Raw genomic sequence first — 56,103 nt, forward strand, 5'->3', positions numbered from 1 at the left:
GTTGCGCCACTGCCTGGCGCAGCTGGGCCGCCCACGCTTCGCCCTTTTTCACGTCGGCATCCAGCCCCTGGTAGTACATTTCCAGGCCTTTATACATCTCATCGAAGTCCTGGATGCGCCCGCGGTGCACGTTGGCGTGACGCGTCATCTCCCCGACCAGGGTCTCCATGCGCGATTCGACCACCTGGTACTGCGACAGCATCTTTTCCTTGACCGAGCCGAACATGCTCGTCACGCGCGACATCAGGCCGCCCGAGCGCAGCTTGGCCGGGTCCAGGCCCTTGGAGGCGGCAATCAGTTCGTTCAGCTGCGTGCCGAACACATCCGCATCAGACGCACGCACAGTGCCGAGCAACTTGGCCGACACCTTCGCCACGCCCGAGCCGGTGTTGCCGCCCAGCGCTTCGATGGCCTTGTCGTCGATGCCGGAGATATCGACACGGACCAGCGGCGCCGCGTTCGCCTGCGCCGGCGCCGCCGGCAGCATGTCCGGCGAACTGGCCGGATTGATTAGCGGCGGAAACGACGGCGCGGTCGCCACCGGCATTGGGGATGCTGCGTTCGCTTCTTCGTCCGAGGAGAACAGCGGTTTCATAACATTCCTTCAGGTTTGAAGTAACAATATTGATAGCTTACCACCGGAAAGCGCGGCGCAGCGAGTAGCACCTCGGTCGCCGCCGCCGCCCGGCGATCCGCACTGTCAGGCCGCGCTCTGCCGGTCGACCGCTTGCAGCGCCAGCGTCGCCATGGTGCGAATGCCCTCATACGACTTGGCCGCGGCAATGAACCGGCCGTTGTGGCAAAAGCCGGCGTCGTGCACGCCGGTCACCGCGGCGAGCTCGGCATCGCGCAAGCCGGCCCATTCCCCGGGCAGGTCGGCGCGTGCGGCAAAACTTTCCGAGCTGACCGGGATCGCATGGATCATGTAGCGCTGCTCGGCGATGTTGTGGCTAATCACGAACAGCACCTTCGGCATTTCCTTGCGCACGACCTGGCTCCACGGCACGGCGCCGTTTTGCAGGAACAGCACCCTGCCGTCCTCGAGCACTTCCGCCTGCCTGACTTGCTGGACCGACAGCAACGCGCCGACCCGGTATTTGACGGCGTTGATCATGATGTCGGTGAGCAGCTCCGCCGCGCGGTGGAACTGGCTCAGCCGGTAGGCGGCGTCGGCCTCGCCGTATCCGACCCGTTGCTCGTCGAGCCAGTTGGGGTTGAAGCCGGATACCACCGCCGACAGCCCATAGCCGCCGGGCGCATTCTTGGCGGCGCCCACGTCGGACAAATCAAGGTATTGCACGACATCGGCATCGATCGCATACGCCATCTCGGCCGCCGAGTTATCGGACAGGCGATGACCTGTATGCGTCTCGGCCAGGATGCTGACGCAGCGCGCGCCGTATTCCTTCCACACCAGGCCAGCGCTGGCGTACGGCACGCCGCTCTGGCGCGCGCCGGCAAAGCCCTTCTGGTGGTGGTCGAAACGTCCCGTGGCGGGATCCCAGATGCCGCCGACGTCGACCGCAAAATCGGCCGCCTCTACCTGCGCCGGATCGCGCGTGCGCACGACCTCCGACTGCGGGAACACAATCTTGAGCGCGGCCACAGCCCAGGCGTCGTCGGCGTGGAACTTGCCGCTGTGGGTGACAATTACCATTACAGATCCAATCTTTTTGATTTTCGCCGTGCGTCAATGCACCGCGTCTGCGCAATGATACCGGTGCCGGGCCCGATCTGTCCGTCAACGAGAAACGTCCGATCATTCGCAGTGCGCCATTTGGCTCGACAGCAGCGACGGCCATCTCCCCCGGGCTCATGTGGCCACCGACGAGCGCCTGAATATTGACGTCGTGGGTGACCATGACAACGTTACCGGCGCCCCTGGCCGACTTCAGGTAGGCGCGCACGTCCCCCAGCTTGCGATCCCTGGCATCTGCCTCGTCGAGGAACATGGAATCGAGCATCGGTGCGGGCTCCACGCGCCCGAACGCCAGCTTCGCCGTGTCCAGACAGCGGCACCACCGGCTGGACAACACCGCGGCAACCGGAATGCGCTCCTGCCGAAATCGTTCGCCTATTTTTGTGGCATCGGCGCGGCCGGCCTGGGACAGATTGCGCTGCGTCGCGCACTGCCCGAGTGCGAACCCAGACGGGTCGCCGATGCCGGGCACTGTCATGGCATGGCGCATCAAGATGACATGGCCGCCGGAGCGCAGGACGCGCAACAGGTCCGCGCTGCCGGCAGCCACCACCGTCTGCGTGGACATTATCAGAATCAACAAGCCAAGATATGTTCGGCGCTGCATATTGATCCAAGGTAGACGCGCACGCGGTGGCGCAACGTTGTTTCGATTTTTTCGGACGCGACAGATCAGCGGCTCGATCAGATATCAGGATACCCTCTGCCGGCGCCAACGTCGACGCGGCATCGTCGTTGGCAGCCCCCGGCATCGCGATCCCCTCAACGCGCTATACTTTCAAGCATGGTGAACAAGGTCTGCATCTCCGCAAACTGTATCGGTTCGTCCCTGAACGAGGGTGCATCGCGTGCGCCGGTCGTCACCAGCTCGCGCTTTCACTCGCACCTCGCCTGGCTTTCGCCGGCTCGGTGAGGCAACGGTCGGCATAGCCGCCCATCTTCGCCTCTCCGAGCCGCCCCTGCTTACCGCAATCCGCAAGCACAACCGACACCAGGAGAGTTACCCATGAAACCACCCATCACAATCTCATCGCTCGATGCCGAGCGTCTTGAAACGCTGGCCGGCGCAACGTCGCCGCCCGCCGACGCCAGCCGTCAGGCGCTGCTCGATGAACTGGCGCGCGCCGACATCGTCGAGCCGCAGGACATGCCGCCAGGCGTAGTGACGATGAATTCCACCGTGCGTTTTGAAATCGATGCACCCGGCGAGCAGTTCTGCCTGACGCTGGCCTACCCGAAGGACATGGACCGGCTGTCGAACGGCATCTCCATCCTGACTCCGATTGGCACCGCGCTGCTCGGCCTGTCTGTGGGCGACACCATCGACTGGCCGCGGCCGGACGGACAGTTGCTGCAAGTGCGACTGTTGGAGGTGCTGTACCAGCCCGAGCGCGCCGGCGAATACTTTCGCTGAGGACTGCTGATCCTTGCCCGGATCAGCAGAAAAATATCCCCAACACGCCAACCGATGCAGGTTGGCGTTTTTATTTGGCGTGCCCGTTACTGTTTGTCATTTGTAACTCGTTGTAACTATGTGCGGTAGACCGCATAGGGATTTCCAATAGGAACTGTATAAACAGTTTCATGCAAACGGTCCCCGCGCCGGCGACTCCACTCTGCCCTGAAAAACCAGGCTCGGGAGCCGCAACAAAATAAAAAGGAACCACCATGATCCGATTCGAGACCAAGCCGCAAGCCTTACTTTTGGCAACGATCCTGAGCGCGCTGTTAGCGGCGCCCGGAGTGGCGAGCGCAGGTCCGTCGGCGCGCATTCAGGCGCCGGTCAAGCTCGGCTCGGCGATGACGTTTGCGCTTCTAAGCAAAACCGGCATCACCAATGTGTACGCCTCAGTCATTACCGGCGACGTCGGCGCCAGCCCGATTACCGGCGCGGCAATCGGGCTGAGCTGCGGCGAGATTGCCGCCGGCATCCTCTACACCGTCGACTACGCCGGCCCGCTGCCATGCAGCGTGACGGCGGCCACCTTGCTGACTGCGGCGGTGAGCGACATGGAAGCTGCCTACACCGACGCTGCCGGCCGCGTCCTGCCTGACTTTACCGAACTCGGTTCCGGCGAAATCGGCGGCAAGACGCTGGTGCCGGGCCTGTACAAATGGGGCACCGACGTCAAGATCTCGACCGATGTCACGTTGGCGGGCGGTCCGACCGACATCTGGATTTTCCAGGTCGCCGGGGGCATCCATCAAGCGAGCGCAACGCGTGTCACGCTGACCGGCGGCGCACTGGCCAAAAACGTCTTCTGGCAGGCCGCCGGCGCAGTGTCGATCGGCACCACCGCCCACTTTCAGGGCGTGATGCTGGCCAAGACGATGGTTGCCGTCAAGACCGGCGCATCGGTCAACGGACGCCTGCTCGCCCAGACCGCCGTGACGCTCGAGAAGAACACCATCACACAGCCCGCCCCGTAAGCGAGACCAGGCGTTTCGACGCCGCCACCAGTCATGCAAAACGACGCCAACCTTAGGGTTGGCGTTTTTGCGTGGGCGCAGCTATGAACGCCGACTGCAGGCCGCGCATGAGAAGGCGTCGGTGCGCCGGGCTTTCCAGGCGCGGCCTATACTAATTTTCCGCCACACGGCATCGCTGCAGCGATCACCGATGACGCGAGCGATTTTCGATTAATTTACTGACAGGGGGTAGCATGCAAACAAGCTGGATTATCTCGGCCAATGCAGGCCGGGCGCGATTTTTTGAGGAGTCCGATCCCGCGGAGCCGCTGCAAGAAATCGAGGACATGGTCAATACCGCGGTGCGCTTGCGCGTGCTGGAAACAGAGTCCGACAAGATCGGGCCGACCGCGGCAGCTGGCAGCGGCCACAACATCGGAGGTCACAGGCCCACAACACCAGCCGCGGTGGTTGGTGTTGGGCGACCTGGTAGCACCCATTCCCACTGCTGAAAGTGCGTTTCATAATGTGAACTCATCTGGTTGCGAGGCGGCGGCCTGCATCTCATTTTCTAAAAATATGTTTCATATTGTGATATGACTATCGTAGTCTGTTGATTATTAACGATATTTTTTCAGTTATATGTCTTATATAAGAGTTCTCTCGGCGCCGTAAAACGTCTATCATGGTTACAGGTTGTTGAGCTTTGTTTGGTTGCCTCGCCGGTTGGATCGCGGGCAGCCCCAGCTACAGAACGAACTGTTTCCATATTCGATGTTTACTTACCGGGAGATTCACATGTCACAGTACCAAGACGATATCCAAGCCATCGCAGCACTCAAGGACAAGGAAGGCAGCGCCTGGAACGCCATCAACCCTGAGTCCGCCGCACGCATGCGCGCGCAGAACCGCTTCAAGACCGGCCTCGACATTGCCAAGTACACGGCCAAGATCATGCGCGACGACATGGCCGCCTACGACGCCGATTCGTCCAAGTACACCCAGTCGCTCGGTTGCTGGCACGGTTTCATCGGCCAGCAGAAGATGATTTCGATTAAGAAGCACTTCAACAGCACCGACCGTCGTTACCTCTACCTGTCCGGCTGGATGATCGCCGCCCTGCGCTCCGAGTTCGGCCCGCTGCCTGACCAGTCGATGCACGAAAAGACCGCCGTTGCCGACCTGATCCGCGAGCTGTACACCTTCCTGCGCCAGGCCGATGCGCGCGAACTGGGCGGCCTGTTCCGCCAGCTCGACACCGCCGCCGAAGGCGCCGCCAAGCAAGCGATCCAGGACCAGATCGACAACCACATCACCCACGTGGTGCCGATCATCGCCGACATCGACGCCGGTTTCGGCAATGCCGAAGCGACCTACCTGATGGCCAAGCAGATGATCGAAGCGGGCGCTTGCTGCATCCAGATCGAAAACCAGGTGTCCGACGAAAAGCAATGCGGCCACCAGGACGGTAAAGTCACGGTCCCGCATGAAGACTTCCTGGCCAAGATTCGCGCCGTGCGTTACGCGTTCCTGGAACTGGGCGTCGACGATGGCCTGATCGTAGCCCGTACCGACTCGCTCGGCGCCGGCCTGACCAAGCAGATTGCCGTCACCCGCGAGCCAGGCGACCTGGGCGACCAGTACAACTCGTTCCTCGACGTCGAAGAAGTGTCGACCGAATCGATGGCCAACGGCGACGTCGTCATCAAGCGCGACGGCAAGCTGCTGCGTCCGAAGCGCCTGGCCAGCAACCTGTTCCAGTTCCGCGCGGACACGGGCGCGGAGCGTTGCGTGCTCGATTGCATCACCTCGCTGCAAAACGGCGCCGACCTGCTGTGGATCGAAACCGAAAAACCGCACATCGCCCAGATCGGCGGCATGGTCAGCGAAATCCGCAAGGTCATTCCGAACGCCAAGCTGGTGTACAACAACAGCCCATCGTTCAACTGGACGCTGAACTTCCGCCAGCAGATCTTCGACCAGATGAAGAGCGAAGGCAAGGACGTGTCCGCCTACGAGCGCACGCAGTTGATGAGCGTCGAGTACGACGACAGCGAACTGGCGCTTGCCGCGGACGAAAAGATCCGCACCTTCCAGGCCGATTCGGCCCGCGAAGCCGGCATCTTCCATCACCTGATCACGCTGCCTACTTACCACACGGCCGCACTGTCGACCGACAACCTAGCCAAGGAATACTTCGGCGACCAGGGCATGCTGGGCTATGTCGCCGGCGTACAGCGCAAGGAAATCCGCCAGGGCATCGCCTGCGTCAAGCACCAGAACATGTCAGGCTCGGACATCGGCGACGATCACAAGGACTACTTCAGCGGCGACGCTGCGCTGAAAGCATCCGGCGCGCACAACACGATGAACCAGTTCTAAGTTCGCGCAAGCCAGGCACAGAAAGCCGACTCGGCACGAGTCGGCTTTTTTACGTGTCGATCTGCCGCTTGAGCAGCGCCAGCATCGCCTCCGCCGCCGGCGACAGCGAGCGCTCCCTGCGCTTGACCACGCCGATGGAACGGCGAATCACCGGGTCGACCAGCGGTCGGCGCACCAGTCCATCGGCGCTGATCACATCGGCGGCCATCGTCGGCAACGCCGCCACGCCAAGTTGCTCGACGACCATGGCGCCGATCGTGGCCAGGTGATCGATCTCGAATGCCGGGTGAAAGCCGATCCCGTTCTGCAACGCGGCCGCTTCGACGTACTGCCGCACGCTGGTATGGCGCGACATCGAGATATGCGGAAACGCCAGCGTGTCGACCAGGCGCACGGCGCCGCTCACCTGCCCGAGCGGATGGCCGCGCGAGGCCAGCAAGACGAACGTGTCGGTGGTCAGGGGAATGTAATCGAGGTCCCGATAGGTCGGGTTGGCGGCAGTGATCGCAAAGTCGACGCGCCCTTCCCGCACCAGCTCGAACGCCGGCTCCGACAAGGTATCGGCCAACGACAAGGTGATGTCCGGATACTGCTCGCCGAAAGCGCGGAACAGGCGCGGCACGATGCGCGCCGCCAGTGATGGCAGCGCGGCCAGCGCCACCCGTCCGCGCCGCAGCGCCGACACATCGCGCACCGCGGTCACGGTGCGTTCTATGTCAGACAGCAACTGGTCGGCATGCGACGCCAGCACTTCGCCGGCGGCGGTCAGCGCCACCGCCCGCGTGGTGCGGTCGAACAGACGGGTGCCGAACGCGTCTTCCAGGCGAGCGATCAGCGTCGACAACGCCGACTGCGACAAGTGCATCTGCTGCGCGGCCTGGCTGAAGCTGAGCGTATCGGCCACGGCAAGAAAAGCACGGATATCCCGCGCCGAAACATTTATCTCCATAATCGATAAGTCTATAGATAAAAAGCGATTCACAGATAAAAAAGCGTAAGGCACACTGGGCTGTCTCTTTATTGACGGGCCATCATGAACAACGACTCCACTGGCATTGCATCGAACTCTGTACTGCCCAGACCTTCCCGCGCCTGCGCCCTGGTCGTCGGCGGCGGCACCATGGGCGCCGATGTCGCGCTGGTGCTGGCGCGCGCCGGTTGCGGCACCATCGTGCTCGAGCCGGGCGAGGCCCGCCGCCAATCGCTGAACGCCTATTTCACCAGCGGCTTGCGCAAGCTGGGCGTGGAACACAGGCGCGAGCGCATCGCCACCTGCGCCAGTGCTGACGATGTCGACTGGAGCGCCATCGACATCGTCATCGAATGCATTCCCGAAAAGCTGGCGCCGAAGCAGGCTCTGTTTGCCGACCTGGTGCGGCGCGCGCGCCCCGACACCCTGTTGTGCAGCAACAGTTCCAGCTTTCCGATCTCGGCCATTGGCGAAGGGCTCGACACCGCCGAGCGCATGCTCGGCCTGCATTTCTTCATGCCGGCGCACCTGGTGCCGCTGGTCGAAGTGGTGCTCGGCGCCCGCTCGTCGGCGCCGCTGGCCGACGCCCTGTCCGATTTCATGCGCGGCTGCGGCATGGTGCCTGTGCTCGTGCGCAAGGACTTGCCGGGCTTTCTTGCCAACCGGCTGCAGCATGCGCTGGCACGCGAAGCTTTTGCGTTGATCGATGCCGGTGTCGCATCGGCCGAGGACGTCGATGCCGCCGTGCGGTTCGGCTTCGGTTTCCGCTTCCTGGCCGCCGGCCCGGTCTTGCAGCGCGACCATGCCGGCATCGACGTGCACTGCCCGGCCGCGGCGACCATGTATCCATCGCTGGCAGCCAATACAGTGCCGGCCAGGGCGCTGACCGAGCGCTACGCAGCCGGCAAGTACGGCATGAAATCCGGCGAAGGCTTCTACAAGTGGACGCAGGAAAGCATTGCTGCCGAACGGGAGCGCTACGACAACTTGCTGATGGCCGGCCTGCGCCTGCTGGCGCCGGAACTGCCGCCGATCGACGACGAGTGAACCACCCTTCTTTCTTCTGAGCGACACATGCCACGCATTGCACTGATACACGCACTGAGCCATTCGGTGGATCCGATCAACGCCGTCATGGGCAGCGACTGGCCCGAAGCGACGCTGATGAACCTGCTCGACGACTCCTTGTCGGCAGACCTGGCGCGCTCCGGCGACGGCCTCGACACCGCCATGCACCAGCGCTTCGAGGATCTGGCCGCCTACGCGATCGGCACCGGCGCCCAGGCCATCCTGTTCACCTGCTCGGCGTTCGGCTCATGCATCGACGCGGTGGCGCGGCGCTACCCGCACATCCCGGTGCTGAAACCCAACGAGGCGATGATCGCCGACGCGCAACAGGCCGCCGGCCCCGTCGGGCTGATCGCCACTTTCGGGCCGACGCTGGAGTCGATGCCGGCGGAGTTCCCCGCCGATATCGAGGTGCGTCATGCGCTGGCCGCCGGCGCGCTCGACGCGCTGAACCGGGGCGACGCAGCACGGCACGACGCGCTGATCGCCGAGCAGGCCCGGCTTCTGGCCAACGCCGGCTGCAACACCATCGCGCTGGCGCAGTTCAGCATGGCGCGCGCGCACGGCGCCTGCGAACAGGCCAGCGGCAAACCGATCCTGACGACTGTGCACAGCGCCGTGCTGGCGCTGAAGCGCCGCCTGTCCGGCCGGCCTGTCTGAACAGAACACCTCTCACCCCACCCTAAAAAAACCAAGGAGACGAAGCATGCTCAAGAAGGCGATCCTCGCATCAATGCTAATGGCCCAGGTGTGCGCCGTCAGCGCCGCCGATGTTTATCCGTCCAAGCCGATCAAGTTCATCGTGCCCTACCCGCCGGGCGGCCCGACCGACGCGATGGCGCGCCTGATCCAGGCGCCGCTGCAGGCAAAACTGAACACGCCGGTCGTCATCGACAACCGCGGCGGCGCCGGCGGCAACATCGGCACCGGCATGGTGGCCAAGTCGCCGGCCGACGGCTATACGATCCTGCTCGCCGCCAGCGGCCCGATGGCGGTCAACAAGACCTTGTACAAGACAATTTCCTTCGACCCGGAAAAAGATTTCGCCCCGATCATCCAGATCTCGGCCTTCCCGCTGGTGCTGGAAGTGCATCCGTCGGTCAACGTGACCACCGTCAAGCAATTCATCGCGATGGCCAAAGACAAGCCAGAGACGCTGAGCTTTGCCTCGGCCGGAAACGGCACGCCGCAGCACCTGGCCGGTGAACTGTTCAACACCGCGATCGGCGCCAAACTGCAGCACGTGCCTTACAAGGGCGCCGGTCCGGCGCTCAACGATGTGATCGGCGGCCACGTCAAGGTGATGTTCGACATCCTCGGCAGTTCGGTGCAGTACATCAAGACCGGCAAGCTGCGCGCCATCGCCGTCACCACTGCCACCCGCAGTCCCGCGCTGCCGGACGTGCCGACCCTGGCAGAAGCGGGCGTGCCGGGTTACAACGTCACCGGCTGGCACGGCATCGTGGTCCCGGCGGGCACGCCGAAGCCGGTAATCGCCAGGCTGAACCAGGCCCTTAACGAGATCTTCGCCGATCCGGCCTTCAAGCAAAAGTGGGAAGAGCTGGGTACGCCGGTCGTCGGCGGCACGGCGGAGGCATTCGGCGCGCTGATGCGTTCGGAGTCGGTCAAGCTGGGCAAGGTGGTCAAGGATGCCGGAGTGACGGTCGATTGATTTACGCCTTACGCGAGCGCGGCGGCCATGCTTGGTTCAGCGAGCACGGCATCGAGTTGCGGCATTGCCGCGCGCAGGCCTTGTTCCATGCCGGGAATGGTTTCCTCCATGGCGGCGATGCTTGAAAAATGCGTGACGATGGTCAGGCGCGAGCCGGCCGGCGTGGTTTCGAAGGCGAACTTCATCGACGCCGGCATGTTCTCGTCTTCGGCGTTGTCTTGGCCGTCGTGCGCTTCGAACGAACTGATCGGATTGACCACCGTGAACTTCCACGAGCCGTTCCACTTCTGCCCCTCCGGCAACGTCAGGAAATACTCGGCGCGCCCGCCGACCTTGAAGTCGTGACGGGTGAAGGTGGCAGGAAACGCCGGCGCCCCCCAGAACCGCTCGAGCTGGCGCGGGTCGGCGAAGGCGTCCCACAGGCGCCGTTGGGAAACCGGATAATCGCCCACCACGGTGAGCGTGAGGGTGGCGGGGTCTTTGGTGACGGAAGTGAGGGGCATGATCATTTTCCTTTAGGTAGAAGGACATCGTCGAGCTGCGTCAGGCGCTGGCGCCAGATTGATTCGAAGTGATCGAGCAGCTCGCCGGCGCGCTGCAGCCGTGCGTGGTCGGCGGAGACCAGTTGCTCGCGGCCCTTTGCGCGCTTCTGGATCAGCCCCGCGCGTTCGAGCACGGCGACATGCTTTTGCACGGCGGCGAAACTCATGTCGTAGCGCGCGGCCAGGTCGGATACCGACGGCGTTTCCACCAGCGAACGCGCCAGGATGTCCCGCCGCGTTCCATCTGCCAAAGCACGGAAGAGCTGGTTAAGAGACTCTTCACTTTCGTTTTTAAATACAACCATATGGTTGTATATTAGGACGGCCCGATGACTTTTGCAACCGCTATTCATGCCGATCTATCGGCGTCGCTCGTCCAGGCACTGGCCAAAAAAATCGATGAATGCTCGCCGGCTACCAGGCAAAGTACAGCGTGAAGCGCGTGCCGTTGGCGGGGTCGCTTTTGCGCTGGCAGTGCCACGTGCCGCTGCTGCTCAGACAATATGGCTATTCGACGTATCGCGGCAATTAAGGCTGCGCCGCGCTGGCTGGAAAGTCGCGCTGCAAACAAAAAACACCAACGCTTGCGTTGGTGTTTTTTCCGTTTGCGATGTGGCCGCCCATGCCTGCGTACGCGCGGCCTTTCACGCTTATCTACGGTCAGGCGGGGTGCCGCTGGTGCCGCTGCCGCTGGTGCCGCTGCCGCTTGTACCGCTGCTGCCGCTTGTACCGCTGCCGCTCGTACCGCCCGTGCCGCTGGAACCGCTGCTGCCACCTGAACCGCTGGTGCCACCGGAGCCACTATTGGTGCCGGTGACGCCAGTGCCGCTGTTGTCGTTGCTCATCGAGCCCGAGGCGCCACCTGAACCGCTGGTGCTGCTCGATCCGCTGGTGCCGCCAGTACCGCTCGAACCACTGGCGCCGCTGGTGCCGCCAATCCCGCTGGTGCCGCCAGTACCGGATCCACTCATGCCGCCCGATCCACTCGTGCCGCCGCCAATCCCGCTTGTGCCGCCGCCAGAACCAGATCCACTCATGCCGCTCGAACCACTGGCGCCGCTCGATCCGCTCGATCCGCTCGTGCCGCTCGTGTCACCTGCGCCGGCCGCGCCGGCGCCCCTACCGGCTGCTCCGGCGCTGCCACTGGCACCGGACGAGGTGCTTTGCTTCTTCTGCTTTTTCTGCTTGCTCTTGGACTTTGTGGTCGTATCGCTTCCGGTGCTCTGGTCGCTTGCCTGCGTGCCGCTGGTGCTGCCTGCGGCGCTCGTGCCGCTCGATTGCGCCTGCGCTGCCGATGCACCGAACATGGTTGCTACGATCGACGCGCCGAGTATTACCTTTAGTTGCTTGTTCATTGATAATCTCCAATAGGGTTAGGGTTGCCGGAGGCAGCTTCACGCCGGCACCGGTTCTTGCGACTTCATCGCGGCCCGGTCCAGGCGCCAGCGAAAATCGTAAGTCAAAGGAAAAACTCAACAATATCAATGACATAAGTCGAGAAAGCTGAGTCTATAGCGGCACGCACAAAGACAGCGCGCCGTAGCCTTTTTGCAACGCGCAAACGTGGCGCGCACGCCACGCTGCCTGGATCGCTAGCGGTATGCGCTGACTGCGCTGGCGCCATTGCGCGCGGGGCGCATGCTGGCGTAGCGCTCGAGCGCGTCTTCCAGCGGCGGCAGCAGAACGCCGCGTTCGCTGCCCAGCGCGCTGTAGACGGGACGAAGGGCGCTATGGCCGAGCCGCGCGGCAGGCCGCGGCTCCAGCAGCGCGGCATCGACACCGGCCACGTCGGCAGCCATGGCTGCCAGTTGCGCCCACGTCACGGCGGTGCAGTTGGTCAGGTGCCATATGCCTTTTTCCTTGTCGATCATCAGGTCCAGCGCGGTGTCGACCAGGTCCGGCACATACGTTGGCGATACCGTGATATCGCTTGCCGCGACAAACGGCGCGCCGTTGTCGAGCGCATCGAGCGCCTGGGTGACGAAATTGTGCTGGTCCCACAGGCCGAAGAACGAACTGCTGCGGATGACCAGCGCGTTCGGATCGGCATCGAGCACGCGCTGCTCGGCATCGGCCTTGCTCTGTCCGTAGACGCCGAGCGGCGCGGTGCGGTCCGATTCCACATACGGTACCGCACGCTTGCCGTCAAACACGAGGTCGCTCGAGAACGTGACGAAACGCACGTCGTGGCGAATGCACGCGAGACCGACGATCGTCGGCGCCAACGTATTTTCGCGGAAACAGCGCTGCACTTCGCTCTCGGCCTGGTCCACCTTGACGTAGCCGCCGGCGTTGATCACGGCCCATGGCCGGTACCGCGCGAAGGCGGCCTCGACCGATGCCGGGTCGGCCATGTCCATCTCGGCGCGGGTGATGATCCGGTACGCCAGGTTGCGCCGTTCACAGGCGCGGGCAAAGGCGCCGCCAAGCGTGCCGGTGGCGCCGGTGATCAGGATCGGCTGCAGGAATTTGCTGCGCCCGTTTTCGCGGAACGCCGACAGATCGGCCACCGCAGCCGGCGCCGCCACCGGCTGCGCCAGGAAACGTCCGGCCCGGCGCCACCATCCCTGCCCCTGCAGCACCGGATTCGACAGCGGCCGACCGCTGGCCAGCTCGCGCATCATGCCCGCCACCGCGGTCGGGCGCGGCTGCGCGGCGCGCACGTCGTACGGTCCCGGTTCGTAATAGCCCTTGTTTTCGGTGACCAGGCAGTTCCAGTCATACGAACCTAGCAGGGCCCACACCGTCACCGCCCGGATATCGGCGCCGTCGGTGCGTTCCATGTTTGCCGCGTTCCAGATTTCCAGCAGCCAGCGCAGCTGATCCTCGCGGTTGGCGTCGATGTGCGCTTCGGTGACGGCCACCGGCAAGCCGTAGCGGTCCCACACTTCGCGCAGCAGCGGACCGATGCCGGCCGTCGGCGTGGCCAGCACCCGCGCCGTCTCCATGTCGGCATGGGCGATGCCCTGATACGTGTGGCAATACTGCGGCGGGTAACGGTGCAGGCGATGATCGAGCCAGCGCTCGCTGGTGGCGTAATAATTGACGCCGATGATGTCCGGCGGACAGGGATTGTCGCGGAACCAGTGCAGTTCGGCGACATCGACACCCGTGTCGGCGAGGTAGTCCCACAGCGGATGCGCGGTGTCGACCTTGCCGCACAACAGATCCCAGCTGAGCCAGCGCCGTTCGTTGAAGAAGGTCGACAGCTTCACCAGCTGCCGCGTCGCGTAGGTCTTGCTCAGGTCGTCGGTCTGCACCAGCTTGGCGTTCGGGTTGACGCGCCGGATCGCCCGCATCGACAGCACCACCGCGCGGCACTGGTTCAGCAGCGCCTGGACGAAGATGCGGTCATCGCGTCCGTGTGGATACCACACGCCGGCCAGGCCGCTGAAGCGCGCCGTCGTCAGCGGCTCGTTGACCGGGGTGTAGTACTCGACCCACGGATAACGATCGGCGACCGCGCCGGCGAAGCCGGCAAGCTGCTCGGCAAAAGCGGGGTCGACCAGGCTGGTGTGGCGCGGCCCGCTGCCGTGGTGCAGCAGCCCGACGATGGGCGTGACACCAAATTCACGCAACGCCGGCAGGCGTTCGTCCGGCCATGTCCAGTCCGCCTCGGCGAGACCGTTCGGCGCAGTGCGCTCCCACAACACGGGGTAGCGCAACGCGCGCACGCCCAGCGAAGCGAATCGCTCGAGGTCCTGCATGCGCGCGGCGTGACCGTTGCGGTCAAGCTGGCTGAAATAGTTGTCCCGCACCCGGTTCACGGTGCATTCGAGTCCACCCCACAGCGCGATTGGCGCTCGCGGGGCTCTTGCAGAGTCATTTTGTTTGTTCATGATATTTCCTTTTCCAAAGCGAACGCCCGAAGCTTAGGCATCGCGCGCCGGCCCGTCTGTAATGGGCCGGACATAGGCAGAAACACATTTACCGCTGAACCTTCCGCGTCGCCGCTGGTCTGTCCTTCACACGGATTGTGTTTATCGCCGCATGAGGTGACCATGAGCGCAACTGCCAACCGTCCGGATATTTGTGCGAACTATCTGCTCGCCGATCTTCCCGCGCAGGCCAGCCACGCGCTCGAGTCCCAGCTGTCACCGGTGCACCTGTTCCGCAAAGAAGTCGTCGGCGAGCGCGGCCAGGAAGCAGCCTATGTCTATTTTCCGTGCGGCGCCGTGCTGTCGGTGTTGGCCTATATGGACAGCGGCGCCGCGGTCGAAGTCGGCACCATCGGCAAGGAAGGCTTCTTCGGGCTCGAGTTGCTCATCGGCGGCACCCACTGGACCGAAACGACCGTCTGCCAGGTCGAGGGGGACAGCCTGCGCATGACCGCGAAGGCATTCCTTGAAGTGGTCGCCGGCGAGACGCCGCTGCGGCGCATCACCCAGCGTTACCTGATTGCCTATCTCGCCACCGTGTCGCAGTCGGTCGCCTGCAACCGCCTGCACACTATCGAAGAACGTTTCGCTCGCTGGATATTGATGACGCACGACCGGGTCGACGGCGACCGCTTCTTCCTCACGCAGGAATACATCGCCGACATGCTCGGCACGCACCGGCCTAGCGTCAGCCTGGTGGCCGGCGCTTTCCAGCACGCCGGCATCATCAAGTACAACAGGGGCTGGATGACGATCCTGAACCGCGCGGGCCTAGAAGAGGCCAGTTGCGAGTGCTACCAAGTAGACAAAAGCCACTTGGCGAAATTGCGCGAACCCGACATGCTTGCCGTTTAAATGCTGGCGCCACATGACCGCCGGCTCACCGTCCGCCATGCTTTTTTTCTTGCGCCCCACTATGCACGGCATATATACTTCGTATACGAACCGTATATAGGAGCTTCACATGGGCATTGTCAACATCGATGACGACCTGCACGACCAATTGCGCCGGGCGACCAAAGTGTCGCTGCGCTCGATTAACACGCAGGCCGCCTTCTGGATCAAGGTCGGCATGCTGTGCGAAACCAATCCGACCCTGAGCTTCAACGAGATCCTCAAGCGTGAGCTGAAGTCCGCCGGCGTCTCGGCGCAACAGCTTGCCATGAGTGAAGCATGACGAAGAAACCTGAGGAAATCGCGCTGCTGGCCGAATCGGGCCGGTTGCTCGCGTCGGTGTTCGGCATGCTCGATGGCATCTCGCTGGCCGGCAAGTCGACCCTCGAGATCGATGAAATCGTCGAGAACTTCATCGTGCACGACCTGCAGGCCCGGCCGGCAAGCAAGGGCCAGTACGACTATGGATTCGTGTTGAATTCGTCCATCAATGACGAGGTCTGCCACGGCGTGCCATCGTCCACCAAAGTGCTGAACGACGGCGACATCGTCAACTTCGACATCACGCTGGAAAAAAACGGCTATATCGCCGATTCCAGCAAAACGTATCTGGTCGGCGACGTCGACCTGGCCGCCAGACGCCTGGTCCATACCACCTACGAAGCCATGTGGAAAGGCATCCGCGCGGTGCGTCCCGGCGCCCGCATGGGCGACATTGGCGCGGCCATCGAGGGCCACGCCAAGCGCAACGGCTACTCGGTTGTGCGCGAATACTGTGGCCACGGCATCGGCCGCGAAATGCACGAAGAACCGCAGGTGCTGCACTTCGGCAAGCGGGGAACCGGCCTGCCGCTACGCGAAGGCATGGTCTTCACGATCGAGCCGATGCTCAATCACGGCGGGCGCAGCGTCAGGACGGAAGACGACGGCTGGACGGTGGTCACGCGCGACGGCTCGCTGTCGGCACAGTTCGAGCACACCGTGGCGGTGACGGCCAGCGGCGTGTCGGTGCTGACCTTGCGTCCGGAAGAGCGCGGCATGATCGGCAACACGCATGCCGCTTTCATCATGGCGCCAGTGCACCGATAGCAATGCAGCGCCAGCTTCACGCGCGCATCACGACATGCGCACTTTGCCTTCCGAGATGCTCATCGCCTGGCGCGTCGGGCTCGGCTCAGTGTCCGTGTCCGGCAGCATCGACCCGGTGGCCCCGTAGCGCACATGCCACGACAGCGCCTGCTCCAGAACGTGCGGCGTATGGCCGCCGCGCCGGTTCGCCGCCGCCACATAGTCTCGCAGCATCTGGCGAAACGGCGCGGCAACGCAGTTCTCGATGATCGCCTGCGCCCGTTCACGCGGCGCCAGCCCGCGCAGGTCGGCCAGGCCAACTTCGGTGACGATGACATCGACGTCGTGCTCGTTGTGATCGACGTGCGATACCATCGGCACGATGCTGGAAATCTTGCCGTCCTTGGCGAGCGACTTCGTGGCAAACACGGCCAGGTAGGCATTGCGCGCGAAGTCGCCCGAGCCGCCGATGCCGTTCATCATGTGCGTGCCGCCCACATGGGTCGAATTGACGTTGCCGTAAATGTCCGCCTCTAGCGCGGTGTTGATGGCGATGATGCCGAGCCGGCGCACCACCTCCGGATGGTTGCTCACTTCTTGCGGGCGCAGCACCAGGCGATCCTTGTAGCGGCCGAAGTCGCCAAACACCTGCTCGCCCCTGGCCGCCGACAGCGTGATCGAGGAGCCTGACGCGAAATCGAGCTTGCCGGCATCGAACAGGTCGAACGTCGAATCCTGCAACACCTCCGAGTACATCGTCAGATGGCGAAACGGGCTGTCGATGAAACCACTCATTACCGCATTGGCGATGGTGCCGATGCCGGCCTGCAGCGGCATCAGGCGCTCGGTCAGCCGTCCCAGCGCCACCTCGCGCTCGAAGAAGGCGACCAGGTGTGCAGCGATGGCCGCGGTGTCGTCATCGGCCGCCAGCACGGTCGAAGAACTGTCGGTCTTTTCGGTGATGACGATGGCGGCAATCTTTTCCAAGGGAATCATGATCGCGGTGGTGCCGATGCGGTCACTCGCCGTCATCAAAGGGATGGGCGCGCGGTGCGGCCGATGCTGCGGGATGAAGATGTCGTGCAAGCCCTCCAGCGCCAGCGGCTGGGCCAGGTTGATCTCGACGATCACCTTGTCGGCCAACAGCGCAAAGCTGGCGCTATTGCCGACCGACGTGGTCGGGATGATGGCGCCGCTGTCCGTGATGGCAACCGCCTCGATGATGGCAATGTCGACCGGCGCGATCTGGCCGCTGCGCAGCAGCTCGACGGTTTCGGACAGATGCTGGTCGATGAACATCACTTCGCCGCGATTGATCGCCGCGCGCAGCGTCGGGTCGGACTGAAACGGCAGGCGGCGCGCCAGCACGCCGGCCTGCGTGAGCACCTTGTCGACATCGCCGCCGAGCGAGGCGCCGGTCATCAGGGTAATCTGCAGTGGATCGCGGCGCGCCCGCTCGGCCAGCGCCAGCGGCACCGCCTTGGCGTCGCCGGCGCGCGTGAACCCGCTCATGCCGATCGTCATGCCGTTGTCGATCAGCGCGGCCGCTGCGGCGGCGCTGGTAATGCGCGCGCGCAGCATGGGGTGGCGGATGCGATCGTGGTACTGGTCGTGCATGGTGCTTCCTTTTCGGCGACAACAAGTGGGGGAATTGCGGCGTGGCAGTGCCTGGCTAGGTCAGGCAATAGTTGACGCTTTTTAACGGCGCCGGCACGTCCGGATCGCACAGCGCCGAGCGCAGATCAATTTCGATGGCGCGGCAGATGGCGTCGAGCGGCAGATCGTTCGCTTCCAGGCCGAACGGCTCTTCGATCTCGTCGCCGAGCGCGTCCAGACCGAAAAACGTGTAGGCGACGATGGCCACCACGAACGGCGTCATGAAGCCGATCGAATCGACCAGCCCGAACGGCAGCAGGAAGCAATACAGGTAGGCGGTACGGTGCAGCAGCAGCGTGTAGGAAAACGGCACCGGCGTGTTCTTGATGCGCTCGCAGGAGGCGCCCGCGCCCGTCAACGCCGACAGTGTGCGGTCGATCGAGGCGGCAAGGCAAGGGTCGATGCGCCCTTCCCGCAGGCACTCGCTCAAGTCCGCGCCCATCTGCCGCATCAGAAAATCGGGCTTGTTCGGCGCGCGCTCGAGCTGCTCCCATTCGGCCGGCAGCAGCAATGCCTTCAGGCCAGGGGCCGATGGCTGATCGCGCAACAGGTCGCGCACCGCATGGTTGAACGCGATTACCCGGTACACCATGCGCACCCGCACGTCGGACAGGCCGGCCGCGGCGCGCGCCGGCTGCGGGAATTCGATCAGGCTCAGGCACTGGCGCGCGGCATTCCGGCTGCGCAGCACCAGTTCACCCCACAGCTTGCGCCCTTCCCAGAAACGGTCATAGGCGGCGTTATTGCGAAAGCCGAGGAAAATTGCCAGCGGCAAGCCGATCAGCGTAAACGGGATCGTCGTCAGGGTGATCTTCAGCTGAAACAGGTCGCCATGCGACCAGGTGACCAGGGTGGCGAGCACGATATTGATCAGCAGCACCGGCAGGATGCGCGGCAGCACCGAGCCGCGCAGCGCCAGGAACAGGCTGAGCCCGGAGGGACGGTCGCGCACAATCATGGCGGATCTTTTGGGTGGCGGCGGGCGGAGTGCGTATAATTCACTAACATGGCAGTAATTTTAATCACTAACATCGAAGTAAGTCAAGCGTGCCGTGCTCGGCGCGACCATTTCAACCACGACCTGCGCAGGAGCACTCATGGCCAACCGCTTCAAGCACCGCAATCTGCCGCAGCAGTTGCTGCACGCGCGCGACGCGCTGATGGCGCACTTTCGCCCCATCCTGAATCATTACCACCTGACCGAACAGCAATGGCGCATCCTGCGCGCCCTCGACGAACACGCGCAACTTGAGCCGCGCGAATTGTGCACGCTGTGCCAGATCCTCAGCAGCAGCATGGCCGGTGTTCTGGCGCGAATGGAAGAGCTCGGACTAGTCCAGCGGGTGCGCGTCGAAACCGACCAGCGCCGCGTGCTGGTCAGCCTGGCGCCGGCCGGCGACGCCCTGATCGACGCCATGGCGCCGCTAATCGAATTGCAGTACCAGTACCTTGAGGAGGCGATCGGCAAGCATGTGTTGGAGGCACTGTCGATGGCGCTGCAGGACTTTATCGGCACCGACTCGAAACCGGTGCCGCGGGTGGACTTGCCCGGCTGAGCACCATGGCGCCCCTGTGTCCCAGTGCGCCGCGTCAGTCCTCGATCGTCTCGTGGGCAGCGCCGATGCCTTCAGTCCAGTAGCCGGACGATTTCAGCCACGCTTTTGGATGGCCCAGCCGCTCGGTGATGTAGCGGCGCACCGAGCGCGCAACGCTCGTCTGCGCGGCAATCCAGATGTAACCTTGGCCTGGCGGAAGCGCCAGATTCGACAGCGCCGCCTCGATCAGGCCGGCATCGCCGAGCGCCTGGCCGGCACGGTACAGCCACTGCGGCGTCCAGGCGGCGCTGGTGACAAATTCCTGGTGCTCGGCAGCGTCGTTGACGGTCACCAGCGTGATGACCGGAACGCCCGATCGCAGCTCTTCGACACGCCGGCCGATCGCGGGCAGCGCCGTTTCGTCGCCGATCAGCAGATACCAGTCAAAATCGTCGGTCACGATGCTCGAGCCGCGCGGGCCGCCAATTTCAAGGGTGTCGCCGCGCTGCGCGGCGCGCGCCCACGCGGTCGCGGGGCCGGACTGATGCAGCGCGAAATCGATGGTCAGCGTTCCGCTCGCGGCATCGACGCGGCGCGGCGTGAAGTCGCGCATGCAATCGTCACCACCGGCCAGCGGCAGGAACAGCTTGACGTGGTCATCCGGCGCGGCGCTGACGAAGTCGTGCAACTCCGGCGAGACAAAGTGGATGCGCCGCATCGTCGGCGTCAGCGTCTCGACGCGGTCGACCGTGAGCGTGCGGCGCCGCGTATCGTGACGCATCCGCGTCGTCTGGTGGCGGTCCGGCGTCATGGAAGACGCTCGATCTTGCGCGCCACTTCATCAATCAGATCGGCGATATCGAACTGCGCCTGCTTTTCCTTTGGATCACGCAGGATTTGCTCCAGTACCACCGTCAGATTTTTCATCGCCCGGGCCACCGGTCCGTCGACCTGCGCGCCGTTGGTGCCCAGCGCCGCCAGGCGGGCCAGCCCTTCCGCGACCACATCCATGTGGGCCTCCAGGCGGGCCCGGCCCGTAGCGGTAATCGTGAACAGGCGCTTGGCGCCCTGGGTTGCGACGGCTTCGATTTGGCCGGCGTCATCAAGCAGCGACAGGGTCGGATAAATGATGCCCGGACTGGGCGCGTACAGGCCTGCCGTCAGGCTCTCGAACTCCCTGATCAGGTCGTACCCGTGGCGCGGTTGCGCCTCCATCAGGTGCAGCACCATGATCGACAATTCCTCGCCGTTGAACATGCGTCGCCGGCGTCCCTCATGCACGCCCCGGCCAGCGCCCCTGCCACCGGCGTGCGGGCCATGCCCGCCGTCGAAACCGTGTTTTCCGCAATAGGGGTATTTTTTAAGATATATCATAGAATATAATTCTATATCTTTAGCGTGCGGGATGCAAGCCATTACAACGAATCGAGATCCTGCAACAGCTTGCGCGCCTGCTGCTGGAATTGTCCGATCGCCGCCGCATCCATTTTCTCCAGCTGCCGGTACGCCATGCCGATGCGCGGGTTCCTGGCCAGAGTCGCCGTATTGCGCTGATAGAAATCCCAGTACAGCGCGTTGAATGGACAGGCACGTTCGCCAATGCGGGCTTTTTTATCGTAGTGACAGCCTTTGCAATAGTCGCTCATGCGGTCGATGTAGGCGGCGCTCGAGACATACGGCTTGGTGGCCAGCAAGCCGCCGTCGGCAAACTGGCTCATGCCGACGGTATTGGGCAGCTCCACCCATTCGAAGGCATCGATGTATATGCCCAGATACCACTGGTGAACCTCGGCCGGATCGAGGCCGGCCAACAGCGCAAAATTTCCGATCACCATCAGGCGCTGGATATGATGCGCGTGGGCCTGCTCCAGCGATTGTGTGATCGACTGCGACAGGCAATTCATCTTGGTCTTGCCGTCCCAAAACCAGCGCGGCAGCGGGCGCGCATGGCCAAAAAAATTCTTTTCCGCGTAGCCGGGCATGTTCGCCCAGTACACGCCGCGCACGTATTCGCGCCAGCCCAATATCTGCCGGATGAAGCCTTCGACGGCGGCAAGCGGCGCATGGCCGGCGTGGTACGCCGCCTCCGCCCTGGCCACCACTTCGCGCGGGTTCAGCATTTTCACGTTCAGCGCGAACGACAACAGGGAATGAAACAGCCGCCAGGCATTCGCGCTCATCGCATCCTGAAAGTCGCCAAAGTGCGGCAATGCGCCATCGATGAACGCGTCGAGTTGCTGCAGCGCCTCGTCGCGGTTAAGCGCCCACGGGAGTCGATCGGCCTGCGGATTGCCGAAGCTGTTCACGCCGGCGTCGACGATGGTTCTCCACAGCGCCGAATGATCGTGCGAGGTGCGTGGATCGCGCGGCTCGGCGGGCACGCCGCGCCAGGGTTTGCGGTTGTCGTGATCGTAGTTCCACTGGCCGCCGACCGGCTGTTTGGCAGATTCCATCAGCACCTGGTGCTCGACGCGCATCTGGCGGTAAAAGAACTCCATCAGCCACTGCTTGCGGGCGGCGAAGATATCGGCGACCTGATTGCGCGTCGTATAAAAATGGTCGGAGTCGACCATCAGCCAATGCCCCGGCTTGCTGCGGCCGTGCTGATACAACTGTTCATCGAGGCGCCACTCATCCGGCGCCTGGTACTCGAACGCGACGGCGTCGTGCTGCAGCATCAACGCGTCGATATTGGCGGGAATCGATTGCAGGTTGCGCGGGTCGTCGATCGCCAGGTAGTCGACCTTGTGGCCGGCCTCGCGCAACTGGCGCGCCATGTCGCGCATCGCCGCGAAAATCGCCAGTATCTTTTGCGCGTGATGATGAACGTAATCGGTTTCCTGCCGCACTTCCATCAGCACATAGATGATGGCGTCGTCGGTCTCGCTGAACCAGCGATGCCGCACATTGAGCTGGTCGCCCAGGATAAGCCTGATGGTGTTCACTCTCGTTGTCATTGTCATTTCTGGCGTGATGCCTCGCTACCTCGATTCGTCGAGTGTAAAGCAGTTAGGCCGGACAAGCGGTAGACTTGCAGGTGGAAACGATCACCGATTGAGAAAGGTTACCAATGACAATGCAAACTGAAACCGCGATCCTCGCTGGCGGCTGCTTCTGGGGTATGGAAGATCTGGTGCGCCGCTTGCCGGGCGTACTGAAAACGCGCGTCGGCTATTCCGGCGGCGACGTGCCGAACGCCACCTACCGCAACCACGGCACCCACGCCGAGGCGCTCGAGGTCACCTTCGATCCGAGCAAGACCAGCTATCGCGCCATCCTGGAATTTTTCTTCCAGATCCACGACCCCAGCACCGAGAACCGCCAGGGCAACGATCGCGGCACCAGCTACCGCTCGGGCATCTATTACTTGAGCGATGAGCAAAAGCGCGTTGCCGAAGATACCGTGGCCGACGTCGACGCTTCCGGCCTGTGGCCTGGCAAGGCCGTCACCGAAATCGTGCCCGCCGGTCCGTTCTGGGAAGCCGAGCCGGAGCACCAGGACTACCTGGAACGCAATCCGAACGGTTACACCTGCCATTTCGTCCGGCAAGGATGGGTGCTGCCGAAGCGCAACCAAGCCTAGGCAGCAGGGGTCTGCAGCAGGGGTCTGACCCGATTTTTCACTTGGGGTCAGGCCCCTGCTGTGAGAGCATCGTTCAACGCACTGGCCTGACATGGGCCAGTTGCTCAGACAGGAAATCGGCAAACGTGCGCACGCTGAGCGACAGGTGGCGCGCATGCGGATAGAGCAGGTACAAGGGCCGCGACGTGCCGCCGTGCTGCGCCAGCAGTTCCACCAGGTTGCCCTGCGCCAGGTCGCGCTCGACGATGAAGCGATACGTCTGCACGATCCCGGCGCCCGCGCGCGCCAGCGTGACAATCCCCAGCACGTCTTCCGAACAGGTGTAGCCGCCGCTGGTGGTCACATCGACCTGCTTGCCGTCGACCATCAGCGGCCAGGCGATCTTGCGCCCGGTGCTGGGCAGATCGAACTGGATGCATTCGTGTTCGCTCAACTGGTCGAGCGTCTGCGGCGTGCCGGCCCGCGTCAAGTACGACGGCGCGGCCACCAGCACCAATTCGGCATCCTCGAGCTTGCGCGCGATGAGCGAGGAATCGGCCGGGTCGCGCCCGCGGATGACCATGTCGTAGCTCTCCCCCGCGAAGTCGATGTTGCGGTTGCTGACGTGCGCCTCGACCGTGATGTCCGGATACAGGCGGCGGAACTGCGGCAGCAGCGGCAGCAGGCGGTAGTGCGCGTACGGCGTGGGCATGCTGATGCGCAAATGGCCCGACGGCGCCGCCTGGCCGCCGGTGACCTCGCGCTCGGCCTCGACCAGCTGCAGCAAGGCCTGGCGGCACTGGTCGTAATAGCGCCGGCCGCCCTCAGTGAGCCGGATCTGGCGCGTGGTGCGTACGAACAAGCGCACGCCCAGGCGCTCTTCGAGCCGGCCGATCGAGCGGCTGACCGCCGCCGGCGTGATGCCGGCGCTGGTCGCGGCGGCGGTAAAGCTGGCCAGCTCGGCCGCCAGGCAGAACAGCTCGATGCTGCCCAGCTGCATATCGTTGAAGTTGCGTTTCACGGTTATATGTTACACCGGGTATCAAATGAATTGCTGAAAACGATCTTTATCGACGCGCACGATGAAAGTACATTGGTGGCTCACCCACTGACCGGAGCACCACCATGAATTCGAACCAGACCGCTATCGTCACAGGCGCCTCGAGCGGCATCGGCTTTGCAATCGCACAAGCCTACCTGAAGCGCGGTTACAACGTCGTCGGCAACGCCCGCACCATCGAGCGCCTGCAGGCGGCCGCCGAACAGCTCGGCAATCCGGCCAACTTCCTGCTGGTGGCGGGAGATATTTCGCAGCCGGCTACCGCGGCCGCGCTGTTCGACAAGGCCATTACCGCCTTCGGCAAGGTCGACATCCTGATCAACAACGCCGGCATCTTCCTGGCCAAGCCGATCGGCGACTACACCGAAGAGGACGTCGACCTGATCGTGGCGACCAACCTCAAGGGTTTCTTCTACCCGTCCCAGCAAGCGGCGGCGCACATGGCCAGCAATGGCCATGGCCACATCGTGACGATCACCGCCAGCATCGCCATGCAGCCGAACGCCAAGGTGGCGGCGCTGCTGCCGATCCTGATCAAAGGCGGCCTGAACCAGGCAACGCGGGGCCTTGCAATCGAGCTGGCCAGTTCGAACGTGCGCGTCAATGCTGTTGCGCCCGGCATCATCGACACGCCGATGCATGGCGCCGACGAAGGCACCCAGGCGTTCCTGAAAACGCTGGCGCCGAACGGCGCCATCGGAGAAACGCGGGACGTGGTCAACGCTGTGCTATACCTGACGTACTCCACACATACGAGCGGCACTGTCATGGCTGTCGACGGCGGCGGTACTGCCGGCACGTGGTAACCCCATCCCAATTCACCAAGGAACTGTCATGCCATACGTAAACATTCGCGTCACCAAAGAAGGCGTCACCGCGGAACAAAAACTGGCGCTCATCGAGGGCGTCACTGACCTGCTCAGCCGGGTGCTGAACAAGAACCCCGCCACAACCTTTGTCATCATCGATGAGGTCGAGATGGACAATTGGGGGCTGAACGGCGAGAGCACCACCTCCCGCCGCAAGCGCGAAGCGGCCGGCGCGGCATGACATTGGGCGCGTGGGACGCTCAAAGCCGATGCGGGCCGCTTACTTGATCACCGGGATCGGCTTGCCTTTTTCAACGATGTAGGTCGCCAGTTCCACGGCTTTACCGCTGCCGCTGTTTTTCGCCGAATGGGCCGCCCCCGCAGAAATGAACAACGACTCGCCGACCTTCAGCGTGACGGGAGGCTGGTTGCCCAACTGGTATGCCATCGTCCCTTCCAGGACGTAGGAGAGTTCTTCGCCCGGATGGCTGTGCTTGGGAAACGATGCGCCTGGCGCAAAATCGACACGCACCTGAACCGCTTCGCGCCCTGCTTCGCCCACATCGTGCCGCAACACTTCGGCGCGCCCGATCCCCTTGGGCGCTTGCGCTGGGCCATCTGCATCTGCATCAGCATCGCGCTGCCGGCCAGCAGCGCCATTGTCGTTAATTTACCGAGTGTTCAATTTCAACATCGTGTGTTCCTTTGGGTTATCGCGCATCATTACGTCGATGCATCCATTAGAAAGCCCGCGTGTATCCCGGTCATGGCGCCAAACGCGGCCAGCGCAATGTTGTGTATCTGGCAGAGGGCCAGACACATTGCCGTACAAGAACGCCGCTTCAACGTCATCTGTCGCATTTGGCTGGGCCGATAACCGATGAACCTATATTGAACCGTTATTAACGTAAGTTCAATCGAATCATGTTGGACAATAATCAAGACCGTCGATAATATGATCTTCATTCGGTTCACTCGCGGTTCATCAGACTCATTCGATACCGCTTCAAGGTGACAGCCGTCCGAAACGCCGCATGTGCGTCGGTTCAACTACAGGAGCTCACAATGAAGAAATTTCTTATCGCAGCAGCAATGACCATGGCGTTTGGCTCGGCAAGTGCAGCCGACATTGTCGATACCGCAAAATCGGCCGGCACCTTCAAGACGCTGGTAACCGCAGTCGAGGCAGCCGGCCTCGTCGACACGCTGAAGGGTCCAGGTCCATTTACCGTGTTCGCGCCGACCGACGCGGCCTTCGCCAAGATTCCCAAGGACAAGCTGGCCGCCCTGCTGAAAGACAAAGCCGCGCTGACCAAGGTGCTGACCTACCACGTCGTTTCGGGCAAAGTCATGGCAGCCGACGTCAAGCCAGGCATGGTCGCAACGGTCGAAGGCAGCACCGTCACCGTCAAGGCCAACGGCGGCAAAGTCATGATCGACAAAGCGCACGTCACCAAGACCGACATCGCCGCTGACAATGGCGTGATCCATGTCGTCGACACCGTGCTGATGCCGAAGATGTAAAGCGCTTGGGCGGACCACGCAACGCCAACGCCAACATAACCGTTGGCGTTTTTTTTGGCTGTAGCCGAACACCCACAGGGGACCGACCACCATGATGGACAGCCTGCCCGACCAGTTTCACGCATTGGTAATTGGCGCGTCCGGCACGATCGGCGCGGCCTTTGTCGACCTGCTGCGAGAGTCGCCGCGCTGCGCATCGGTGCAGGGCCTGCACCGGCAGTCGTCCCCGCGCATCGATTTCACCGACGACGACAGCGTCGCAAAGGCGGCGAGAACACTCGCGGCCGGCCCGCGCTACCACCTGATCATCAACGCCGCCGGCATCCTCCATACCGATGCGTTCATGCCGGAGAAACGGCTGGCCGACCTCAATACCATGCAGATGCGCGCGACCTTCGAGACGAACACCTTCGGACCGGCGCTGCTGCTGCGTCACTTCGCGCCGCTGCTCGACGGCGAACGCGCCATCATGGCCATGCTGTCGGCAAAAGTGGGCAGCATCGGCGACAACCGACTGGGCGGCTGGTACAGCTATCGCGCATCGAAGGCGGCGCTCAATATGCTGGTAAAGACGGCCGCCATCGAAGTGGCGCGCAATCAGAAGAACAGCGTGCTGGTCGCGCTGCACCCGGGCACCGTCAGCTCACGCCTGTCACGGCCGTTTCGCGGCGAGGCCATTGGCCGCCCGGCGCGCGACGCTGCCGGCGACATGCTGGGCGTGCTCGATGCGCTGACGCCCGCCGACAGCGGCTCGTTCAGATCGTACGACGGCGCCGAACTGCCCTGGTAGGGTGGCCGCGCCCAGCGCCTAACCAGCGGTGATGCGCTGCGCCAGTGCGCGCCCGCTCAGCCACGCCGCTTCGACGGTGCCGCCATTGAGCCAGTCGCCGCACAACCCCAATCCTTGCGCAGCTTCCCAGATGCAGACGGCGCGGCGCGGCGTGGGCGTGCTGGCGTAGCGCCAGCGGTGCGCGCTCCAGCGTTGCGGCGCCGGCGGGCCCAGTTGCGCAAACGCCGGCAGCAGCAGCGCGGCAACGGCGTCGGCGTCGAGCTCGAGATGCGCTTCGCTCCACGCGGCGCTGGCGTGCAGCAGCCAGCATTCGGCGCCGCCGCGGCCGGGCTTGGCGCTGTCGCGCGCGACCCAGCGCAGCGGGCCGAGATTGACGAAGGCGGCGTCGAAGTCCAGCGCCAGCGGCGCCGCGTACTGCAGCATCATCGACCAGCAGCCTTCCATTGGCGTCGCGGCGGCCAGCGCCGCGTGCTCCGGCGCGATGTCGCGCAACAGCGGCGCGGCCTGCGGCGCCGGCACCGCCAGCACCACCGCGTCATAGTGGCGCTCGAGCGCTGCGCCGCCCGTTGTGTGCAGGCGCCAGCCGGCGTCTTCGCGGCGCACCGCGCTGATCTCCATGCTGGTGTGCAGCACCAGGTTCGATGCAAGCCATGCCGCCGGCGCCGTCATGCGCGGCGCGCCGACAAAGCGCTCGGCGGCGCCGCTGATGCTGCTGCTGGTGCCGTCGGCGTCGAAGCGGCGCACGCGCGGGTGCCACTGCGCAGCCACGCCGGCCCGCTCCCAGTTCGCCACTTCGGCGCGGAACGCCGCGTCGCGCGCGGTGAAGTACTGGGCGCCATGGTCGCACTGCCAGTCATCACCACGCCGGGTGCTCATGCGCCCGGCCGGACCGCGGCTCTTGTCGAATACACTCACGCGAACGCCGGCCTGCTGCAGCGATGCGGCGCACGACAAGCCGGCAATGCCGGCGCCAATCACGGCGACGTGGAGAGAAGTCATGCTGCGTTTTCCTGTTTGATTTGTAACACTCAGCGCCAGCCCTGCAGCCATTGCGCCGGGTCGTTCAGTTCGCGCCATCGCAAGGTCAAGCTGCGCCCCGTCAGCACCGCCTCCATCGTGACCGCATCGACCTGCGTGCCGGGAGCTTCCGGCGCGCTCAATGCGGTGACGATGAAGTGCTTCTCCTTGTTGAGCGGGACGGCCGCGGTCCATTTACTGCGCAGCAGCTTGGCCGGCTGCAGCCGGTGCGGTTGTGCGTGCGCGCTCATGGCGCCCTTACATCCCGGCCGGCAAAGGCAGGCCATCGGCGCGCGCAAGGCGTTCAAGCGCAGACTCGATCAGCACGCGGGCGGCACCGGCGGCATGATTGAGCTGTTCGTGCAGCAGCGCGTCGTCGGCGTTGCGCGACGCGCACTGCTGGCTGTAGCGTTCGAAACTGCCCAGCATCAGCAGGATTTCGGTCAGATGACGCGGGCATTCGCATTCGACGCTGTTTTTCGCGGTGGCCAGCAGCGCCAGCGCCTGCTCGTCGAAGCGCGGCGGCGGCGGCGCGCCCAGTTGCGTGCGCACGGCCTGCAATGGCGCCGACGGCGCCGGCACGGCAGCCAGCGCCGCCTGGCACAGCAGCACGATCTCGGCCACATCGGTGGGCGCGCGCGCGACCAGGCAGCCATGGGCGCGCAGCTGCCGGATGGTCGCGCTGGCGCAAAAGCGGTACAGCACCACGGCGGCGACGCCGAGCTGTTCGCGCAGCGCGGCAATGGCCGGCACCACGCTGTCGTCGAGTTCCGATATTTCGATCAGCAGCACCTCGGCGCCGATGCCTGACAATGCCTGCTGCGCGCTGTGAATGTCGCGGCAATGACCGACGATGTCGAGCGCGAGCATCTCGCGCCCGCCGCCGGCCAGCCGCGGCGCCAGCGCCGGCCCCACCAGCGCCACCCGCAGCGGCATCGATTGCGCGCGAGGCGCCGGCACCACCGCCAGCGCGCCCAACTGCTCGATCGTCAGCTGCGCCAGCGCGCCGATCGGATGGCCCTGGTCGACCAGCTGCTTCATCAGCCGCAGCCGCCGCACCTGCGCGTCGGAATACAAACGCTGCCCGTGGGCGCTGCGGCCGGTATCGGAGATGCCATAGCGGCGCTCCCACACCCGCAACGTTTCGACCGGCAGGCCGGCCAGCCTGGCAGCGACGCCGCTGCGGTATTGCGCCAAGTGGCCGTCAGTGGGCTCGGGAGAGTGTTGAATCATGCTATTGAACCGATTTTGAACCGTGGAGCCACGATTATAGCCCAGGCGGTGTTGCGCACGACATCTCAGCGAGATAAACTTCGGTTCATTCCCAGTTCAATCCAAGAATCGACCCTACCGCGGCATCCGGTCGCCGGCAGGCATCGACGCCACCCTCATCGTTGCTGGTTTCCAACAATGTCTTCTGGTCTGAGTTATTTCGCCAATGCAGTTTAATTGCGCCATAATTGCCTAAACTTCTACACGGACTGTTTTCGATGCGGCATTCGCTTTCACCAGACCTTGACGGCACAGCCGTCGCCGCCGCGGCCAGGCAGCCGGTGAAAGCGACTTCCCGCGTCTCGCGCCTGTGCGAGGTGATGGACCTGATGCTCGACTCGGTGGGCGACCCGCTTGCCCTCGAAAGCCTGGCCGCATCGGCCAGCTATTCGTCATTCCACTTCGACCGCATCTTCCGCGAACTGACCGGGTTTTCGGCCGTCGACTACCAGCGCAAACGGCGATTGCGGCGCGCCGCGCACCTGCTGCGCCACGAGCCCGATGTGGCGGTCGTGCGCATCGCCCAGGATTGCGGCTTCCCGTCGAACGCGGCGTTCGCCAAGGCGTTCAAGCAGCAGTTCGCGATGTCGGCCAAGGCCTGGCGCGACGGCGGCTGGCGCGCCTACATGGACCAGCAAGTGGGGCGCGAGAGCGACGTCAGTTTTTTCGTCGCCGAACCGGACAAGCTTGACGTCATCCTGGCGCCGTACATCGCGCCCGAACCGGGCAGCATCGCCCGGCGCATCGCGGTGCGCTCGCTGCCGGCGGTGACGTTGCGCTACCAGCGCTTCTTCGGCCAGTCCGGCGCCGCGCTGTCGATCGCCTGCAATGGTTTCATCGGCGACCGCGAGAGCATCGACGGCGCGCCCTGCGGCACGCCGTTCTACGGCGTATTCGACGAAGACCCGGGCTTTACCGGCGAGCGCGAATACTGCTACGACTTCGGCGTCACCGGCGTCGAGGTGGCCGACCCGAACCTGGGCATGCGGGTGCTGCCGGCCGGCGACTATGCCACGCTCGACTTCCACGCCGAGTGGCCGCGCTTTCGCTCGATGTACGAGGACTGGCTCGACAAGCAGACCGTCTGGCGCCTCGACAGCACGCGGCCGCACATCCAGGCCGTGCAGCGCGACGCCGCCGGCCAGTGGCAAGGCTGGCTGGCGCTGCCCGTCAAGCGGCGCTAGGCTCGGCCTCGAGGCGCATGAAGCGCGACAGCACCAGCACGGGCACCGCCGCGGCGATCACCCACAGGAAGAAATGCTGGTAGCCGAGCGCCTGCTGGATGTCGCCGCTGACGACCTTGAACAGCACGAAACCGAGCTGCATGAAGCCGGTGCCGAGCGCATAGTGCGCCGTCTGATAGCGCCCGCTGGCGACCACCTGCATGATGAATAAAATTACGCCGACGAAGCCGAACCCGTAGCCGAACATTTCGACGCCGAGCGCCAGCGCGATGACGCCCAGCGATGACGGCTGCGCCACGCTCAGGTAATAGAACACCAGGTTCGGCAGGTTCATCGCCAGGATCAGCCACGGCATCGCGCGGCGCAGGCTGAGCGCCGACGTGAAGTAGCCGCCGCCGATGCTGCCGGCCAGGAAAGCGATGGTGCCGGCGGTGCCGTACACGGCGCCCACTTCGGCGGTCGACAGGCCCAGCCCGCCCACTTCCTTGGCATCGCGCAGGAACAGCGGCCCGATGGTCTGGATCTGCCCTTCCGCCGCGCGGAACAGGATGATGAACAGGATCGCCACCCAGATGCCCCGCTTGGCGAAAAAAGTGCGCATCACGTCGGCCAGCGTGGCGGCCACCCCGCGTGCGCTGGTGCTGCTGCTGGTGCCGCTGCTGGTGCCGCTGGCGCGCTCGCCCGTGGCCGGCAAGGCCCACAGGTGGTACAGCCCCAGCGCGGCCATCGCCGCCCCCAGCAGGCCGAAGATCACCGACCACGCCGGCGCTACGCCGATGCGCGTTTCGAGGTGGCCGGCGAGGATCACCAGGCCGCCGAGCGAGATGAATTTGGCGGCGTTGAAGAACGCGCCCTGCCAGCCGGCGTAGGCAGCCTGCTGGCGCGCCGTCAGGCTGGCGATGTACAAGCCGTCGGCGGCGATGTCGTGGGTGGCCGACGCCAGCGCGACGATGGCGAAAAACGCGATGCCGACGGCGAACCATGCCGGCAGCTGCAACGCCAGCGCGACGCCGGCGAGCGAGGCGCCGCCGACCATCTGGAATGCCACCACCACGCGCTTCTTGCTGCGCGCCAGTTCCAGGAAGGGACTCCACAGCGCCTTGAACACCCACGCCAGGCCGAGCAAGCCGGTCCAGCGCGCGATCTGCTCGTTCGGCACGCCCATGCTCTTGAACATCAGGCCGGCGACCAGCGCGACGGCGTAGAACGGCAAGCCCTGCGCCAGGTACAGGGTCGGCACCCACGCCAGCGGATGGCGCGCGGCCGGCAGCGATACGGCGGCGGCGGGCGGGTTAGTCGTCAAGGTCATCAGCGGCGGCTTCCGAAGTCAGGGTCACGGTGCGGCTCTTGCGGCCGCGCGTATCGAAGGTGGCAATGCGAAAGGCGCCGCCGGCGGCGGCGAGCGGCACCGGCTGCTCGTAGCGCATGCTGCGCGCGGTCGGCTCGCTGCCGTCCACAGTGTAATGCAGCGCCAACCCGGGCAGGGCGACATTGGCGGCGAATGCGGCGCCGGCGATGACCGCGCCCGGCGGCGGCAGCCGGTAGCCGTAGGCCAGCGGCGCGGCATCCAGCCGCGCCAGGTCGCGCTGGCCAAGGCGGTTGGCGAATTCGTTCCATTCCTGATCGACCTGCTGCGCGCGCCGGCGCGGATCGTCGATCGCCTCCCATCCCGGGTCGCTCGCCCAGGCGCGTTCGGCCAGCGCGATCAGCCGAGGCGCGGCCAGGTACTCGATGCGTTCGGCCGAACGGGTGTTCTCGCCCCACAGCTGTCCCTGGATGCCGGCGATATGCGACCTGCCGGGCGAGTCGAGCCGCGTCATGCCGGCCACCGTCTGCGCCGACACCGCCCTGCCCATCGGCTCAGTGCGCGCGGTGGCGCCGACATCGAGCGGACAGAAGGAAAAGGCGTCGCGCGCGCTGACGAAGCCGGCCCAGTAGTAGCCCGGTTCCTCCGGATCCTTGGCGCTGGCCAGGTCGAAATACAGGTTGGCGCAATTGGACAGCACCACGTCGTAGCCGGCGTTGGCCAGCCGGTAGGCGCAATCCTCCTGGCCCCAGCCCCAGGCATTGTTCCACGCATAGGCGTGAAAACCGCCGGCGGCAAAGCGCGGATTGGGCAGCAGGCGTTCGTGCCCATCGACCTTGCGGTGCTCCAGCGCCGTCTCTTCCCAGCCGGCGAACAGCAGGCCATGACGCGCGAGGATGTCGCGGCAGCGGCCGACGAAATCGGCGCGCAGGCTGTCGATGCTGGTCCAGCCCCGTTCGGCCATCAGCGCGCGGCAGCGCGGCGAGCCAAGCCAGACGCCGGCCGGCACTTCGTCGCCACCCATGTGGATCATGCGCAGCGGCGTGCCGGCGGCGCGGAACAAGGCGACCAGTTCGGCGACGACCGTGTCGACGAAGCGGTCGACCGACGGCAGCGCCAGGCAGATGACGTTGTCGTGCCACAGCTGGACTGACTCGTAGCGCGACTCGTCGGCGGCGTCGTCGAGCACGAAGCGCTCGGCGCCGTCGATGTCGCCGAGCGCGCGCAGGCGGTCGTGGCGCGCGCGCATCGCCACCACGGCGGCTCTAGCGTGGCCCGGCAGGTTAAATTCCGGGATCACCTCGATGTGGCGCGCATGCGCATGGCGCAAGATGGCGATGAAGTCGTCGGCGCTGTAGTGGCCGGTGCCGGACGAGCGCTCGACATTGGCGCCCGAGCCGAACGACGGCGGCAGGCAGGCGCGCCCGTCTGCCGCGATGCCGCGCCGGGCGCCGATGTCGGTCAGCTCCGGCAGCGCGGCGACGGCAAAGCGCCAGCCTTCGTCGTCGGTCAGGTGAAAGTGAAAGCGATTGAGCTTGTACAGCGCCATGCAGTCGAGCAGCCGGATGACGGTTTCCTTGCTGGCGAAATGGCGCGCGACGTCGAGCATCATGCCGCGGTAGCCAAAGCGCGGCGCGTCGGCCACCCGGCCGGCCGGCACCGCGCCGCTGCCGTCCGCCAGCAACTGGCGCAGGCTCTGGATGCCATTGAACACGCCGTGCGCGCCGGCGCCGCGAATGCAGATGGCGCTGGCGGCGATGTCGAGCTGATATGCCTCGCTGGCCGGCGAGGCCGCGCCGCGCGCGACGTCGACCACACCGATATCGAGGACGATGTGGGCGACGCCGCCGGCGCCCTGCTCCGGCAGCTGGTCGAGCATCGCGCGCAGCACCGCCGCTTCGCCGGCCAGGCCGTCGGAGAAAACGATCGACGTGCGGCGCGTTAGCGTGCAGGTCTCGGCGCCAAATTCGGCGCGCACCGGCCGCGGCGTGATGCGCCCGACCAGCTCAGGCGCGAGCAGGCGCGCCGGCAGGTTTTCGCGATAGCGGCCGGCGGCATCAGCCAGCGGCTCGCAGTCGTGCACGCCGCGGTGGAGCTGCTCCGGCCGAGCGAACGGCACGATGGACGGGTCGCCCAGGTCGATAGCGTGGGCGCCGCCGGCGGGCTGCAGGTAAAAGCCGAGCGGCGCATCGGTGACGCTGATGGCCCAGAACTGCGCCTGGTAATCAATGACTGCGGTGGCGCCGGCAGGCCAGGCCCGGCCGGCATCGGTCGCGGTCAGGCGAAACAGGTCGCCATTGATATGATCGATGACGTAGCCGGCGGCGACGCTGCCGGCGATGGCCTTGCGGCAGGTGTTGAAATAGATGGCCCAGCCGGCCGCAATCGGTTCGGCTGCGCGGTTGTGCAATGTGAGGCGGGCAGAAAACGCGTTTTCGCGCGCCATGTTCGAGACGCATTCCCAGCTGAGCGCAATCGGCGCGGCGAATGCCTGCGCTGCTGCGTCAGGTCGATCTGTAATCGGCATAGTGTTCCTTCCGGCCTGCCCGGAGTATCGCTTCTGGCGGCCCGCCTGCAAAAAAATGGGCAAGGCCGCATTCAGCCTTGCCCCAAGCACTACTGGAATTCATGACGGAGCGCGCGGCATGCCGCTGCCGCGCGCAGCCGGTCCTACAACTTGGCGCGCAGGCCGAGGTAGAAGGTGCGACCGTTCGAGTAGAACGCGCGCGGCCGGTCCTTGTTCTCCGCGTACATCTTGATGGTCTCGTTGGTCAGGTTGAGCGCATCGAACGTCAAGGTCAGCTGCTCGGTCAACTTGAAGTTGAGCGATGCGGCCAGCGACGGCATGGCATCGACGTGCTGGCTGGCGCCACGGTCCACGCCCGCCTTGTAGGCCGAGCGGTAGCTGTAGGCCAGCCGCGCCGAGAAGCGCTCGTTCTCGAAGTAGCCGGTCAGGTTGTAGGTGTTCCTCGAAGAGTTCAGCAGTTCGCCGCCATCGTCGAGCTTGCCGTCGGCGTAGGTGTAGTTCGCCAGCACGCCGAAGTTGGTCGCTATCGGCTGCTGGTAGCTCAGCTCCACGCCCTTGTTCTTGCCACTGGTGTTGTACGGCGACGTGATCTGGTACACGGTCTGCACGCCGCGCTTGTTGTTGTAGTAGGTTCCGGTCGACGTGCCCTGGGCGACGATCGAATTCAGGTCCATGTAGAACAGGCCGGCCGACAGCAGCGCCTTCGGTGCGAAGTACCATTCGGCCGACAGGTCGAAGTTGGTCGAGCGGACCGGATCGAGGTTGACGTTGCCGCCGCTGCCGCTCAAGGCATCGTCGTTGAGCGAGACCGAGCCGCCCAGCGCGCTGTAGTCGGGACGCGAGATCGTCTTGGCCAGCGCGGTACGCACCACCAGGTCGGGACGCACGTCGAACTTCAGGTTGGCGCTTGGCAGGTAGTCGCGGTAAGTGCGCTCGAACGTGGTCGGCGTGTAGGCGCCGAAAGCCGAACCGGTGATCGGCGCCGGGCCGCCGGCCAGGTTGACGATCGTGGTCTGGCGCGTCTGGATGGCGCGCACGCCGACGTTGCCGCGCCAGCCGTCGCCGGAGAAGTCCGCCATGCCGTAGACGGCCGAGGTCTTTTCCTTGACCTTGAATTCGTCGGTCCAGTTGTGGCGCAAAGTGAAGTCGAGCAGGCGGTTGCCTGGTACCGCACCCCATGCGCCGAGCGCCGCGCCGTCGTACTTGAAGTAGTTCGACGACAGCCCGCCGCCCAGGTTGGAGGCGAAGTCGGACGGATACATCTGGCCGGTCCAGGCCGGACCTGGATTGCTGAAGCCGACCGGTCCCGGACGCGTTTCGAGCGGGTGCTCCGCAGTGCGCTGGTGATCGGTGAAGCGTGCGCCGAACTTGATCGACTCGACCATCGAATCGCGCATGCGCCAGGCGCCGTCGATCTGGCCGTACTTTTCCCTGTCGACCGATTGCGCTTCGCCGCCACCGGCCCACGCTGTCGATCCCGGCGTCGTGGTGGTGCCGCCCGGGTAGCTCACCGACGCCGGCGACATGCCGTTGAGCGCATACGTCATGCCGCCGTTGACGTTGTTCTGGTAGTAGACGTCGTCGCGGTCGTAGCCGATGCCGTAGGTCTTGCCGATCTTGCCGGTGAAGGTCAGGTCGGAGGTCGCGCGCAACTTGCCATTCAGGTCCAGGTACCACGATTCGCCGCCGGCGCCGGGACGATAGATGTTATCGACTTCGCCCGAATTGACCGGGAACGAGGCCGACACCAGCGTGTTGTTGCGAACGACCGCGTTGGTTGGAATCTGGTTCGAGCCGTTGATCGAATTGGCCGGTGCGGCGAGCCAGTTGGTGTTCTGGTGCGGTGCCTCGAGCTTCGAATAGAAGCCATTGAGGTCGATGCTGACGTCGGGCGACAGGCGCGCTTCGAGGTCGAAGGCGCCGCCGGTGCGCTTCTTGGTCTGTTCGAACAGGCTGGCGCCGATAAAGGTCGGCACCGCGACGCCGGCCAGCGACGGGTTGGCAATCGCTGCCGCGCTGGTGGCGCTGATCTGCGAGTAGCCGAGGATTTCCTGGCCATCGCGCCGCACGGCCGACTTCTCGGAGAATGCCTGGAACAGCGCGCCGGCCGTATTGGCCGGGTTCTTCCATGCGAACAGCGCCGACAATTGCGGTTCGGTTTTCTTCGACAGGTCGTTGTAGTTGGCCTGCACCGAGCCTTCGACGGTGAGCGATTTGCGCAGGTCGAGCGGACGGCGCGTGATCACGTTGATGGCGCCGGAGACGCCGCCTTCGACCAGGTCGGCGGTCGCGCTTTTCTGCACCACGACCGAGCCGACAAGCTCGGACGGCAGCAGCGAAAAGCTGCTGGAGCGGCCGACGCTGCCGCCGAATTGATTAAGGACGAACCAGTCGCCGGTGCTGATGGCGTGGCCGTTGAACAGGGTTTGCTGCAGGCTCGGGCTGGTGCCGCGCAGGCTGACGCGGTCGTTCTCGCCGAAGCCGCCTTCGCCGCCGGCGGACGACTGGGTATTCACGCCAGGCAGGCGCTGGATCGCGTCGGCCACGTTCTTGTCGGGCATCTTGCCGATGTCTTCGGCGGTGACCACGTCGACCACCGCGTCGGCATCGCGCTTCTGGCGCAGCGACTGTTCGAGCGCGGCGCGCACGCCGGTGACGACCACCGCCTGGATCGGCTCGGCCGGCGCGCCGGCGCTCTGCTGCGCCTGGGCCTGGCCTCCCATCATCAACACTGCTACTGCGGCCGCGATCGCGGTGCGGGTGTACTGTTGCCGTGCCATCATCTCGTTCATTGCTCCCCCAAAACTGTTGTGGTAGCCGGTGCCGCCAGCGAGGCGCGGTGCCGACCGATTCGATTTTTTTGCATTCCAGTCTTGATCCGGCGGACGCTCGGGCGTCTCTCTCCTTAGGCTTGAACGGATTGTGTCCGCAACGTGACACGCATGTTTGTCAAATCTTGCTAAGGCGCGAAGCTGTGTCATATTTTCGACAACGCGCCGAGATGCATACGTGGCGGGGCCGGCCGGCAAGGCCAGCGCTGCAGCGAAGTGGGAGAACGCGTGTTTCAGTTGCGACTGTCTACACCTTGGTCAGCGCCGTCGCCTTGTGCGCCGCTTCCGCGCCGGTCTCGTCGCTGACGACCAGGTACTCCGGATTGTCCGGCGACGCGGCGACGTGATGTCCCTTGATCGTCACCGGCGCGGTCAGCTTTTTCTTGATCGTGCCCTGCACTATGCCTTGCGGCGAATGCCATTGCACTTTGTCGCCAACGTTGAATGCATCTTTCATGACGGGCCCCTTTGAATGTGAAGCCGGGCGTGCCTACCGATGCTTTCCCGGCGCCGACGATTCATACACCAGCATCGCCGCAGCCAAATCTTCGAGCGCGGTGCCGACCGACTTGAAGACTGTGCGCACCTCGCTGCCTTGCCGGCCGCACGCCTCGCCGCGGCACAGCGATTCGAGCGTGCCGGCGACATCATTGGCGCCAAACACGCCGCGCGACATCGGCCCCAGCAAGTCACCCGATTTCTGCAGCGCCTCGACCGTGTCGACATACAAACGGCTGCCGGCAAAGCAGGCGTCGTCGGCTTCGCGCATCTGAGGCGTGAAGCCGCCGATCAGGTCGAGGTGGCTGCCGGCGCATAGCCATTCGCCGCGTATGACCGGCTCGGTCGCCAGCGTTGCGCACGACACCACGTCGGCACGGCGTACCGCTTGCTCCAGGTCGGCGTTCGCGGCGACGGCGCATCCCGCCACGTCCAGCTCGCCGGCCATGCGGCGCGCGGCATCGTGGCTGCGGCTCCAGACCGTGATGTCGTCGATCGGCAGCATGGCGCGGTAAGCGTGCGGCAGCAGGCTGGCGACGCGCCCCGACCCGACCACCAGCAGGCGGCGCGCATCGGGCCGCGCCAGGTAGCGCGCCGCCAGTGCCGACGCGGCCGCGGTGCGGCGCGACGTGATCTCGTTGCCGTCCATCTGCGCCAGCGGCTCGCCGGTCGCCGCGCTGTACAGGGTGTAGGTGGAAAACAGGCCCGGCAGGCCGCGCGCGGCGTTGCCCGGAAAAATATTGACGGTCTTGATGCCCATGTACTTGCCGTGCCAGGCCGGCATGATGAGCACCGTGCCGCCATCGCCACTGCCGTCGCTGACCTTGTGCACATGGCGCGGCGGCACCTCGCAGCCGCTGACGAATAATCGTTCGATCGCGTCGATCAGGGCATCGAATGGCAGCGCCTGCCGCGTACTGGCACTATCAAATATTTTCATTGGTCATTTGCAAAAGTTGCTAGAGGTTGGACGTGTGCGCCCAAGAAGGCGAACAAGCTACTATAGCGAAATTAATAATGTGAAGGAACCCGCATGAAAACACGCTTGATCGCGCCACTGTTGGTGGTGTTGAGTTTGAACGCCGGCGCCGCCGATGCCCCGAACGCCGCCGCTGCCAGGCCGCTCGCCACCATCGCTTCGCTCGATGTGCCGCGCTACATGGGGACCTGGTACGAAATCGCCAAGTTCCCGAATCGCTTCCAGAGAAAGTGCACCGGCTTTACCAAGGCGACCTATTCGACGCTGGCCGACGGCACGCTGCAAGTGGTGAACCGCTGCCGCACCGACAAGGGCGAGACCGATGAAGCGATCGGCGCCGCGCGCCAGATGGGCGGGCCGACGTCGCCCAAGCTGAAGGTACGCTTCGCGCCGGCGTTCCTGTCGTTCCTGCCGATGGTGTGGGGCGATTACTGGGTGATCGACCTCGATCCTGCCTACCAGCTGGCTGCTGTCAGCGAGGAGAAACGCGAATACCTGTGGATCCTGTCGCGCACGCCGAAGGTCGACAGGGCAAGCTACGACGCACTGGTGGCGCGCCTGGCGGCCCAGGGACTGGATGTGAGCAAGTTGGAAGTGACGAAGCAGGAATAGCGCCAACGCACAATTGGCGCTCTTGCTATCAGCTTAGATCGCTCGACTGTTGCGAGCGATAGCGTCAAGATGTCGCAACCGCGGTAGTGTGCCTTTTAGCGTTTGCAGAAGCAGAAATAGTTTAGGCGAAAAATTTTAGCGGGAATTAACATGAATCTGCAACCCGACATCGCAATTTACTCTCCAGATCAAAAATTGGTATTGGTGGTGGAGATCAAAGGCACACCAAAGTCAGACGATGCGTGGGCGGCTACGCTTCGGCGTAATCTTGTCGCCCACGGCGCGGTTCCTGCTCCGGCCTACTTCTTGCTGGTTGTATCAGACCGGATCTATTTATGGAAAAACGTTTTTTGCGACGATGCAGTGCTTCCATCGTATTCGGAGGACACCCGAACGGTCCTGCACAAATATCTGCCACAAACAAAAAAAACGGACCAACCCGACACGGTTAGTAAAACCGGTCTCGAACTCGCAGTGCGTTCGTGGTTGAGGGATTTGACCGCGAAGGGCGCCAATGTTGACGAAGTTGATCCGGGCAACTGGCTACGTCGATCCGGACTTTACGAAACCATCAGGAGAGGGGAAGTCAGGGACGAGTGCCAGGCGTGATTGCTCGATGTCGCCACGGTAATTCCACTGGATCGCGATGTCTTTCGAAGTGCATTACTCGCGCAACAAACCTTAAGGTTGAGTCCTCAAGACGCGATTGTTTATGCATCAGTACACTCGCGGGTTACACACCAACTATCCAGCCCTCAGTGCTTTATCAATAAGAATTCGCGAGATTTCCTTGTTCCTGAAATTGTTAAGCATCTCGAGGCGTTTAATTGCAAACTGATCGGGAAATTTTCCGACGGCCTGAACTATGTGCGAAGCGCGCTGAATCCGGATGTTGAACCAGACGCATAGACTCGAACGGCAATTGCGCTCTCTTGGTTGGGCCGAGCTGTATAAAACAAAAACGCCACCCGAGGGTGGCGTTCTTGTTTCCCAACCGAGTGGTTTAGTCGACGGTTGCACCACTCGACTTGACGACCTTGCCCCACTTGATCGATTCGGCCTGGACGAACTTGCCGAAGTTTTCAGGCGTATCGCCAACAAACTCGGAACCGGTCTCAGCGCGAATCTTCTCGAATTCAGGACCCTTCATGAACTTGACGGTTTCGGCGTTGATCTTGGCGATCACGTCCTTCGGGGTGCCCGCCGGCGCGAACAGGCCGTACCATGCGTACGATTCTAGCGATGGCTGGCCCAGCTCCGCAAAGGTCGGTACGTTCGGCAGCAGTGGCGAGCGCTTGGCGCCGGTCACGGCGATCGGTACGACTTTGCCGCTCTTAATATGCGGCATGATCGCGATCGTGCTGTCGAACATGATCGGAATGTGACCGCCCAGCAGGTCGGCAATTGCCGGCGCCGAACCCTTGTATGGCACGTGAATCATGTCCAGCTTCAAGACGCTGTTGAACAACTCGCCGGTCAGGTGCTGCGGCGTGCCGCTGCCCGACGAACCGAACGAGAACTTGCCCTGCTTCGACTGGACGTGGGCGATCAGCTCTTTGAGGTTCTTGGCCGGCACCGACGGATTTGCCACCAGCACCAGCGGCACGCGCAGCAAGTTGCTGATCGGCGCCAGGTCCTTGAGCGGATCGAACGTCATGTTCTTGTACAGACTAGGATTGATGACGATCGGCGCGCTCGACGTGATCAGCAAGGTCTGGCCGTCCGGCTTGGCGCGGGCAACCGCGGCCGAGCCGATGTTGCCGCCGCCGCCAGCGCGGTTGTCGATGACGAAGGTCTGGCCCACTGTCCCAGTCAGGCTCTTGGCAAACGGACGCGCTGCAATGTCCGACGGGCCACCTGGCGGCCACGGCACAACCACCGTTACCGTCCCGGTAGGCCAGGCTTGCGCGAACGCGCTAACGGACACTACCGATGCTGCGAATGCGCACAGGAGCGATTTGCCTTTGCCAGAAAGAAGTTGCATATTTACATCCTTTTATTGATTGTCGACCGGCGGTCGGTGGACAGAGTTAATTGGCGTGACTTCACGTCACCCGTGCAAAATACACCAGTTTTGCATTCGGCACACCTACTACGCGCACGCGCACGGCGACCGCGCGGCGAAACTGCCCGCGCGGACGCCAGCTCGACGAGCCGTTCCGCCGTTTTCAGACGCTGCGTTTGGTGATCACCACCTCCAGGTATTCCGCCGGCACCACCAGCGATGCCGACCCTGCCGTATTGCAGCGATCCAGCAAGGCATTGATGTCCTGCTCCAGCGCCTGGCCGCCATCGGCACCGGCCGCGACCGCGGCGAAGGCCTTGTACACCGGCCCGTAGTAGTCGCGGAACACTTGCAGCATGTGCGCCGCCGACGCATAGCGGAAATTGAAAAGCTTTCGTTCTACGTGAATGCGATCGGCGGCATCGCCGAACAGCTGGCGCAGATAGTCCTCGGTTCCCCACAACGCGGGCGACTTCAGGCCGGCCGGCGGCGGCACGTGCTTGCCGATGGTCTTGAAAAGCTGGCCGACAAAACCTTCGGGTGTCCAGTTCGCCATGCCGATGCGCCCGCCGGGACGCACCACGCGCAGCATTTCCGCTGCCGCGCGCTGTTGGTCAGGGGTGAACATCACGCCGAAGGTCGACAAGGCGACGTCGAAGCTGCCATCGGGAAATGGCAATGCCTCGGCATCGGCTTCGCGAAAATCGATCTGCAGCCCCTCCGCGGCGGCGCGGGCGCGGCCTTTGTCGAGCAGCGCCGGCACGTAGTCGGTCGACGTTACCTGGGCAAACCGGTGCGCCGCGGCAAGCGTGGCATTGCCGTTGCCGGCGGCGATATCGATGACGCGCTCGCTGGCGCGGATGTCGGCCGCCTCGGCCAGCGATTCGCCAACAATTTGCAGTGTGACGCCGATGATGGCGAAGTCACCGCTGGCCCAGGTGGCCTGCTGGCGTTGTTTGATGGCGGAAAAATCGGGCGCGCCGGCGTCGCGCGACTGTGTTTGTTGCTGGGAAGGTGATGACTGACTTGGCTCGCTCATGACGTCTCCTCTGGGCTGCATCCGGCCGATCCAAACGGAGCTTCCGGCCTTTCAAGTTGGTTCGACAATCTCGTTGGCCGCCAGTTCGCAAAACCGGGCCTAGTTTTTGCTGAACAACAACTGCCACAGGCTGCCGCCACACCGGTCCTGGCCGGTGAGCACAAAGTCGAGGGCATTGGCGTTTTGCAGCGTCAGCGACAGCGCCGAGCGCGCCGCATGCTGGCCGACGATCAGCAGCGCATCGCCCGCCGCCAGGCCGAACGCATCATCGGGCAGCACGAACGAGGCGCCCCGGCGCACGATCATCAGCACCACCACCGGCAGCATCGCCTCCCAGTCGGCGTTGTCGCGCAGCAGCTGGCCGACGCTGATGGCCTGCCGCGCCACGAGTGCCTTGTGCAGCGCCGGCGCGCCGCCCTCGTCGACTTCGACACCCCATACCTCCGGCACCAGGCCTTCGCAGATGCCTTCGAGCCGGCTCGACATCTCCTTGCTGCGGCTTTCGTCGGCGTGGCGCAGTCCGTCGAGGAAGCGCGCCAGCAGCGGCGTCGTCAGCACCGAGATGCATTCCTGCGCGACGATGCGCGTGTGCACCATGCTGAAATCGGCGCGGAACGATTCGAACAGCACGTCGTTGGCGGCCTGGTTCTGGCGCGCCACCACAAAGATGTCCGGATTGAGCTTTCTCGCCATTACCGCGATCGACAGGTTGCCGATGTCGTCGTCGCTGCCGGCGACGATGCCGCACGCGGCCATCACGCCGGCCTGCTCGAGCACGTCCGCTTCATTGCCGAAGCCTTTCAGCGTGCGGCAATCGGGCGGCCCCTCGCCCTCGGGATCGATGACCGTCATCGCGATGCCGGGCAACGCGAGAAAGCGCGCGACCGCCGCGCCGAAGGTGCCGTAGCCGCAGACGATCCAGTGCCCGCGCGGCGGCCGGTGAATTTCCGGCAGCGGCGTTCCGGGCAGGCCGGTGAGGATTTCGATCAGGCGAAAGCGGTCCGGCGCGCTGATTGCCAGCGCCAGGTATTCGGCGAAGCGCTCGAAGGCATTGACGATGTGGTGGGTGCCGAACGAAGCCATGCTGGCGGCCACCCGCGCGCTGCGCACGCGCGCCAGCACGGTGAGCGCCGGGTTGAGCAGGCGCACGTTGATGGCGATGGCCAGGTTCACTTCCTCGTCGCTGGTGATGGCCAGCACGCCGCGGCACATGGGGTGGCGCAGGCCGGCCATCTGCAGGTACGCCGACTGGCGCGCGTCGGCCACCACGACCGGATCGTTGGTGATGTACTCTTCCATCGCCAGCTCTTCGACGCGCAGTTCGTCTTTTTCGAGGATGGCGAAATCGTAGCCCATCAGGTCGAGCGCGCGGCAGATCAGGCTGCCCGTTTCGCCGCATCCGCAGACCAGGTAGAACGGCGCCCGGGCGTGCCGCACGCGCCGTTCAAAGCGGGTCGCCGCCAGCGCCTGCAGGAACGCCTTGTCCTGCAGCAGCGTGAGCACCGTGACGATTGCGTACGACCAGCCGATCACCATCATGTAGATGCACACGCTGGCCCACAGGCGCTGCGCATCCGAGAAAGGCCGCGGTATTTCGCCGAAGCCGATCGACGTGGCGGTGTAGCTGACGAAATAGAACGCGTGAAAAAAACTGAGCGGCGGCGCCGGCGTGCCGTCGTCATGCAGGCCGGGAATGAACGTCAGCACCAGCACGCCGACGGCATAAAACACGATCAGCACTATCAGCGGCGCGCGCATGCGGCGCAGGATCAGGAAGAAAACGCTGTTCACGTCTAGCGCCGCATCATGACTGTCTCGACGATCAGCATGACGAGCGAGACGAGGTTGGCCAGCAGCGCGCCGCCCGACAGCGAGACGACGCTGGCCGTCATCTTGGCCGTCATGCCGGCGCCGGTGATATGGACTGCAAAGGTCCAGACCACCGCAGCGGCGACGAGCTGGATGTCGGCGACCAGGCTGGTCGACAGCAGCACCGCGCCGATCTGCGTGCGGTCGCCGAACTTGAGGATGGTCGCGATGATGTTGACGACGATGGCGGCGAACAGCTCGTAAATATTGTGCAGTTCGGGCCGCGCGATGTCGCCGATGAAAAAGCCGAAGTTGAGCGTCGCGGCAAACACAATGAAAAACGCAAAAATCACTTTTTCGAGGTTCATGAGTTGCCCCTGCTGCGCGCCGCTGGACCGCTGACTTATGTACGACCGGCGAATGGAGCGGCAGTTCGGCCGCTTCGCTTGCGCTAGAATGAGCTGGCAGTTCGATAATCCACCGGTCCTCGCACTTGATCATTCACAGGAGACTTCCATGAAATCAGTCAGCCTTGGTACTGCAGTCCTGTTTGCCCTGTTCACCCAATCCGCCGTCGCCGTCGACGCCCCTGTCAAGAAGGCCGGCGGCGTGCTGGTCGATTCGAGAGGGATGACGGTGTACACCTACGACAACGACGCTGCCAACAGCGGCAAGAGCACCTGTACCGGCGCATGCGCGCAGAACTGGCCGCCGGTCCAGGCCGGCGACGCCAAGCTGGCGGCGCCGTATTCGACCATCACGCGCGACGACGGCAGCAAGCAGCTCGCCTACAAGGGCAAGCCGCTGTACACCTTCGTCAAGGACAAGAAATCCGGCGACAAGACGGGCGACAAGGTGAAGGACGTGTGGCACGTCGTTACCGACTGAGCGGCACCGCCCCGGCGTTAAAGCGTGCAGCGATCGCGACGCTGGGCAAAAAGAAGTCGTTAGCGCCAACGCCACCGGATGGAATTGACCGCCGTGCTAACCTAACTGAAACGCCACCTTTCGGGTGGCGTTTGTGTTTTCGCAGCGTTACTACGCTCTACCACATCAGGTCGTCTGGAATCTGGAACGCCGCATACGGATCGTCAGCTTCCGGCTCGGTGGCGGCCTTCTTGTTCACCCGCACCACCAGCGAAGCGTCGCGCTCGGCGATCTTGTCGGCAATCACCCTCGGCACCAGTTCGGTCACGCCGGCCAGGCACACGATGACCAGGCGTCCCGCCATCAGGTGGCCCTGCACCGCGGCCGACACGTACATGCGCTCGATCTTGCTGCCATGGGTGAAGTTGTAGGCAATGTCGCCATTGCCCTTGCCCTGGCGATTTTTCTGCACCATCTGGGCGATTTGCGCGACGATCGCCTTCTGCGTGGCGGCCGCATCGCGCTGGGCGTTCAGGTCGCGCGCGCGCTCGGCATTCTTGCGCTGCGTCTCGGCGGCGGCCAGCCGCACTTCATCGACACTCTCGGTGCCGGTGCGCCGCTCGACCTTCTTCTGCTTGCTCTTGTCGTGGTTTGCCTGTTTGACCTTGTTCTTGTCGACCAGGCCGGCCTTCAAAAGCTGCTCTTGCAAAGAGACCATATGTACTGCTCCGTAAATTGTCCGCCGGCGGAAATACGCTAGCATAGCAAACATGTCGCCCTTGACCACATCGAAGCTTTGCCAGGCCGCCACGCTCGCCGGCCTTGGCGCTGTCGCCGCCATGCTTGCCTCGTCGGCCGTCCACGCGCAGCAGCGCGACCCGCTGGTTGCCCTCATCAACAGCTACCGCTCGGCGCCCGGCAGCTGTGAGGGCCGCCGCGCCAGTCCCGTGCCGCCGCTGGCGCCGCAGCCTGCATTGTCTCGCGTAAAAGTCACTGCCGGCGCCTTCCTCGACCAGGTGCTGGCGCGCGCCGGCTACCCGGTGGCAAGGGCGGAGGCGATTACCATTGCCGGCGCCGCCGACGCGCGCGACGCGATGGCCATCATCGAGCAAAGATATTGCCGCACCTTGCTGCGCGACGATTTCTCCGCAATCGGCGCCAGCCGCAACGGCGACAGCTGGCTGATCGTGCTGGCGCAGCCGGCGCCGCCCTCGCCTATCCTTCTGCTTGGCGACACGCGCGACGTCGGCAAAGCGATTCTGCGCGAAGTGAACGAGGCGCGCGCCGCCGGGCAAACCTGCGGCGATGCGCAATTTGCCGCCGTAGCGGCGCTGGCGTGGAACAGCGCGCTTGGCGACGCCGCGCTGTCGCACAGCCTCGACATGGCGAGCCAGCACTTCTTCCAGCACAAGGGAAAGGATGGCCGCCTGGTGGGCGAGCGCGCCAGCGCTGCCGGTTACCGATGGCGCCGCGTCGGCGAGAACATCGCGGCGGGCCAGGAGTCGGCCGAAGACGCCGTGGCCGGCTGGCTCTCGAGCCCGGGCCACTGCGCCAACATCATGAACCCCGCGTTTACCGAAATGGGCGCGGCGTACGCTGTCGACACGTCGCGCGACACCCCGCGGGTTTACTGGACCCAGGTGTTCGGCGCGCCGCGCTGACGATACTAGCGGCGGGCGACGCCGCCGTGACGGGCGCACAGACGCGCCTGGCGCCGGACGCCATCGCGGCAGCGCACCAGTTTCGGCCGCGCCTTGGCGGCAGGCTGGGCGCGCTGCTGTTCCCGGACGTCGCGCTTGGCGGCGCCCGGATTGTTCGGCCGTGCGCTGCCCGAATCGAAGTAGACCTGGGCGTGGGCGCTGCTGCCAATCAGCAGTGCAAGCATAAAGATCAGTTTTTTCATTTTTTCCCGCCTGGCTGGTGTTGAGGAACCATTGTCGCATGGTGGTGCTGCAAGTCATCTTTCCGTTGACCCGCCCTGCCGTGCGGCCGTTTCGGACGGTAGAATCAGGCTAAACCTGCATTCAAGGGCGACCAGGAGAACAATATGCGCACTACCAAATTGCCATCCGGCCAGGCTGTACCTGTGCTCGGCCAGGGAACCTGGGGCATGGGCGAGTCGCCCGGCAGCCGCGCCGGCGAGATCGAGGCGCTGCGCTTCGGCATCGACGCCGGCATGAGCGTCGTCGACACCGCCGAGATGTATGGCGATGGCGCCACCGAGGACCTGGTCGGTCAGGCGATCGAGGGCCGCCGCAGCAAGGTCTTGTTGGTCAGTAAGGTACTGCCGCAAAATGCCACGCGTGCCGGCACCATCGCCGCTTGCGAGCGCAGCCTGCGCCGCCTGCAAACCGATCACCTCGACCTGTACCTGCTGCACTGGCGTGGCAGGGTGCCGCTGGCGGAGACGCTCGAAGCGTTCGAGACGCTGATGCGCACCGGAAAAATCCGCTCATGGGGGGTCAGCAACTTCGACACGGCCGACATGACCGAGCTGGTCGGCAAGCACGGCGGACCGGCGGTGCAGACCAACCAGGTGCTGTACAACCTGGCGCGGCGCGGCATCGAATTCGACCTGTTGCCCTGGTGCGAGCAGCGCCAACTTCCGGTGATGGCCTATTCACCGCTCGAGCAGGCCCGTTTGCTGGGCGACCCGGAATTGCGCCGCATCGCCGACGCCTATGCCGTCACGCCGGCGCAGATTGCACTGGCGTGGGCCGTGCGCCACGATGGCGTCATTGCCGTGCCCAAGGCCGGCACGGTCGAGCACGTTCGGCAGAACCTGATGGCGCTCGACATCGCGCTGTCCGACAGCGACCTCGCCGCCCTCGACCGCGCATTCGCGCCGCCGACGTCCAAGCGCCCGCTGGAAATGATCTGACGGGCCGCGCGCGTCCTGCTGGCCGTTCTTATGGCCGGCTCTTGCGCACATGCATGGCGAACCGATTGACGAACGGCCCATCTAAAAATGACCGACGTATGGAGCGCACGACCATGCCGACCACCAAACAGGTGCTGATCGAACGCCAGCTCAGCGAGGTTCAAAACGTTGCCCACGTCGGCATCTGGGAGTACCTGTGCGCATCCGGCAAGCTGATCTGGTCGGACGAGACTTACCGCATCGCCGGTATCGACAGGCAGTACGTCGACGCCAGCATCGACGCCTATATCGCCGCCGTTCATCCTGACGACCGCGGCAAGGTGCTGGCGATGCTGGAACAGGCCCGGCGCGGATCAATCCAGCCAATGCTCGAGCACCGCGTGGTGTGGCCGAACGGCGAAGTGCGCGAGCTCATCATGCGCGGCTATCCGTTCGTCGACCAGGACGGCCAACCCGCCATGGCCGGCACGCTGGCCGACCTGACGGGCGTAAAGCGTTCGAAGGCGGCGCTGCGCGCGCTGTCGCGCAAGCTGGTCACCACGCTCGAGAGCATGACCGACGCCTTCTACATGCTCGACAACGACTGGCGCTTCACCTACCTCAATTCGGAAGCCGAGCGGCTGCTGCAGCAGCGGCGCGACGAGCTGCTAGGCAAGGTGCTGTGGAAAGCGTTTCCCGACCTGATCGGCACCCGCTTCGAGACGCAGTACCGGCAGGCAATGGCGCAGCACCGTCCGGCCGCCTTCGAAGAACTCTACGTGCCTTTCCATGCGTGGAAGGAACTGCGCATCTTTCCGTCGCGCGAGGGCCTGGCGGTGTACTTCACCGACATCTCCGAACGCAAGAGCCTGCAGGAAATCGAGCGGCAGAATGCCGAACGCTTCCGGCTGGTCGCCAACACCACCACCGACATCATCTGGGACTGGGACCTGGCGCAGGACCGCGTCTGGTGGAACGAAGGGATGCGCAATGCATTTGGCTACACGCCCGACCAGATCGACGAGGGCATCGCGATCTGGGCGCGCCGCATCCATCCCGACGAGCGCGCGGGCGTGCTGTCCGGCCTGCTCAAGGCGCGCGACGAGGGCGGCCATGACTGGCACGCCGACTACCGCTTCATGCGCCGCGACGGCGCCTACGTCGACGTGCGCGACCGCTGCATCTTCATTCGCGCCGCCGACGGCAGCGCGCAGCGGGCAATCGGCGCCATGCTCGACGTCACCGCGCAAAAACGGGCCGAAGCCGAGCGTGCCGACGCCGAGGCGCGCAACCGGGTGCAGGCTTCGCTGCTCGACAAGGCGCTCGACGCGATTTCGGCGACCGACATCAACGGCCGCATCACGTACTGGAACAAGGGCGCGCAGCGGCTGTACGGCTGGACGTCGGACGAGGTGATCGGCGCCATCAAGGCCGACCTGATCGTCGCTGACCGCGCGCCGTTCGAGCGTGCCTTCGGCAAGATGCTGCAGCAAGGCGAATGGACCGGCGAACTGCTCAAACGGCGCAAGGATGGCAGCACCGTCTGCGTCGAAGCGCACCTGACCTTGATGCGCGACGACGACGGCGGGCCGCATTCGATGCTGTGCATCGATACCGACATCACCCAGCGCAAGCGGGCCGAACGCGAAATCGAGGACCTGGCGTTTTTCGATCTGCTGACGGCGCTGCCGAACCGCCGTTTGCTGCTCGACCGCATGCGCCACGCGGTCGCCACGTGCCGGCGCACCGGCCGCACCGGCGCAGTGCTGTTTCTCGACCTCGACAACTTCAAGAGCCTGAACGACACGCTCGGCCACGACAAGGGCGACCTGTTGCTGCAGCAGGTGGCGCTGCGGCTGCGCTCGCGCGTGCCGCGCGCCAGCGACACGGTGGCGCGCCACGGCGGCGACGAATTCGTCATCGTGCTGGAGGATTTGTCGGACCAGCCAGCCGAAGCGGCCGCCCAGGCCGAGCGCATCGCCGAAAAGATCCTCGCCGTCTTCGATACGCCGTTCCATCTCGACGGGCACCAGCACCCTACGACGTCGAGCATCGGCGTCGCCTTGTTCACCCGGCATAGCGCCGACGTCGACGAACTGCTCAAGCGGGCCGACTTGGCGATGTACCAGGCCAAGTCGGCCGGCCGCAGCACCATCCGTTTTTACGACCCGCAGATGCAGATCGTCATCAGCGCGCGCGTGCAGCTCGAAGCGGACCTGCGCCACGGCCTCAAGCAGCACGAGTTCGACCTCGTCTATCAGAGCCAGACCGACGGCGCCGGCCATACCACCGGCGCCGAGGCCCTGATCCGCTGGCGCCATCCGCGCCGCCGGCTGGTGATGCCGGCGATGTTCATCCCGCTGGCCGAGGAAACCGGCCTGATTCTGCCGCTGGGCCAATGGGTGCTCGAAACGGCATGCCGCCAGCTGGTTGCCTGGGCGCGCAGTGCCGTCACGGCGCACCTGACGATGGCCGTCAATGTCAGCGCGCACCAGTTCCGCCAGCCCGACTTCGTCCAGATGGTGCAAAGCGTGGTGAGCCGAACCGGCGCCGATCCGGCCAAGCTCAAGCTCGAGCTGACCGAAAGCCTGCTCGTCGCCGACGTCGAACGCACGATCGACAAGATGAACGCGCTGCGGGCGATGGGCATCAGCCTCGCGCTCGACGATTTCGGCACTGGCTATTCATCGTTGTCGTACCTGAAGCGCCTGCCGCTCGACCAGCTGAAGATCGACAAGTCGTTCGTGCGCGACGTGCTCACCGATCCGAGCGACGCGGCCATCGCGCGCACCATCTTGCTGCTGGGCCACACGCTGGGACTCGACGTCATCGCCGAGGGCGTCGAGACCGAGAGCCAGCGCGACTTCCTGGCGCAGAACGGCTGCCTCGCCTACCAGGGATTCTTGTTCAGCCAGCCAGTGCCGGCCGAGCAGTTCTAGCCGTACGGAGCGGCGGTTCTAGGCGTCGAGCGGCGCCAGGATCGCCTGCAAGTCGGCCTGCGTCAATGCCAGCTCGCCGGCGCCGGTGCCGGTCAGCACGGCGTCGGCCAGCCCGGCCTTTTTGCGCTGCAGTTGCTGGATTTTCTCTTCCAGCGTGCCGCGCGCAATCAGTTTGTAGACGAACACCGGCTTGTCCTGGCCGATGCGCCAGGCGCGGTCGGTGGCCTGGTTCTCGGCGGCCGGGTTCCACCACGGATCGTAATGAATCACCGTGTCGGCGGCAGTCAGATTGAGCCCGACGCCGCCCGCCTTCAGGCTGATCAGAAACAGCGGCACCTCGCCTTGCTGGAAGGTGGCCACCTGGCCGGCGCGATCGACGGTGTCGCCGGTCAATAGCGCATACCGGATGTCGCGCTGACGCAGTTCGGCCTCGATCAGCGCCAGCATGCTGGTAAATTGCGAGAACACGAGAATCTTCCTGCCCTCGTCGAGCAAGGTGACGACCATCGCCATCAGTTCGTCGAGCTTGGCCGACGGCGCGTGCCCGGCGGCGCCGGCGCCCTTGACCAGGCGCGGGTCGCAACACACCTGGCGCAACTTGAGCAAGGCGTCGAGGATGATGATCTGGCTGCGCGCCACACCTTTGCTGGCAATGGCCGCGCGCACCTTGCGGTCCATCGCCAGGCGCACCGTCTCGTACAGATCGCGCTGGGCGCCGATCAACTCGACCTCGCGCACCATCTCTGTCTTCGGCGGCAACTCCTTGGCCACCGCGTCCTTGGTGCGGCGCAACAGGAACGGCTTGATCCGCTGCACCAGGAACGCATTGCGGGCGCCATCGCCCAGCTTTTCGATCGGCTTGCGAAAATTCGTGTTGAATGCCTTCTCGTCGCCCAGCAGGCCGGGCATCAGGAAATGAAATTGTGCCCACAGTTCGCCCAGGTGGTTCTGCAGCGGCGTGCCGGTCAGGCACAGCCGGTGCCGAGCGGTCAGCAACGATGCCGTCTGCGCCGCTTTCGAACGGTTGTTCTTGATGTATTGCGATTCGTCGAGGATCAGCAAGTGAAACGCATGCGCGCGCAGCTGCGCCTCGTCGCGCGGCAGCAACGCGTACGTCGTCAGTACCAGGTCGTGCGCGCCGATCTGGTCGAAGCGTTCGCCGCGTTCTGGACCATGCAGCAGCAGCACGCGCAGCCCTGGCGCGAAACGCGCCGCCTCCGCCTGCCAGTTGCCCATCAGGCTGGTCGGCGCCACGACCAGCGCCGGCGCCGTCAGGCGGCCCGCCTCTTTTTCGAGCAGGATGTGGGCGAGCGTCTGAATCGTCTTGCCCAGCCCCATGTCGTCGGCGAGGATGCCGGCCAGGCCGAACTCGCGCAGGAACTGCATCCAGGCCAGGCCGGCGCCCTGGTAGGGGCGCAGGCTGGCCTGCAGGCCCAGCGGGGCCGGCACCGCCTGCACGCCGCCGAAGGTACGCAGTTTTTCGCCCATTGCGCGCAACTGCAGTCCGCCGGTCCAGCGCAGCTGCAGGCTCGCCTCGAGTTCGGCGAGCCGCGCGGCGTCGAGCGTGGGCAGGCGCACGCTGTTGCCGATGTGCTCCTTGAAGAACAGCTCGCCCAATGCAGCCAGAATCGGCTTGACCCGGCCCCACGGCAGCCCCACCCGCGCGCCGTCCGGCAGGCGCGCGAACAGCAGGTCGCCGTCCGGGTAGAGGGCCAGCGCCGCGGCGTCGAAGTCGTGCGGTGCGCTGCGGATCATTTCCAGCAGCACCGGCAGCAGCGATACCTGGCCGCCATCGACGACGATGCCCAGTTCAAGGTCGAACCACGGGCTCGCTTCGGCGCCGTCGTCCACCACCTCGGCGTACCATTCTTCCACCTCGGCCAGGTCGAACGGCTGGCCGGCGCCCTGTTCGACGATCCAGCCGAGTTCGCGCAGCCGCGGCAAGCCTTCGCGCGCAAAACCGAGCCAGTCGTCGACATTGGCCACGCGCAGCACATCGCGCGTCGGTCCGCTGGCAGCGCCGAGAAAGCCGAGCGCGCCCAAGTGCTTCTCGGCCGCCGACTCCAGCGCCGCGTCGCGCGCGATCAGCTCCATCACGGCGCCGGCCGGCCGCAGGATGTCCGCCCCCGTGCCCGCTGGCACGCGCTCGCCGTCGTAGTCGAAACCGAGCAGGACGTAATCGTCCTCGTGCGGCTGGCCGCGTCCGGGTGCCGAACCGTGCCGGCTACCCAATACCAGCACCGGCTGCGGCCGGATATCGCTGCGCGTCACCTGGCGCCGCGCCGGCGGCGCCGGCACCAGCGCGGCCAATCCGCGCGTGGTCAGGTGGCGCCCCAGGCCGGCCGCCTCGCCAGGCGCGAGCGCAGGGGCACTTTCCACCAGTGCCAGCAGGCGTTCAACCGGCATCGCGCGCGCGCCGTCGCCAAGCACCAGCTCGCCGAGCACACCGTCATGCAGGTACATCGGCGGCGTGGTCGGCAAGAGGTAATCGAACGATTCACCATTGTCGAACTGCCAGGCAAGTCGCATGCTGCCGTTGGCGCCATCGCCAGTCCATCCGAGCGCGCCGGCGCGCACCGGTCCGGCGGCGATCCGGGCGATGTCGCCGGCCTTGAAACCGTCGGTCGCCGCGGACCAGCACAAACTATCTGCAGCAAGCACGTGGCGCAGGAAGTGGGCGCCGGATTCATCGCTCGGCGTCGTCTCGGCGACGCCAAAACGACTGTCGGACATGGCAGAGAACAAGCGCACGGTGTGCAGATCGGCCGACTTCAGGTAGGCCGGCGGACTGCTGAGCAATGTATAGAGATCCCGGCCCACGGTGGCCGACACGACGCCGCCGTCGGCGCCGATGCGCGCCCTGCTCAGGTACAGTTTCAGCCTTCCGCGCCTGCTGTCGGGCACCAGCACATACAACAGCCGCTGGGAGACCTTGTGCTTTGTGGCCGCGCTGGCGCCGCCGGTGGCGATTGCGTCCCGCACCGAATCGAGCCAGTATGCCAAGGCAAACGGCAACGGCGGCCCGGCGTCGTGCGCCATTGCCGCGGCGTTGCGTTCGAGCCCGACCAGCAGGGCCGCAACAACGTGTTTGCAATTATGGTCCATAGGGCAACTGCAATTGCCATCGAAATGAATGCCTTGGCGGCGCCGGGCGACGCTGATCGATTGGCGGTAAAGCTGGCCGCCGCTGCCCTTGACCTTGCTTTGGATGCTGACGTCGTCAACGATCACCGACCGCACATGACCATTTTGCGCATAGGATCGGCCGCGGGAGTAGGTGCCGCTGTCGAAGTTGCTGCGAATGTCGTCGAGGGTGTATTGCATGAGTCCGTGATGCGGGCGATGAAGAGCGGTCATTATCGCCGATCGCGCGCCGCCAGGCCGCCGGCGGCTTGCCGACCGCGCGCTTGAAGGCCCCAGGGGGCGCCCCCCCGGGGGTCAGTGCCGGCAAACGTACACGACCTCAGCATTCGCGGTCGGCACGGATCAGCTCGTGTACGATTGCCGGCACTGACCCCGCTGGAGTTTGGGCGGCACGGATCAGCTCGTGTACGATTGCCGGCACTGACCCCGCTGGAGTTAATTGACCAGGCTGGCGTCGCTCGCTCACGCGGGCAGCGCGTCGCGCTCGCGCCGCCAGGCCGCCGGCGGCTTGCCGACCGCGCGCTTGAAGGCGCGCGTAAACGAGGTCTCGGAATCGTAGCCGACGTCGAGCGCCACCGCGGCGATGCTGGCGCGCGTTTCGAGCAGCAGTCGCGCCGCCGCCTGCATGCGCCACTGCGCCAGGTACTGCATCGGCGGCAGCCCGACCAGGTGGACGAAACGTTCGTGCAGCGATGAGCGCGACAGCCCAACGTGGCGCCCGAGCTCCTCGATGCTCCAGGGGCGCGCCGGCTGCTCGTGCATCAGCGCCAGCGCGCGCCCGACAAAGCGGTCGCGCAGCGCGGTGAGCCAGCCGACGCCTTCAGCCGGCAGCATGTCGGTGTAGCGCCGCACCGCATGGACGAACATCATCTCGCTCATCCGCGCCAGCATCGCCTCGGCGCCCGGACGGCCGGCCTGCGACTCGGCCACCGCCTGCTGGGTAAAGCGCGACATCCACGCGTCGTCGTCGCTGGCGCGCAGGTGCAGCAGGTGCAGCAGGTGCGGCAGCGCTTCGATCAGCGGATTGAACGGATGCAGGTCGCAGCCGAGAAAGCCGCACACCACGGTCGCATCGGCATGAAAGCCGGGCGAGGCCGGATTGACCGCGTCGCAGCCTTCGATGGCGATGCGCAGCGGCAGGTGCGCCAGGTCGAGCGTGGCGAACCAGCCGACGTCGGACAGGCCGCGCATGCCCGGCGCGCTGGAGACGACGTGGGCGTCGCCATGCGGGAACATCACGGCGTCGCCGGCGAACAGCTGCACCGACGGCCCGCCCGGAATGCCGGCCCAGCAGCTGCCTTGCGCCACCGCGTGATACTCCATCACGTGTTCGACGCCGTGCATCAGCAGCGGCGCGAGCTCCCGCGACGACGGCGCCTCGGCCGCCCAGTCCTTGCAGCCGCTACGTAGAAGAACATCGCGCCGCGCAGCCGCACGCCGCGCAGCACGTCCGACAGCGTGTCCTGGCTCATCGCTGCCTCCCTGCCGCCGGCCGAGCAACGGCGGACGCGCGGTCAAGCGGCGGCGACGCCCGGTCAATCTTGATCGCCTCAATGTCGCGAGAATGATTCCAAGCGATGCACCTGCAACGCGGCGAGGCTTTTCTCAACATGCGTGTGTCACCCCGGAGAATCTGAAATGGAAGCACGGATTAATCTTACCCGCGGCGCCGAAGTCGATGCGCGCGGCTGCGCCA

54 protein-coding genes and 1 pseudogene (2 of these 55 only partly in view) are annotated in these 56,103 nt (G+C 64.7%); 25 read left to right on the plus strand and 30 right to left on the minus strand.

Going from position 1 to position 56,103, the window contains the following annotated elements; translation table 11 throughout:
- The 3 genes and pseudogenes from CR105_RS20440 to CR105_RS29395 form a co-directional block, all read right to left on the minus strand.
- Positions 1-595: the 5' portion of a toxic anion resistance protein gene (locus CR105_RS20440; RefSeq protein ID WP_099791623.1), read on the minus strand. 530 nt of this gene lie to the left of the window's left edge; 595 of the gene's 1,125 nt are visible here — the first part of the coding sequence; its start codon is at positions 593-595; the stop codon falls past the left edge of the window.
- A gap of 105 nt (positions 596-700) precedes the next feature.
- The gene (locus CR105_RS20445) at positions 701-1,657 is read right to left on the minus strand and encodes an MYG1 family protein (RefSeq protein ID WP_099791625.1); all 957 of its coding nucleotides are present in this window, start codon (positions 1,655-1,657) and stop codon (positions 701-703) included.
- Positions 1,658-2,021: 364 nt separating this feature from the next.
- Positions 2,022-2,306: pseudogene (locus CR105_RS29395) on the minus strand (histidine phosphatase family protein); the annotation flags it as partial.
- A gap of 399 nt (positions 2,307-2,705) precedes the next feature.
- Here CR105_RS29395 and rnk point away from each other — a divergent pair.
- The 4 genes from rnk to CR105_RS20470 all read left to right on the plus strand — a co-directional run bounded on the left by rnk (position 2,706) and on the right by CR105_RS20470 (position 6,490).
- The gene (gene rnk / locus CR105_RS20455) at positions 2,706-3,113 is read left to right on the plus strand and encodes a nucleoside diphosphate kinase regulator (RefSeq protein WP_099791627.1); all 408 of its coding nucleotides are present in this window, start codon (positions 2,706-2,708) and stop codon (positions 3,111-3,113) included.
- Positions 3,114-3,367: 254 nt separating this feature from the next.
- Positions 3,368-4,129 carry an ice-binding family protein gene (locus CR105_RS20460; protein ID WP_099791629.1) on the plus strand — a complete coding sequence of 254 codons (762 nt, stop codon included), beginning with the start codon at positions 3,368-3,370 and terminating at the stop codon, positions 4,127-4,129.
- A gap of 233 nt (positions 4,130-4,362) precedes the next feature.
- Entirely contained in the window at positions 4,363-4,620 is a 258-nt protein-coding gene (locus CR105_RS20465) for a host attachment protein (RefSeq protein WP_099791631.1), read from the plus strand.
- A 286-nt stretch (positions 4,621-4,906) separates the two neighbouring features.
- Complete coding sequence (locus CR105_RS20470) at positions 4,907-6,490, plus strand: isocitrate lyase (protein ID WP_099791633.1); 1,584 nt, start codon at positions 4,907-4,909, stop codon at positions 6,488-6,490.
- Between the two features lie 49 nt (positions 6,491-6,539).
- On the opposite strand, the gene CR105_RS20475 is transcribed toward CR105_RS20470, so the two are convergent.
- The gene (locus CR105_RS20475; protein ID WP_099791635.1) at positions 6,540-7,439 is read right to left on the minus strand and encodes a LysR family transcriptional regulator; all 900 of its coding nucleotides are present in this window, start codon (positions 7,437-7,439) and stop codon (positions 6,540-6,542) included.
- A gap of 84 nt (positions 7,440-7,523) precedes the next feature.
- On the opposite strand from CR105_RS20475, the gene CR105_RS20480 reads away from it, so the two are divergent.
- From CR105_RS20480 to CR105_RS20490, 3 genes are read left to right on the plus strand one after another with little or no spacing between them, the layout of a single operon-like run.
- Positions 7,524-8,507, plus strand: coding sequence for a 3-hydroxyacyl-CoA dehydrogenase family protein (locus tag CR105_RS20480; RefSeq protein WP_099791637.1), 984 nt, complete (start codon positions 7,524-7,526; stop codon positions 8,505-8,507).
- Between the two features lie 27 nt (positions 8,508-8,534).
- Positions 8,535-9,188, plus strand: a complete 654-nt coding sequence (locus CR105_RS20485; RefSeq protein ID WP_099791639.1) for an aspartate/glutamate racemase family protein — start codon at positions 8,535-8,537, stop codon at positions 9,186-9,188.
- Between the two features lie 46 nt (positions 9,189-9,234).
- Entirely contained in the window at positions 9,235-10,200 is a 966-nt protein-coding gene (locus CR105_RS20490) for a Bug family tripartite tricarboxylate transporter substrate binding protein (RefSeq protein WP_099791641.1), read from the plus strand.
- A gap of 8 nt (positions 10,201-10,208) precedes the next feature.
- Here CR105_RS20490 and CR105_RS20495 read toward each other — a convergent pair whose 3' ends face one another.
- Positions 10,209-10,703, minus strand: coding sequence for an SRPBCC family protein (locus CR105_RS20495; protein ID WP_218968730.1), 495 nt, complete (start codon positions 10,701-10,703; stop codon positions 10,209-10,211).
- Positions 10,704-10,705: 2 nt separating this feature from the next.
- Positions 10,706-11,047: an ArsR/SmtB family transcription factor gene (locus CR105_RS20500; protein WP_099791646.1), complete on the minus strand. Its 342-nt coding sequence runs from the start codon at positions 11,045-11,047 to the stop codon at positions 10,706-10,708.
- A gap of 46 nt (positions 11,048-11,093) precedes the next feature.
- Here CR105_RS20500 and CR105_RS20505 point away from each other — a divergent pair, with 46 nt between their 5' ends.
- A complete protein-coding gene (locus CR105_RS20505) occupies positions 11,094-12,113 on the plus strand; it encodes a hypothetical protein (protein WP_229414040.1) in 1,020 nt (339 codons plus the stop codon).
- A 221-nt stretch (positions 12,114-12,334) separates the two neighbouring features.
- On the opposite strand, the gene CR105_RS20510 is transcribed toward CR105_RS20505, so the two are convergent.
- A complete protein-coding gene (locus tag CR105_RS20510; protein WP_099791650.1) occupies positions 12,335-14,581 on the minus strand; it encodes a sugar nucleotide-binding protein in 2,247 nt (748 codons plus the stop codon).
- Positions 14,582-14,743: 162 nt separating this feature from the next.
- Between CR105_RS20510 and CR105_RS20515 the strand changes: the two genes are divergently transcribed.
- From CR105_RS20515 to map, 3 genes are all read left to right on the plus strand, one after another.
- On the plus strand, positions 14,744-15,475 hold the full coding sequence (locus tag CR105_RS20515; protein WP_099791652.1) for a Crp/Fnr family transcriptional regulator: 732 nt from the start codon (positions 14,744-14,746) through the stop codon (positions 15,473-15,475).
- Positions 15,476-15,584: 109 nt separating this feature from the next.
- The gene (locus CR105_RS20520; RefSeq protein WP_099791654.1) at positions 15,585-15,797 is read left to right on the plus strand and encodes a ParD-like family protein; all 213 of its coding nucleotides are present in this window, start codon (positions 15,585-15,587) and stop codon (positions 15,795-15,797) included.
- Complete coding sequence (gene map / locus CR105_RS20525; RefSeq protein ID WP_099791656.1) at positions 15,794-16,603, plus strand: type I methionyl aminopeptidase; 810 nt, start codon at positions 15,794-15,796, stop codon at positions 16,601-16,603. The genes CR105_RS20520 and map overlap by 4 nt, the downstream gene beginning before the upstream one ends.
- A 27-nt stretch (positions 16,604-16,630) precedes the next feature.
- Here the strand turns inward: map and scpC are convergent, their stop codons facing one another.
- Both scpC and CR105_RS20535 read right to left on the minus strand, forming a co-directional pair.
- On the minus strand, positions 16,631-18,199 hold the full coding sequence (gene scpC / locus CR105_RS20530) for a succinyl-CoA:acetate CoA-transferase ScpC (RefSeq protein ID WP_099791658.1): 1,569 nt from the start codon (positions 18,197-18,199) through the stop codon (positions 16,631-16,633).
- Between the two features lie 55 nt (positions 18,200-18,254).
- On the minus strand, positions 18,255-19,196 hold the full coding sequence (locus CR105_RS20535) for a bestrophin family protein (RefSeq protein ID WP_099791660.1): 942 nt from the start codon (positions 19,194-19,196) through the stop codon (positions 18,255-18,257).
- Positions 19,197-19,335: 139 nt separating this feature from the next.
- On the opposite strand from CR105_RS20535, the gene hpaR reads away from it, so the two are divergent.
- Positions 19,336-19,794, plus strand: coding sequence for a homoprotocatechuate degradation operon regulator HpaR (hpaR, locus tag CR105_RS20540; protein WP_099791662.1), 459 nt, complete (start codon positions 19,336-19,338; stop codon positions 19,792-19,794).
- 34 nt (positions 19,795-19,828) lie between these two features.
- Here hpaR and CR105_RS20545 read toward each other — a convergent pair whose 3' ends face one another.
- The 3 genes from CR105_RS20545 to CR105_RS20555 form a co-directional block, all read right to left on the minus strand.
- Positions 19,829-20,584, minus strand: coding sequence for a siderophore-interacting protein (locus CR105_RS20545; protein ID WP_099791664.1), 756 nt, complete (start codon positions 20,582-20,584; stop codon positions 19,829-19,831).
- Positions 20,581-21,030: a PadR family transcriptional regulator gene (locus tag CR105_RS20550; protein WP_218968731.1), complete on the minus strand. Its 450-nt coding sequence runs from the start codon at positions 21,028-21,030 to the stop codon at positions 20,581-20,583. Before CR105_RS20550 ends, CR105_RS20545 begins: the two co-directional genes overlap by 4 nt.
- 158 nt (positions 21,031-21,188) lie before the next feature.
- A complete protein-coding gene (locus CR105_RS20555) occupies positions 21,189-22,730 on the minus strand; it encodes a cryptochrome/photolyase family protein (protein ID WP_099791668.1) in 1,542 nt (513 codons plus the stop codon).
- A 113-nt stretch (positions 22,731-22,843) separates the two neighbouring features.
- Here CR105_RS20555 and msrA point away from each other — a divergent pair, with 113 nt between their 5' ends.
- The gene (gene msrA, locus CR105_RS20560; RefSeq protein WP_099791670.1) at positions 22,844-23,356 is read left to right on the plus strand and encodes a peptide-methionine (S)-S-oxide reductase MsrA; all 513 of its coding nucleotides are present in this window, start codon (positions 22,844-22,846) and stop codon (positions 23,354-23,356) included.
- Positions 23,357-23,429: 73 nt separating this feature from the next.
- On the opposite strand, the gene CR105_RS20565 is transcribed toward msrA, so the two are convergent.
- Positions 23,430-24,356, minus strand: a complete 927-nt coding sequence (locus CR105_RS20565; protein WP_099791672.1) for a LysR family transcriptional regulator — start codon at positions 24,354-24,356, stop codon at positions 23,430-23,432.
- Positions 24,357-24,460: 104 nt separating this feature from the next.
- On the opposite strand from CR105_RS20565, the gene CR105_RS20570 reads away from it, so the two are divergent.
- Together CR105_RS20570 and CR105_RS20575 are read left to right on the plus strand one after the other, a co-directional pair.
- Positions 24,461-25,201 carry an SDR family NAD(P)-dependent oxidoreductase gene (locus CR105_RS20570; protein ID WP_099791674.1) on the plus strand — a complete coding sequence of 247 codons (741 nt, stop codon included), beginning with the start codon at positions 24,461-24,463 and terminating at the stop codon, positions 25,199-25,201.
- Positions 25,202-25,229: 28 nt separating this feature from the next.
- Positions 25,230-25,445 carry a 2-hydroxymuconate tautomerase family protein gene (locus tag CR105_RS20575; RefSeq protein ID WP_099791676.1) on the plus strand — a complete coding sequence of 72 codons (216 nt, stop codon included), beginning with the start codon at positions 25,230-25,232 and terminating at the stop codon, positions 25,443-25,445.
- A gap of 39 nt (positions 25,446-25,484) precedes the next feature.
- Here CR105_RS20575 and CR105_RS20580 read toward each other — a convergent pair whose 3' ends face one another.
- The gene (locus CR105_RS20580; RefSeq protein WP_229414041.1) at positions 25,485-25,781 is read right to left on the minus strand and encodes a cupin domain-containing protein; all 297 of its coding nucleotides are present in this window, start codon (positions 25,779-25,781) and stop codon (positions 25,485-25,487) included.
- A 488-nt stretch (positions 25,782-26,269) separates the two neighbouring features.
- Between CR105_RS20580 and CR105_RS20590 the strand changes: the two genes are divergently transcribed.
- Together CR105_RS20590 and CR105_RS20595 are read left to right on the plus strand one after the other, a co-directional pair.
- Positions 26,270-26,728 carry a fasciclin domain-containing protein gene (locus CR105_RS20590; RefSeq protein WP_099791680.1) on the plus strand — a complete coding sequence of 153 codons (459 nt, stop codon included), beginning with the start codon at positions 26,270-26,272 and terminating at the stop codon, positions 26,726-26,728.
- Positions 26,729-26,822: 94 nt separating this feature from the next.
- Positions 26,823-27,518 carry an SDR family NAD(P)-dependent oxidoreductase gene (locus tag CR105_RS20595; protein WP_218968734.1) on the plus strand — a complete coding sequence of 232 codons (696 nt, stop codon included), beginning with the start codon at positions 26,823-26,825 and terminating at the stop codon, positions 27,516-27,518.
- Between the two features lie 18 nt (positions 27,519-27,536).
- On the opposite strand, the gene CR105_RS20600 is transcribed toward CR105_RS20595, so the two are convergent.
- Genes CR105_RS20600 through CR105_RS20610 form a run of 3 tightly spaced genes read right to left on the minus strand, consistent with a single transcriptional unit; the run spans position 27,537 to position 29,768 of the window.
- Entirely contained in the window at positions 27,537-28,517 is a 981-nt protein-coding gene (locus CR105_RS20600; RefSeq protein WP_099791684.1) for an NAD(P)/FAD-dependent oxidoreductase, read from the minus strand.
- A gap of 29 nt (positions 28,518-28,546) precedes the next feature.
- A complete protein-coding gene (locus tag CR105_RS20605) occupies positions 28,547-28,786 on the minus strand; it encodes a TIGR02450 family Trp-rich protein (protein ID WP_099791686.1) in 240 nt (79 codons plus the stop codon).
- Between the two features lie 7 nt (positions 28,787-28,793).
- Positions 28,794-29,768: a MerR family transcriptional regulator gene (locus tag CR105_RS20610; RefSeq protein WP_099791688.1), complete on the minus strand. Its 975-nt coding sequence runs from the start codon at positions 29,766-29,768 to the stop codon at positions 28,794-28,796.
- A 320-nt stretch (positions 29,769-30,088) separates the two neighbouring features.
- Between CR105_RS20610 and CR105_RS20615 the strand changes: the two genes are divergently transcribed.
- Positions 30,089-30,991, plus strand: a complete 903-nt coding sequence (locus CR105_RS20615; protein ID WP_229414042.1) for a helix-turn-helix domain-containing protein — start codon at positions 30,089-30,091, stop codon at positions 30,989-30,991.
- Here CR105_RS20615 and CR105_RS20620 read toward each other — a convergent pair.
- From CR105_RS20620 to lhpI, 5 genes are all read right to left on the minus strand, one after another.
- Complete coding sequence (locus CR105_RS20620) at positions 30,978-32,300, minus strand: MFS transporter (protein ID WP_099791692.1); 1,323 nt, start codon at positions 32,298-32,300, stop codon at positions 30,978-30,980. The genes CR105_RS20615 and CR105_RS20620 overlap by 14 nt on opposite strands.
- A complete protein-coding gene (locus tag CR105_RS20625) occupies positions 32,284-34,824 on the minus strand; it encodes a family 20 glycosylhydrolase (protein WP_099791694.1) in 2,541 nt (846 codons plus the stop codon). Before CR105_RS20625 ends, CR105_RS20620 begins: the two co-directional genes overlap by 17 nt.
- A gap of 143 nt (positions 34,825-34,967) precedes the next feature.
- Positions 34,968-37,616 (minus strand): TonB-dependent receptor, encoded by a 2,649-nt coding sequence (locus tag CR105_RS20630; RefSeq protein WP_099791696.1) that lies wholly within the window; start codon positions 37,614-37,616, stop codon positions 34,968-34,970.
- A gap of 286 nt (positions 37,617-37,902) precedes the next feature.
- Positions 37,903-38,112 (minus strand): hypervirulence associated TUDOR domain-containing protein, encoded by a 210-nt coding sequence (locus CR105_RS20635; protein ID WP_099791698.1) that lies wholly within the window; start codon positions 38,110-38,112, stop codon positions 37,903-37,905.
- Positions 38,113-38,145: 33 nt separating this feature from the next.
- Positions 38,146-39,093, minus strand: coding sequence for a bifunctional Delta(1)-pyrroline-2-carboxylate/Delta(1)-piperideine-2-carboxylate reductase (lhpI, locus tag CR105_RS20640; RefSeq protein ID WP_099791700.1), 948 nt, complete (start codon positions 39,091-39,093; stop codon positions 38,146-38,148).
- 93 nt (positions 39,094-39,186) lie between these two features.
- Between lhpI and CR105_RS20645 the strand changes: the two genes are divergently transcribed.
- Together CR105_RS20645 and CR105_RS27905 are read left to right on the plus strand one after the other, a co-directional pair.
- A complete protein-coding gene (locus tag CR105_RS20645) occupies positions 39,187-39,744 on the plus strand; it encodes a lipocalin family protein (protein ID WP_099791702.1) in 558 nt (185 codons plus the stop codon).
- Between the two features lie 150 nt (positions 39,745-39,894).
- Positions 39,895-40,353 (plus strand): hypothetical protein, encoded by a 459-nt coding sequence (locus CR105_RS27905; protein ID WP_131021783.1) that lies wholly within the window; start codon positions 39,895-39,897, stop codon positions 40,351-40,353.
- A gap of 394 nt (positions 40,354-40,747) precedes the next feature.
- On the opposite strand, the gene CR105_RS20650 is transcribed toward CR105_RS27905, so the two are convergent.
- From CR105_RS20650 to CR105_RS20665, 4 genes are all read right to left on the minus strand, one after another.
- Positions 40,748-41,728, minus strand: a complete 981-nt coding sequence (locus CR105_RS20650; RefSeq protein WP_099791704.1) for a Bug family tripartite tricarboxylate transporter substrate binding protein — start codon at positions 41,726-41,728, stop codon at positions 40,748-40,750.
- Between the two features lie 184 nt (positions 41,729-41,912).
- The gene (locus CR105_RS20655) at positions 41,913-42,788 is read right to left on the minus strand and encodes a class I SAM-dependent methyltransferase (RefSeq protein ID WP_099791706.1); all 876 of its coding nucleotides are present in this window, start codon (positions 42,786-42,788) and stop codon (positions 41,913-41,915) included.
- A 99-nt stretch (positions 42,789-42,887) separates the two neighbouring features.
- Positions 42,888-44,579, minus strand: a complete 1,692-nt coding sequence (locus tag CR105_RS20660; RefSeq protein ID WP_099791708.1) for a potassium channel family protein — start codon at positions 44,577-44,579, stop codon at positions 42,888-42,890.
- Between the two features lie 2 nt (positions 44,580-44,581).
- The gene (locus tag CR105_RS20665) at positions 44,582-44,965 is read right to left on the minus strand and encodes a DUF6394 family protein (protein WP_099791710.1); all 384 of its coding nucleotides are present in this window, start codon (positions 44,963-44,965) and stop codon (positions 44,582-44,584) included.
- A gap of 148 nt (positions 44,966-45,113) precedes the next feature.
- Here CR105_RS20665 and CR105_RS20670 point away from each other — a divergent pair, with 148 nt between their 5' ends.
- On the plus strand, positions 45,114-45,485 hold the full coding sequence (locus tag CR105_RS20670) for a COG4315 family predicted lipoprotein (RefSeq protein WP_099791712.1): 372 nt from the start codon (positions 45,114-45,116) through the stop codon (positions 45,483-45,485).
- A gap of 157 nt (positions 45,486-45,642) precedes the next feature.
- Here the strand turns inward: CR105_RS20670 and CR105_RS20675 are convergent, their stop codons facing one another.
- Positions 45,643-46,182 (minus strand): DUF2058 domain-containing protein, encoded by a 540-nt coding sequence (locus tag CR105_RS20675; protein WP_099791714.1) that lies wholly within the window; start codon positions 46,180-46,182, stop codon positions 45,643-45,645.
- Positions 46,183-46,234: 52 nt separating this feature from the next.
- Between CR105_RS20675 and CR105_RS20680 the strand changes: the two genes are divergently transcribed.
- Positions 46,235-47,125: a CAP domain-containing protein gene (locus CR105_RS20680; RefSeq protein WP_218968732.1), complete on the plus strand. Its 891-nt coding sequence runs from the start codon at positions 46,235-46,237 to the stop codon at positions 47,123-47,125.
- Between the two features lie 5 nt (positions 47,126-47,130).
- Here CR105_RS20680 and CR105_RS20685 read toward each other — a convergent pair whose 3' ends face one another.
- Entirely contained in the window at positions 47,131-47,367 is a 237-nt protein-coding gene (locus CR105_RS20685) for a hypothetical protein (protein ID WP_099791716.1), read from the minus strand.
- Positions 47,368-47,511: 144 nt separating this feature from the next.
- Here CR105_RS20685 and CR105_RS20690 point away from each other — a divergent pair, with 144 nt between their 5' ends.
- Together CR105_RS20690 and CR105_RS29400 are read left to right on the plus strand one after the other, a co-directional pair.
- A complete protein-coding gene (locus CR105_RS20690) occupies positions 47,512-48,345 on the plus strand; it encodes an aldo/keto reductase (RefSeq protein ID WP_099791718.1) in 834 nt (277 codons plus the stop codon).
- 113 nt (positions 48,346-48,458) lie between these two features.
- On the plus strand, positions 48,459-51,263 hold the full coding sequence (locus tag CR105_RS29400) for an EAL domain-containing protein (RefSeq protein WP_180288251.1): 2,805 nt from the start codon (positions 48,459-48,461) through the stop codon (positions 51,261-51,263).
- Positions 51,264-51,281: 18 nt separating this feature from the next.
- On the opposite strand, the gene CR105_RS20700 is transcribed toward CR105_RS29400, so the two are convergent.
- Both CR105_RS20700 and CR105_RS20705 read right to left on the minus strand, forming a co-directional pair.
- A complete protein-coding gene (locus tag CR105_RS20700; RefSeq protein WP_099791722.1) occupies positions 51,282-54,587 on the minus strand; it encodes a DEAD/DEAH box helicase in 3,306 nt (1,101 codons plus the stop codon).
- 282 nt (positions 54,588-54,869) lie between these two features.
- Entirely contained in the window at positions 54,870-55,946 is a 1,077-nt protein-coding gene (locus CR105_RS20705) for an AraC family transcriptional regulator (protein ID WP_229414043.1), read from the minus strand.
- A gap of 99 nt (positions 55,947-56,045) precedes the next feature.
- On the opposite strand from CR105_RS20705, the gene CR105_RS20710 reads away from it, so the two are divergent.
- Positions 56,046-56,103, plus strand: the beginning of a protein-coding gene (locus tag CR105_RS20710) for a tetratricopeptide repeat protein (protein ID WP_131021784.1). The gene runs 1,238 nt beyond the window's last position; 58 of the gene's 1,296 nt are visible here — the first part of the coding sequence; the start codon lies at positions 56,046-56,048; its stop codon lies beyond the right edge, outside the window.

The organism is Massilia eurypsychrophila (genome assembly GCF_002760655.1).
GTDB lineage: Bacteria > Pseudomonadota > Gammaproteobacteria > Burkholderiales > Burkholderiaceae_D > JAFCUW01.

Coding starts and splice junctions, on each gene's coding strand:
- msrA (WP_099791670.1), top strand. CDS start 22,844: ATGACAATGCAAACTGAAACCGCGATCCTCGCTGGCGGCTGCTTCTGG.
- CR105_RS20465 (WP_099791631.1), top strand. CDS start 4,363: ATGCAAACAAGCTGGATTATCTCGGCCAATGCAGGCCGGGCGCGATTT.
- CR105_RS20515 (WP_099791652.1), top strand. CDS start 14,744: ATGAGCGCAACTGCCAACCGTCCGGATATTTGTGCGAACTATCTGCTC.
- CR105_RS20570 (WP_099791674.1), top strand. CDS start 24,461: ATGAATTCGAACCAGACCGCTATCGTCACAGGCGCCTCGAGCGGCATC.
- CR105_RS20630 (WP_099791696.1), bottom strand. CDS start 37,616: ATGAACGAGATGATGGCACGGCAACAGTACACCCGCACCGCGATCGCG.
- CR105_RS20700 (WP_099791722.1), bottom strand. CDS start 54,587: ATGCAATACACCCTCGACGACATTCGCAGCAACTTCGACAGCGGCACC.
- CR105_RS20665 (WP_099791710.1), bottom strand. CDS start 44,965: ATGAACCTCGAAAAAGTGATTTTTGCGTTTTTCATTGTGTTTGCCGCG.
- CR105_RS20495 (WP_218968730.1), bottom strand. CDS start 10,703: ATGCCCCTCACTTCCGTCACCAAAGACCCCGCCACCCTCACGCTCACC.
- CR105_RS20620 (WP_099791692.1), bottom strand. CDS start 32,300: ATGACCTTGACGACTAACCCGCCCGCCGCCGCCGTATCGCTGCCGGCC.
- rnk (WP_099791627.1), top strand. CDS start 2,706: ATGAAACCACCCATCACAATCTCATCGCTCGATGCCGAGCGTCTTGAA.
- CR105_RS20505 (WP_229414040.1), top strand. CDS start 11,094: ATGCCGATCTATCGGCGTCGCTCGTCCAGGCACTGGCCAAAAAAATCG.
- CR105_RS20610 (WP_099791688.1), bottom strand. CDS start 29,768: ATGATTCAACACTCTCCCGAGCCCACTGACGGCCACTTGGCGCAATAC.
- CR105_RS20470 (WP_099791633.1), top strand. CDS start 4,907: ATGTCACAGTACCAAGACGATATCCAAGCCATCGCAGCACTCAAGGAC.
- CR105_RS20460 (WP_099791629.1), top strand. CDS start 3,368: ATGATCCGATTCGAGACCAAGCCGCAAGCCTTACTTTTGGCAACGATC.
- CR105_RS20485 (WP_099791639.1), top strand. CDS start 8,535: ATGCCACGCATTGCACTGATACACGCACTGAGCCATTCGGTGGATCCG.
- CR105_RS20520 (WP_099791654.1), top strand. CDS start 15,585: ATGGGCATTGTCAACATCGATGACGACCTGCACGACCAATTGCGCCGG.
- CR105_RS20690 (WP_099791718.1), top strand. CDS start 47,512: ATGCGCACTACCAAATTGCCATCCGGCCAGGCTGTACCTGTGCTCGGC.
- CR105_RS29400 (WP_180288251.1), top strand. CDS start 48,459: ATGCCGACCACCAAACAGGTGCTGATCGAACGCCAGCTCAGCGAGGTT.
- map (WP_099791656.1), top strand. CDS start 15,794: ATGACGAAGAAACCTGAGGAAATCGCGCTGCTGGCCGAATCGGGCCGG.
- CR105_RS20595 (WP_218968734.1), top strand. CDS start 26,823: ATGGACAGCCTGCCCGACCAGTTTCACGCATTGGTAATTGGCGCGTCC.
- CR105_RS20475 (WP_099791635.1), bottom strand. CDS start 7,439: ATGGAGATAAATGTTTCGGCGCGGGATATCCGTGCTTTTCTTGCCGTG.
- CR105_RS20685 (WP_099791716.1), bottom strand. CDS start 47,367: ATGAAAAAACTGATCTTTATGCTTGCACTGCTGATTGGCAGCAGCGCC.
- CR105_RS20500 (WP_099791646.1), bottom strand. CDS start 11,047: ATGGTTGTATTTAAAAACGAAAGTGAAGAGTCTCTTAACCAGCTCTTC.
- lhpI (WP_099791700.1), bottom strand. CDS start 39,093: ATGAAAATATTTGATAGTGCCAGTACGCGGCAGGCGCTGCCATTCGAT.
- CR105_RS20655 (WP_099791706.1), bottom strand. CDS start 42,788: ATGAGCGAGCCAAGTCAGTCATCACCTTCCCAGCAACAAACACAGTCG.
- CR105_RS20600 (WP_099791684.1), bottom strand. CDS start 28,517: ATGACTTCTCTCCACGTCGCCGTGATTGGCGCCGGCATTGCCGGCTTG.
- CR105_RS20510 (WP_099791650.1), bottom strand. CDS start 14,581: ATGAACAAACAAAATGACTCTGCAAGAGCCCCGCGAGCGCCAATCGCG.
- CR105_RS20545 (WP_099791664.1), bottom strand. CDS start 20,584: ATGACGCCGGACCGCCACCAGACGACGCGGATGCGTCACGATACGCGG.
- CR105_RS20575 (WP_099791676.1), top strand. CDS start 25,230: ATGCCATACGTAAACATTCGCGTCACCAAAGAAGGCGTCACCGCGGAA.
- CR105_RS20635 (WP_099791698.1), bottom strand. CDS start 38,112: ATGAAAGATGCATTCAACGTTGGCGACAAAGTGCAATGGCATTCGCCG.
- CR105_RS20535 (WP_099791660.1), bottom strand. CDS start 19,196: ATGATTGTGCGCGACCGTCCCTCCGGGCTCAGCCTGTTCCTGGCGCTG.
- CR105_RS20675 (WP_099791714.1), bottom strand. CDS start 46,182: ATGGTCTCTTTGCAAGAGCAGCTTTTGAAGGCCGGCCTGGTCGACAAG.
- CR105_RS27905 (WP_131021783.1), top strand. CDS start 39,895: ATGAATCTGCAACCCGACATCGCAATTTACTCTCCAGATCAAAAATTG.
- CR105_RS20490 (WP_099791641.1), top strand. CDS start 9,235: ATGCTCAAGAAGGCGATCCTCGCATCAATGCTAATGGCCCAGGTGTGC.
- CR105_RS20625 (WP_099791694.1), bottom strand. CDS start 34,824: ATGCCGATTACAGATCGACCTGACGCAGCAGCGCAGGCATTCGCCGCG.
- CR105_RS20670 (WP_099791712.1), top strand. CDS start 45,114: ATGAAATCAGTCAGCCTTGGTACTGCAGTCCTGTTTGCCCTGTTCACC.
- CR105_RS20590 (WP_099791680.1), top strand. CDS start 26,270: ATGAAGAAATTTCTTATCGCAGCAGCAATGACCATGGCGTTTGGCTCG.
- CR105_RS20680 (WP_218968732.1), top strand. CDS start 46,235: ATGTCGCCCTTGACCACATCGAAGCTTTGCCAGGCCGCCACGCTCGCC.
- CR105_RS20605 (WP_099791686.1), bottom strand. CDS start 28,786: ATGAGCGCGCACGCACAACCGCACCGGCTGCAGCCGGCCAAGCTGCTG.
- CR105_RS20445 (WP_099791625.1), bottom strand. CDS start 1,657: ATGGTAATTGTCACCCACAGCGGCAAGTTCCACGCCGACGACGCCTGG.
- scpC (WP_099791658.1), bottom strand. CDS start 18,199: ATGCACGACCAGTACCACGATCGCATCCGCCACCCCATGCTGCGCGCG.
- CR105_RS20650 (WP_099791704.1), bottom strand. CDS start 41,728: ATGCAACTTCTTTCTGGCAAAGGCAAATCGCTCCTGTGCGCATTCGCA.
- CR105_RS20645 (WP_099791702.1), top strand. CDS start 39,187: ATGAAAACACGCTTGATCGCGCCACTGTTGGTGGTGTTGAGTTTGAAC.
- CR105_RS20550 (WP_218968731.1), bottom strand. CDS start 21,030: ATGTTCAACGGCGAGGAATTGTCGATCATGGTGCTGCACCTGATGGAG.
- CR105_RS20480 (WP_099791637.1), top strand. CDS start 7,524: ATGAACAACGACTCCACTGGCATTGCATCGAACTCTGTACTGCCCAGA.
- CR105_RS20555 (WP_099791668.1), bottom strand. CDS start 22,730: ATGACAACGAGAGTGAACACCATCAGGCTTATCCTGGGCGACCAGCTC.
- hpaR (WP_099791662.1), top strand. CDS start 19,336: ATGGCCAACCGCTTCAAGCACCGCAATCTGCCGCAGCAGTTGCTGCAC.